This is a genomic window from Nocardioides oceani (genome assembly GCF_030412965.1).
GTDB lineage: Bacteria > Actinomycetota > Actinomycetes > Propionibacteriales > Nocardioidaceae > Nocardioides > Nocardioides oceani.
Map to the genome: position 1 here is coordinate 113,886 of NZ_JAUHJQ010000009.1, position 57,671 is coordinate 171,556.

Annotated in this window: 48 protein-coding genes (1 of these 48 only partly in view); 13 read left to right on the plus strand and 35 right to left on the minus strand. The window is 74.0% G+C overall.

The genetic code is table 11. The features are described 5' to 3' along the window. Positions 1-336: 336 nt before the first annotated feature. The 10 genes from secA to QWY28_RS18675 form a co-directional block, all read right to left on the minus strand. Positions 337-3,159 (minus strand): preprotein translocase subunit SecA, encoded by a 2,823-nt coding sequence (secA, locus tag QWY28_RS18630; RefSeq protein ID WP_300954095.1) that lies wholly within the window; start codon positions 3,157-3,159, stop codon positions 337-339. 73 nt (positions 3,160-3,232) lie between these two features. Then, the gene (locus QWY28_RS18635) at positions 3,233-4,447 is read right to left on the minus strand and encodes a winged helix-turn-helix domain-containing protein (protein WP_439117268.1); all 1,215 of its coding nucleotides are present in this window, start codon (positions 4,445-4,447) and stop codon (positions 3,233-3,235) included. Between the two features lie 588 nt (positions 4,448-5,035). After that, on the minus strand, positions 5,036-5,728 hold the full coding sequence (locus tag QWY28_RS18640) for a response regulator (RefSeq protein ID WP_300954097.1): 693 nt from the start codon (positions 5,726-5,728) through the stop codon (positions 5,036-5,038). Between the two features lie 140 nt (positions 5,729-5,868). After that, positions 5,869-6,516 (minus strand): ribosome hibernation-promoting factor, HPF/YfiA family, encoded by a 648-nt coding sequence (gene hpf, locus QWY28_RS18645; protein WP_300954098.1) that lies wholly within the window; start codon positions 6,514-6,516, stop codon positions 5,869-5,871. Positions 6,517-6,986: 470 nt separating this feature from the next. After that, positions 6,987-7,712: a ComF family protein gene (locus QWY28_RS18650; RefSeq protein ID WP_300954099.1), complete on the minus strand. Its 726-nt coding sequence runs from the start codon at positions 7,710-7,712 to the stop codon at positions 6,987-6,989. A 63-nt stretch (positions 7,713-7,775) separates the two neighbouring features. Beyond that, a complete protein-coding gene (locus QWY28_RS18655) occupies positions 7,776-9,524 on the minus strand; it encodes an LpqB family beta-propeller domain-containing protein (protein WP_300954101.1) in 1,749 nt (582 codons plus the stop codon). Next, positions 9,521-11,191 carry an MtrAB system histidine kinase MtrB gene (gene mtrB, locus QWY28_RS18660; protein WP_439117267.1) on the minus strand — a complete coding sequence of 557 codons (1,671 nt, stop codon included), beginning with the start codon at positions 11,189-11,191 and terminating at the stop codon, positions 9,521-9,523. The genes QWY28_RS18655 and mtrB overlap by 4 nt, the downstream gene beginning before the upstream one ends. Continuing rightward, positions 11,160-11,873, minus strand: a complete 714-nt coding sequence (gene mtrA / locus QWY28_RS18665; protein ID WP_300954102.1) for an MtrAB system response regulator MtrA — start codon at positions 11,871-11,873, stop codon at positions 11,160-11,162. Before mtrA ends, mtrB begins: the two co-directional genes overlap by 32 nt. A 117-nt stretch (positions 11,874-11,990) precedes the next feature. Continuing rightward, on the minus strand, positions 11,991-13,439 hold the full coding sequence (gene ahcY, locus QWY28_RS18670; protein ID WP_439117269.1) for an adenosylhomocysteinase: 1,449 nt from the start codon (positions 13,437-13,439) through the stop codon (positions 11,991-11,993). A 92-nt stretch (positions 13,440-13,531) separates the two neighbouring features. Then, complete coding sequence (locus tag QWY28_RS18675; protein WP_300954104.1) at positions 13,532-14,137, minus strand: cyclodeaminase/cyclohydrolase family protein; 606 nt, start codon at positions 14,135-14,137, stop codon at positions 13,532-13,534. A 132-nt stretch (positions 14,138-14,269) separates the two neighbouring features. Here QWY28_RS18675 and QWY28_RS18680 point away from each other — a divergent pair, with 132 nt between their 5' ends. Together QWY28_RS18680 and QWY28_RS18685 are read left to right on the plus strand one after the other, a co-directional pair. Next, a complete protein-coding gene (locus QWY28_RS18680; protein WP_300954106.1) occupies positions 14,270-14,755 on the plus strand; it encodes a hypothetical protein in 486 nt (161 codons plus the stop codon). Between the two features lie 14 nt (positions 14,756-14,769). Continuing rightward, positions 14,770-15,795, plus strand: a complete 1,026-nt coding sequence (locus QWY28_RS18685) for a methylenetetrahydrofolate reductase C-terminal domain-containing protein (protein ID WP_300954107.1) — start codon at positions 14,770-14,772, stop codon at positions 15,793-15,795. A 10-nt stretch (positions 15,796-15,805) separates the two neighbouring features. Here QWY28_RS18685 and QWY28_RS18690 read toward each other — a convergent pair whose 3' ends face one another. Next, positions 15,806-17,164 (minus strand): FAD-binding oxidoreductase, encoded by a 1,359-nt coding sequence (locus QWY28_RS18690; RefSeq protein ID WP_300954108.1) that lies wholly within the window; start codon positions 17,162-17,164, stop codon positions 15,806-15,808. Positions 17,165-17,286: 122 nt separating this feature from the next. Here QWY28_RS18690 and QWY28_RS18695 point away from each other — a divergent pair, with 122 nt between their 5' ends. Then, positions 17,287-17,889: a helix-turn-helix domain-containing protein gene (locus QWY28_RS18695; RefSeq protein WP_300954109.1), complete on the plus strand. Its 603-nt coding sequence runs from the start codon at positions 17,287-17,289 to the stop codon at positions 17,887-17,889. On the opposite strand, the gene QWY28_RS18700 is transcribed toward QWY28_RS18695, so the two are convergent. From QWY28_RS18700 to QWY28_RS18760, 13 genes are all read right to left on the minus strand, one after another. Beyond that, a complete protein-coding gene (locus QWY28_RS18700; RefSeq protein ID WP_300954110.1) occupies positions 17,849-19,186 on the minus strand; it encodes an amidohydrolase family protein in 1,338 nt (445 codons plus the stop codon). The genes QWY28_RS18695 and QWY28_RS18700 overlap by 41 nt on opposite strands. After that, the gene (locus QWY28_RS18705; protein ID WP_300954111.1) at positions 19,183-19,986 is read right to left on the minus strand and encodes a creatininase family protein; all 804 of its coding nucleotides are present in this window, start codon (positions 19,984-19,986) and stop codon (positions 19,183-19,185) included. The genes QWY28_RS18700 and QWY28_RS18705 overlap by 4 nt, the downstream gene beginning before the upstream one ends. Further along, positions 19,986-21,341 carry an FAD-binding oxidoreductase gene (locus QWY28_RS18710; RefSeq protein WP_300954112.1) on the minus strand — a complete coding sequence of 452 codons (1,356 nt, stop codon included), beginning with the start codon at positions 21,339-21,341 and terminating at the stop codon, positions 19,986-19,988. The genes QWY28_RS18705 and QWY28_RS18710 overlap by 1 nt, the downstream gene beginning before the upstream one ends. Further along, on the minus strand, positions 21,334-22,542 hold the full coding sequence (locus tag QWY28_RS18715) for a hypothetical protein (RefSeq protein WP_300954113.1): 1,209 nt from the start codon (positions 22,540-22,542) through the stop codon (positions 21,334-21,336). Before QWY28_RS18715 ends, QWY28_RS18710 begins: the two co-directional genes overlap by 8 nt. Positions 22,543-22,628: 86 nt before the next feature. Next, positions 22,629-23,570, minus strand: a complete 942-nt coding sequence (locus QWY28_RS18720) for an ABC transporter permease (protein ID WP_300954114.1) — start codon at positions 23,568-23,570, stop codon at positions 22,629-22,631. Continuing rightward, positions 23,567-24,388, minus strand: a complete 822-nt coding sequence (locus QWY28_RS18725; RefSeq protein WP_300954115.1) for an ABC transporter ATP-binding protein — start codon at positions 24,386-24,388, stop codon at positions 23,567-23,569. Before QWY28_RS18725 ends, QWY28_RS18720 begins: the two co-directional genes overlap by 4 nt. Positions 24,389-24,395: 7 nt before the next feature. Further along, on the minus strand, positions 24,396-25,739 hold the full coding sequence (locus QWY28_RS18730) for an amidohydrolase family protein (RefSeq protein ID WP_300954116.1): 1,344 nt from the start codon (positions 25,737-25,739) through the stop codon (positions 24,396-24,398). Between the two features lie 376 nt (positions 25,740-26,115). Further along, the gene (locus QWY28_RS18735) at positions 26,116-27,066 is read right to left on the minus strand and encodes a DUF808 domain-containing protein (RefSeq protein ID WP_300954117.1); all 951 of its coding nucleotides are present in this window, start codon (positions 27,064-27,066) and stop codon (positions 26,116-26,118) included. Between the two features lie 48 nt (positions 27,067-27,114). Further along, entirely contained in the window at positions 27,115-28,227 is a 1,113-nt protein-coding gene (locus QWY28_RS18740; RefSeq protein WP_300954118.1) for an acyltransferase family protein, read from the minus strand. Between the two features lie 74 nt (positions 28,228-28,301). Further along, complete coding sequence (locus QWY28_RS18745; RefSeq protein ID WP_300954120.1) at positions 28,302-29,330, minus strand: SIS domain-containing protein; 1,029 nt, start codon at positions 29,328-29,330, stop codon at positions 28,302-28,304. Positions 29,331-29,337: 7 nt separating this feature from the next. After that, complete coding sequence (locus tag QWY28_RS18750) at positions 29,338-29,517, minus strand: Trm112 family protein (protein WP_300954121.1); 180 nt, start codon at positions 29,515-29,517, stop codon at positions 29,338-29,340. After that, positions 29,517-30,890, minus strand: coding sequence for a phosphomannomutase/phosphoglucomutase (locus QWY28_RS18755; RefSeq protein ID WP_300954122.1), 1,374 nt, complete (start codon positions 30,888-30,890; stop codon positions 29,517-29,519). The genes QWY28_RS18750 and QWY28_RS18755 overlap by 1 nt, the downstream gene beginning before the upstream one ends. A 19-nt stretch (positions 30,891-30,909) precedes the next feature. Continuing rightward, entirely contained in the window at positions 30,910-31,272 is a 363-nt protein-coding gene (locus QWY28_RS18760; RefSeq protein ID WP_300954123.1) for a DUF3499 domain-containing protein, read from the minus strand. Positions 31,273-31,320: 48 nt separating this feature from the next. On the opposite strand from QWY28_RS18760, the gene QWY28_RS18765 reads away from it, so the two are divergent. After that, complete coding sequence (locus QWY28_RS18765) at positions 31,321-31,767, plus strand: metallopeptidase family protein (RefSeq protein ID WP_300954124.1); 447 nt, start codon at positions 31,321-31,323, stop codon at positions 31,765-31,767. Positions 31,768-32,300: 533 nt separating this feature from the next. On the opposite strand, the gene QWY28_RS18770 is transcribed toward QWY28_RS18765, so the two are convergent. The 3 genes from QWY28_RS18770 to QWY28_RS18780 form a co-directional block, all read right to left on the minus strand. Beyond that, positions 32,301-33,728: a DUF5719 family protein gene (locus tag QWY28_RS18770; protein WP_300954125.1), complete on the minus strand. Its 1,428-nt coding sequence runs from the start codon at positions 33,726-33,728 to the stop codon at positions 32,301-32,303. Then, complete coding sequence (locus QWY28_RS18775) at positions 33,725-36,571, minus strand: glycosyltransferase family 2 protein (RefSeq protein WP_300954126.1); 2,847 nt, start codon at positions 36,569-36,571, stop codon at positions 33,725-33,727. The genes QWY28_RS18770 and QWY28_RS18775 overlap by 4 nt, the downstream gene beginning before the upstream one ends. Before the next feature lie 91 nt (positions 36,572-36,662). Continuing rightward, the gene (locus tag QWY28_RS18780; RefSeq protein ID WP_166192530.1) at positions 36,663-36,917 is read right to left on the minus strand and encodes a WhiB family transcriptional regulator; all 255 of its coding nucleotides are present in this window, start codon (positions 36,915-36,917) and stop codon (positions 36,663-36,665) included. A gap of 205 nt (positions 36,918-37,122) precedes the next feature. On the opposite strand from QWY28_RS18780, the gene cofD reads away from it, so the two are divergent. The 3 genes from cofD to QWY28_RS18795 are packed head-to-tail and all read left to right on the plus strand — an operon-like array spanning position 37,123 to position 39,896. Then, complete coding sequence (gene cofD, locus QWY28_RS18785) at positions 37,123-38,136, plus strand: 2-phospho-L-lactate transferase (protein WP_300954128.1); 1,014 nt, start codon at positions 37,123-37,125, stop codon at positions 38,134-38,136. Then, positions 38,133-39,089 carry a coenzyme F420-0:L-glutamate ligase gene (gene cofE / locus QWY28_RS18790; protein WP_300954129.1) on the plus strand — a complete coding sequence of 319 codons (957 nt, stop codon included), beginning with the start codon at positions 38,133-38,135 and terminating at the stop codon, positions 39,087-39,089. The genes cofD and cofE overlap by 4 nt, the downstream gene beginning before the upstream one ends. Before the next feature lie 51 nt (positions 39,090-39,140). Further along, positions 39,141-39,896 carry a DUF3105 domain-containing protein gene (locus QWY28_RS18795; RefSeq protein WP_300954131.1) on the plus strand — a complete coding sequence of 252 codons (756 nt, stop codon included), beginning with the start codon at positions 39,141-39,143 and terminating at the stop codon, positions 39,894-39,896. A 158-nt stretch (positions 39,897-40,054) separates the two neighbouring features. On the opposite strand, the gene QWY28_RS18800 is transcribed toward QWY28_RS18795, so the two are convergent. Both QWY28_RS18800 and QWY28_RS18805 read right to left on the minus strand, forming a co-directional pair. Continuing rightward, a complete protein-coding gene (locus tag QWY28_RS18800; RefSeq protein WP_300954133.1) occupies positions 40,055-40,276 on the minus strand; it encodes a hypothetical protein in 222 nt (73 codons plus the stop codon). 56 nt (positions 40,277-40,332) lie between these two features. After that, entirely contained in the window at positions 40,333-41,454 is a 1,122-nt protein-coding gene (locus QWY28_RS18805) for a mannose-1-phosphate guanylyltransferase (RefSeq protein WP_300954134.1), read from the minus strand. A gap of 42 nt (positions 41,455-41,496) precedes the next feature. Between QWY28_RS18805 and QWY28_RS18810 the strand changes: the two genes are divergently transcribed. Continuing rightward, complete coding sequence (locus QWY28_RS18810; RefSeq protein ID WP_300954135.1) at positions 41,497-42,219, plus strand: TIGR03089 family protein; 723 nt, start codon at positions 41,497-41,499, stop codon at positions 42,217-42,219. A 31-nt stretch (positions 42,220-42,250) separates the two neighbouring features. Here QWY28_RS18810 and QWY28_RS18815 read toward each other — a convergent pair whose 3' ends face one another. From QWY28_RS18815 to glf, 5 genes are all read right to left on the minus strand, one after another. Then, on the minus strand, positions 42,251-45,121 hold the full coding sequence (locus QWY28_RS18815; protein ID WP_300954136.1) for an FG-GAP-like repeat-containing protein: 2,871 nt from the start codon (positions 45,119-45,121) through the stop codon (positions 42,251-42,253). 424 nt (positions 45,122-45,545) lie between these two features. After that, on the minus strand, positions 45,546-46,346 hold the full coding sequence (locus QWY28_RS18820; RefSeq protein ID WP_300954137.1) for an ABC transporter ATP-binding protein: 801 nt from the start codon (positions 46,344-46,346) through the stop codon (positions 45,546-45,548). Then, positions 46,343-47,230, minus strand: a complete 888-nt coding sequence (locus tag QWY28_RS18825) for an ABC transporter permease (RefSeq protein WP_300954138.1) — start codon at positions 47,228-47,230, stop codon at positions 46,343-46,345. The genes QWY28_RS18820 and QWY28_RS18825 overlap by 4 nt, the downstream gene beginning before the upstream one ends. Continuing rightward, positions 47,227-49,260 carry a glycosyltransferase gene (locus QWY28_RS18830; RefSeq protein WP_300954139.1) on the minus strand — a complete coding sequence of 678 codons (2,034 nt, stop codon included), beginning with the start codon at positions 49,258-49,260 and terminating at the stop codon, positions 47,227-47,229. The genes QWY28_RS18825 and QWY28_RS18830 overlap by 4 nt, the downstream gene beginning before the upstream one ends. Then, the gene (gene glf, locus QWY28_RS18835) at positions 49,257-50,471 is read right to left on the minus strand and encodes a UDP-galactopyranose mutase (protein ID WP_300954141.1); all 1,215 of its coding nucleotides are present in this window, start codon (positions 50,469-50,471) and stop codon (positions 49,257-49,259) included. The genes QWY28_RS18830 and glf overlap by 4 nt, the downstream gene beginning before the upstream one ends. 149 nt (positions 50,472-50,620) lie before the next feature. Between glf and QWY28_RS18840 the strand changes: the two genes are divergently transcribed. Then, entirely contained in the window at positions 50,621-52,519 is a 1,899-nt protein-coding gene (locus QWY28_RS18840; protein WP_300954142.1) for a glycoside hydrolase family 43 protein, read from the plus strand. Here QWY28_RS18840 and QWY28_RS18845 read toward each other — a convergent pair. Next, entirely contained in the window at positions 52,470-53,567 is a 1,098-nt protein-coding gene (locus QWY28_RS18845; protein ID WP_300954143.1) for a LacI family DNA-binding transcriptional regulator, read from the minus strand. The genes QWY28_RS18840 and QWY28_RS18845 overlap by 50 nt on opposite strands. Positions 53,568-53,675: 108 nt before the next feature. Here QWY28_RS18845 and arfA point away from each other — a divergent pair, with 108 nt between their 5' ends. The 4 genes in view from arfA to QWY28_RS18865 are tightly spaced (at most 38 nt apart) and all read left to right on the plus strand, a layout consistent with a single transcriptional unit that may run on beyond the window. Then, entirely contained in the window at positions 53,676-55,196 is a 1,521-nt protein-coding gene (gene arfA / locus QWY28_RS18850; RefSeq protein ID WP_300954144.1) for an arabinosylfuranosidase ArfA, read from the plus strand. 38 nt (positions 55,197-55,234) lie between these two features. Continuing rightward, entirely contained in the window at positions 55,235-56,575 is a 1,341-nt protein-coding gene (locus QWY28_RS18855; RefSeq protein ID WP_300954145.1) for an ABC transporter substrate-binding protein, read from the plus strand. A 1-nt stretch (position 56,576) separates the two neighbouring features. Further along, positions 56,577-57,554 (plus strand): carbohydrate ABC transporter permease, encoded by a 978-nt coding sequence (locus QWY28_RS18860; protein ID WP_300954147.1) that lies wholly within the window; start codon positions 56,577-56,579, stop codon positions 57,552-57,554. Beyond that, positions 57,551-57,671, plus strand: partial view of a carbohydrate ABC transporter permease gene (locus QWY28_RS18865; RefSeq protein ID WP_300954148.1) — the 5' portion only. 704 nt of this gene lie beyond the right edge of the window; 121 of the gene's 825 nt are visible here — the first part of the coding sequence; it begins with the start codon at positions 57,551-57,553; its stop codon lies beyond the right edge, outside the window. Before QWY28_RS18860 ends, QWY28_RS18865 begins: the two co-directional genes overlap by 4 nt.

Below are 57,671 nucleotides of genomic sequence, written 5' to 3' on the forward strand. Positions count from 1 at the left end.
CCGGCGCCCCGCCGGCGCCCCTGCCCCGGGCCCCCCACGGCGGGGTCGAGACCCGGTGACCGGCGCAGGGCCGTAGGAACGCTCACCGGGTCTCGACGACGCTCGCCAAGGCTCGCTGCTCGACCGACGGAGACGGACGCTCGCCAAGGCTCGCTGCTCGACCGACGGAGACGGACGCTCGCCAGGGCTCGCTGCTCGACCGACGGAGACGGACGCTCGCCAAGGCTCGCTGCTCGACCGACGCAGACGGACGCTCGCCAGGGCTCGCTGCTCGACCGACGCAGGACGCCGGCCCGGTCCCGAGGGACCGAGCCGGCGTCCGGCGGTGGTTGGAGGTCAGCCGTTGACGCGGGTGGTGTGGCCGGTGGGGCCACCCGGGGCGCCGTGGCACTGCTTGAACTTCTTGCCCGAGCCGCAGGGGCACTTGGTGTTGCGGCCGGTGCCGGCGAACTCGTCCTCCTCCTGCTCGACGCGGGTGGCCACCTCGGCCTCGCCGTCGACCGTCGGGGCAGAGTAGGCCAGCTGCTGCGGCCGCGACGGGGCGTCGAGGCCCTTGGCGCGGATCTGCGGGGCGTGCGGCTCGGCGACCGCGGCGGCACCGCCGACCTGGCCGACCGGGGACTGCAGACCCTCGGCGACCGACAGCGTCGGCGCCGGCTCCTCCTCGACCTGGACCTCGAGGTTGAACAGGAAGCCGACGGCCTCCTCCTTGATCCCGTCCATCATCGCGGCGAACATGTCGAAGCCCTCGCGCTGGTACTCCACGAGCGGGTCGCGCTGGGAGTAGGCCCGCAGGTAGATGCCCTCGCGCAGGTAGTCCATCTCGTAGAGGTGCTCGCGCCACTTGCGGTCGAGCACCGAGAGCAGGACGCGCCGCTCGAGCTCGCGCATGACCTCGGCGCCGTTCTCCGCCTCGCGCCGGTCGTACGCCGCGTGGGCGTCCTCGCGGAGCAGCTTGACCAGGTCGTCGCGGTCGAGGACGGCCTTGCCGCCGGCGTCGGCCGCCACCTGCTCGTGGTCGAGGGAGATCGGCCACAGCTGACCGAGGTCGGTCCACAGCTGCTCGAGGTCCCACTCCTCGGCGAAGTCGGCGAGCGAGCCGGCGACGTACCCCTCGACGACGTCGTCGATGAAGGTCCGGATCTGCTGCTGCAGGTCCGCGCCCTCGAGGACCGCGCGACGCTCGGTGTAGATCACCTTGCGCTGGCGGTCCATGACGTCGTCGTACTTCAGGACGTTCTTGCGGGACTCGAAGTTCTGCGACTCGACCTGGCCCTGGGCGTTGGCGATCGCGTTCGTGACCCGCTTGTTCTCGATCGGGACGTCGTCGGGGATCTTCAGGACCTGGAGGACCCGGTCGACCCACTCGGACTTGAACAGCCGCATGAGCTCGTCCTGCAGCGAGAGGTAGAACCGGGACTCGCCCGGGTCGCCCTGACGGCCGGAGCGACCCCGCAGCTGGTTGTCGATGCGGCGGGACTCGTGCCGCTCGGTGCCGATGACGTAGAGGCCGCCGAGCTCCTTGACCTCGTCGTGCTCGTTCCCGACCTGGGCCTTGATCCGCTCGAGGGTCTCGGGCCACGCGGCGTCGTACTCCTCCGCGGTCTCCCCGGCCGGCTCCAGGCCGCGCTTGCGCAGCTCCTGGTCGGCGAGGAACTCCACGGAGCCACCGAGCATGATGTCGGTGCCTCGACCGGCCATGTTGGTGGCCACGGTGACCGCGCCCTTGTGACCGGCCATCGCGACGATCTTGGCCTCGTCGGCGTGGACCTTGGCGTTCAGGACGGTGTGCGGGATGCCGCGGCGCTTGAGCTTCTCGGAGAGGTGCTCGGACTTCTCGACCGAGACGGTGCCGACGAGGATCGGCTGGCCCTTCTCGTTGCGCGCGGCGATGTCCTCCACGACCGCGTCGTACTTCGCCTCCTCGGTCCGGTAGACGAGGTCGGGCTGGTCGATGCGGGCCATCGGCTTGTTGGTCGGGATCGGGACCACGCCGAGCTTGTAGATCTTGTCGAACTCGCTGGCCTCGGTCATCGCCGTGCCGGTCATGCCGGAGAGCTTCTCGTAGAGGCGGAAGTAGTTCTGCAGCGTGACGGTGGCGAGGGTCTGGTACTCCTCGCGGACCTGCACGCCCTCCTTGGCCTCGATCGCCTGGTGCAGGCCGTCGTTGTAGCGACGGCCGGCCAGCATGCGGCCGGTGTGCTCGTCGACGATCAGGACCTCGCCGCCCTGGACGACGTACTCCTTGTCGCGGCGGAACAGCTCCTTGGCCTTCACGCAGTTGTTCATGAAGGAGATGAGCGAGGTGTTGACCGACTCGTAGAGGTTCTCGATGCCGAGGTGGTCCTCCACCTTGGTGATGCCCGGCTCGAGGACCGAGATGGTTCGCTTCTTCTCGTCGACCTCGTAGTCGACGTCCTTCTGCAGCTTGCGCGCGATCTTGGCGAACTCGGCGTACCACTTGACCTCGTCCTGGGTCGGACCGCTGATGATCAGCGGGGTCCGGGCCTCGTCGATGAGGATCGAGTCGACCTCGTCGACGACGGCGAAGTTGTGGCCGCGCTGGACGCAGTCCTCCAGGGCGGAGGCCATGTTGTCGCGCAGGTAGTCGAAGCCGAGCTCGTTGTTGGTGCCGTAGGTGATGTCGCAGGCGTACGCCGCGCGCCGCTCGGCCGGGCGCATCTCCGGCAGGATCACGCCGGTCGTCAGCCCGAGGAAGGCGTGGATGCGGCCCATCATCTCGGCCTGGTACTTGGCCAGGTAGTCGTTGACGGTGACGACGTGGACGCCCTTGCCCGACAGGGCATTGAGGTACGACGGCAGGGTCGCGACCAGCGTCTTGCCCTCACCGGTCTTCATCTCGGCGATGTTGCCGAGGTGCAGCGCCGCGCCACCCATGACCTGGACGTCGTAGTGGCGCTGGCCGATGACGCGCTTGGCGGCCTCGCGGACCGTCGCGAAGGCCTCCGGCATCAGGTCGTCGAGCGACTCCCCGTTCTCGTGGCGCTGCTTCAGCTCGCCGGTCATCGCCTGGAGCTGCTCGTCGGTCATCGCGACGAAGTCGTCCTCGATGGCGTTGACGGCCTTGGCGATGGTCTCCAGCTGGCGCAGGATCTTGCCCTCGCCGATGCGGAGGAGCTTGTCGAGGATCACGGGCACGGGGGTACAACTCCTAAGCGGTGGGAAGCCGAACGGGCGGCGCCGCCACTCTACCGAGCGGGTCGAGCCGTCCCTAACCGGAACGGAGCAGATCCTCGAGGGGCGGCGCGAGGTCGCCGCGGGGCTCGACCACGACCGGCTCGTCGGCGTCGAGCCCCAGCCAGCCGGCCAGCCGGCGGAGCTCGACCACGAGCTCGGGCGCCGTCTGCGGCGGCGCGTCGGGCTCGGCGTACGCCCCGCGCACGAGGAGCCGGCGGGCCGCGCGGTCCGCCTTGAGGTCCACGCGGGCGACCAGCCGGTCGCCGAGCAGGAACGGCAGCACGTAGTAGCCGTGCACCCGCTTCTCGGCCGGCACGTAGATCTCGATGCGGTAGCGGAACCCGAAGAGCCGCTCGGTGCGCTCGCGCTCCCACACGACCGGGTCGAAGGGGCTCAGCAGCGCGCGGGCGTCGACCCGGCGGGGGCGCCGCGCGTCGCGGTGGAGGTACGCCGGCCGGTCCCACCCCTCGACGCGGGCGGGGAGCAGCTCGCCGGCCTCGACCAGCTCACCCACCGCCCGCCGGGTCTCCTCGACGCCCATCCGGTAGTAGTCGCGCAGGCACGGCGCGGTCGCCACCCCGTGCGAGCGGGCGGCCCGGCGGACCAGCTCGCGGGCGGCCTCCTCCGGCGACGGGGTGGGGAGCGCCAGGACCTCCGGCGGCAGCACCCGCTCGGGCACGTCGTACACCGGCTCGAACGACGGCGTCCGGCCGGCGATCGCGAGGTCACCGGTCATGTAGAGCAGGTCGAGCGCCTTGCGGGCCTCCGACCAGTTCCAGCCCCAGTGGTCCTTGCGCCGCGGCGCCCCGTCGTCGAGCTGCCGGGCCGTCGACGCGCCACGCGCGCGGACCTCGGCGAGCAGCGAGGCGCTGAGCTCCTCGGGGACGCCGCGCCACCACTTGCCGCGGGCCTCGCGGTAGGCCGTCATCCGGTGCTGCATGTGCGGCCACAGCTCCACCGGCATGAACGCCTGCACGTGCGCCCAGTACTCCACCACCCGCCGCGGCCGCCGCTCCGCCGCCCGCTGCAGCAGGCCGGTGTCGTAGGGCCCCATCCGGGAGTAGAGCGGCACGTAGTGCGCCCGCTGCAGCACGTTGACCGAGTCGACCTGGAGCACGCCGGTGCGCTCGAGCGTCCGCGCGAAGGTCCGCATCGTCGGAGCGGTGTGCCGCGGGTCGAGGAAGCCCTGCGCCGCCAGCGCCACGCGGCGCGCCTGCGCCCGGGAGAGGTGCTCGGTCACGGGAGGCAGGCTAGGCCCGCCCGCCGACGTCGTCCGGACCGGCAGCGCTGCAGGAGTCCCCGGTTCACCGGGGACTCCTGCACATATCGGGGCAGATCTCCCCTGGTAGGTGCAGGAGTCGCGTCGATCGCGTGACCGGTGTGACTCGTGGGGCAACGGGGGCCGGCACGCACCACGGGGTCGGGTCGTGTGCCCCAGGACGCGGGCCGGCGCGTCGCCGGGCACACGACTCGGGCGACACCCGCCGGAGCTGGCCCGGCCGGCCTCACGGGTGGCAGGACACCTCTCCCCCGGCCGCCGCCGCGCCGGAGGCCGAGCAGCGGGAGGGGTACGCCGCGCAGGGCGGGGCCGGAGGCGGACGACGGGCGGGCAGGCCCGGTCGTGGTCGGGCCTGGCGGGCCGGAGCGAGGACCAAGCGCGCGGCCGCAGAGCGACGCGGGAGCCGACCACCCGCCCGCCGCAGCCCGACGCAGGCGGGGTTGCGGTCGGCGTCGCTCCCACCGGGTCTCGACCGGCCGGTCGCGACCTCGTTCCTCGGTCGCGCGGCCTGCTCGACCTTCCCTGCTGCTCGTCGACCGTCCTCGTTCCTCGGACGGTCTACGGCAGGTCCAGCAGCTTCTCCTTGACGGCGTACATCACGGCCTCCATCCGGGAGTGCAGCTGCAGCTTCTCGAGGATGTTGCGGACGTGGTTCTTGACGGTGTTCTCGGAGATGAACAGGTCCTTGGCGATCTCGCGGTTGTTCATCCCCTTGGCCACCAGCCGCAGCACCTCGAGCTCGCGCTCGGTCAGCCGCAGGCCGGGGACGTGCTCGCGCTCGGGGCGCGACATCTGCTTGAACTCGTCGATCAGCTTGACCGCCATCGAGGGGCTGATCAGCGACTGGCCGTCGGCGACCACGCGAACCGCCTGGGCGACCTCCTCGATCGAGGAGTCCTTGAGCAGGTAGCCCGAGGCGCCGGACTTGACCGCCTCGTAGAGGTCGGCCTCCTCGTCGGAGACCGTCAGCATGATGATCTTGGCCGAGGGGACGGCCTCCTTGATCGCGCGGCACGCCTCGATGCCGGTGCGCTTGGGCATCCGGATGTCGAGCAGCACCACGTCGGGCGCGGCACTCGAGGCGAGGGTGGTGCCCTCGATGCCGTCGCCGGCCTCGCCGACGACCTCGATGCCCTCCTCGACGGTGAGCAGCATCGTCAGTCCCCGTCGGAAGAGCTCCTGGTCGTCGACCACCAGCACCCGGATCGGTTCCGCGGCCGCGCCGGCTGCGTCCGTGCTCTGTTCCGCCACCGGGGCATCATGGCACGGGTGGGCCGGGGGTGGGCCGCGTCCGGGTGGTGGTCTGGTGGCCCGGACGTACCCGGACACGGCAGCGGGGTGGCCCGTCCGGACCACCCCGCCGTACGCCGTGCGCGTCGCGCGCCGTGGGGCTAGCCCTCCGCCCCGAGGTCCAGCGAGATCACGCCGTAGTCGTAGCCGCGGCGCCGGTAGACCACCGAGGGCCGCTCGCTCTCCTTGTCGACGAACAGGTAGAAGTCGTGGCCGACCAGCTCCATCTCGTAGAGGGCCTGGTCGAGCGTCATGGGACTGGCGGGGTGCGTCTTCTCGCGGACGACCAGGGGCCCGTCGCCCATGACGGCGATCGGTCCGACCTTGCGCTCGAGGGTCTCCTCGGGCTCGGCGGCGTCCGCGACGCCGGCCGAGCCGTCGACCAGGCCGTCGACCTCCACGTCGGCCAGCGCCTGGCCGACCGAGACCGGGGTCTTCTGGCCGCGGTGCACGCGTCGGCGGTCGGAGGCGCGGCGCATCTGCGCGGCCATCTTGTCGACGGCGACGTCCAGGGCTCCCATCTTGTCGTCGGCGGCGGCCTCGGCCCGGATCACCGGGCCCTTGGAGAACGCGGTGAGCTCGACGTGGACCGCCCGGTCGTGCTGGCGCGGGTTCGGCTCGCAGTCGACCTCGACGTGCACCCGCATGATGCGGTGGTCGTGCTTCTCCAGCCGGGACAGCTTGTCCGCCGCGTGCTCCCGGAACCGGTCCGAGATCTCGCAGTGGCGACCTGTGACGACAACTTCCATGTCTACCTCCTGGTGACAGTTGGTTGCTTCAGCCCTCTCGCGCGCCCTCCTGCGGGCAGCGCGACATGCACGACCGGTGCGCCCGGGTGGGCGCGCCGGACGTGGCACGCGTGGGAGGAGTCCGTCCGGCCGACCTGGTCTTCGACCCCACAACCGCCTGCTGGGGCTTCCGCAGCTTCTCCGCCACTACCGGCCCTCTCCCGCCGTCGGCCACATCTGGTGACCGGGGCGAGGCAGGTCTTACCTCTAAGCCGCACCGTGATCGACGCACCCGGGGCAGCGCCCCGGACGACGTCTTACGTGGACCGTTTCGCCTGCGACTGGCATCGGCTAGCCGACCGGTCCGGGCCCTCGTCGGGACCCGCACCGAGACGGTGCAACCACGGACCCGGACGGACTCCATGCACAGACGTTAGACCGTGGCCCAAGTCACGGGAAGAGGACCCCTGCCCCACCGGCCACCGGTCCGGTCACCCCTCGGTCGCCTCCGGCGGGAATCGCCGGCGTGTCGCGGCGACTGCGGCGACGGCCGCCACGTGCAGGCCGACCGCCTGCAGCGCGCGCTGCGCCTCCCGCGCGGTCGCGCCGGTGGTCAGGACGTCGTCGCACACCACGACCGAGGCGTGCGAGCGGCGTCGACGCAGCCGCCGCAGGGCGGCGTCGGGGCAGGTCATCGAGCCGGCGAGGTTGGCGGCCCGGCCGGCCGCGTCGAGCCCGGCCTGGTCGACGACACCGGGCCGGGTGCGCAGGAGCCGGAGGGCCACCGCGTCGAACCCCGCGGCCCGCAGCCGGGCCGCGGCGCCCGCCGTCACGGCGTACGTCGGGTCGTGGCCGCGCTGGCGCACCGTCACCGGCCGCGACGGCACCGGCACGAGCACGACCGGTCCGCTCGGCACCCGGGCCGCGGCGGCCGCCCCGGCGGCGCCGGCGAGCAGGTCGGCCAGCGGGTGCCGCAGGCCGAGCAGGCGGCGCTCCTTGAGCCCCAGCACGAGGCTCCGCACGACACCGTCGTACGCCGCCGCCGCCCACGGCTCGACCAGGCCGGCCGGCGTCGGGTTCGGCCACGCGGGCGCGGCCTCGTCGGGCAGCCCGGCCCGGCAGTCGCCGCACAGCACCCGCCCCGGGCGCTCGCAGCCCGCGCAGCGGCCGCCGAGCAGCAGGTCGGCGGTGGCGTCGAGCAGGCTTCCCGTCCCCACCCGTCGAGCCTCCCGGGCGGGGCGCCGCCGGGCAACCGGGCCGGGCCGGCCTGTGGAGGAGCCTCAGCCGACGTACCGCACCGCTGCGACGCCGGCGGGCAGCGCGACGACGTCGCGGTTCTGGGAGGAGACGTCGACCAGGCCGGTGCGGGTCACCGCCCAGACGGTGCCGCTGGCGACCGGGGTGCCGGCGAGGCCGACGTACCGCCCGCGCAGCGTGGTGGCCGCCGACTCCGCGCCCGCTGGGGCGCCGTCGACCGAGAGGGTGCGGACCTCGAAGAGCTCGTCGGCGAGCCGGTGCAGCACCGCGACCGAGGTGGGGCTGCGCCAGCCGAGGTCGCGGACGCGGACGTCCTCGCCGCCGTCCCACCGCAGCCGCTGGGACGCGGAGGCCGACAGCAGGCGGTTCTGGTCGTAGCGGACACGGCTGACCCGGACCTGGTCGCCGGACGAGGTCCGCACGACCGCGACGACGCGCGAGCCGTCGCGGGAGACGATGAAGGAGCGGACGTCGGAGCCGCTGATGCCGGGCACCCGCAACGCCACCGGGTCCTCGTCGCCGGTGACCGTGGACACCCGGGCGCCCTGCGGCGTGCGGTCGACCAGCCACAGCCGGCCGCTGACGTCCCAGGCCGGGGGCAGCAGGTCGGTGGCGCCGCTGACGAGCGGCATGGTGGTCTCCTCCACGCCGCGCACCGGTGCCCGCAGGACCGAGCCGCCGCTCGCGGTCACCGCGGCCGCGGTGGTGCCGGAGAGGTCGACCGCGAAGGACCGGATGCCCGCGTCGCGGGTGCCGAACGGCCCGTCGGTGGGGTCGAGGGCGTCCGGGGCGCCGGAGACGAGCAGGCCGTCGCGCAGGCCGTAGAGCCGCCCGGTCGCCTGGTAGCCCGCCGGGTCGTACTCCGCGCCCTCGTCCACCCCGAACTCCGTGACCCCGCCGGGCAGCTGCACCGGCCGGCCGTCGATGGAGACCCGGAACCGCTCGATGGTCGGCACCTGGCGCAGCGTCCAGGCCAGCTGGGCGACGATCAGGCGGACCGCCTCGTCGGTCGGCGCCGGCGCGGACCCCGAGGCGTCGATGGCGATGTCGACGACGTCACCGACCGGCACGGAGAGCTCCACGCTCGACCCGGCCGGCAGGAACGTCGTCGCGACGCGGGAGAGCTCGGGCCCGGGCCCGCCGAGCAGCGCGGAGACCAGGTTGCTGACCAGCTGGTCGCCGCGCGGCACGAACGCCGGCTCCGGCACGAGGACGCGAGCGTTGGGGTCGAAGAAGTACAGCGCGACCCGCTGGTAGCGCTGCTCGAACCACGACTGCGGCACGACCAGGGCGTCGGGCGCCGAGGCGATGCGGTACTGCTCGTCGACCAGCTCGACGGGGAAGGACAGGATCTCGTCGTACGCCGGCAGCGGCCCGCGCCACCGGCCGGTGCCGTCGAGGCGCGCGGCGCCCACCAGGCTCACCGACACCCGCGAGCTGCCGCGCGGGGGCAGGAAGTCGTCGTAGGTGATGATCCCGTCCTTGGGGCTCCAGGACTCCTGGAAGTCCGGCGTGAGGTACTGCCGGGCCACCGAGGTGGTGATCGGGAAGGCCGTCATCGCGTCGAGGAACCGGTCGACGACCTCCGCCGGGGAGGCCCCGTCGGGCGGGGGCGGCGGGTCGAAGTAGTACTCCCCCGCCTCCTGGGCGTCACCGGAGCGGGCCCCGGTCTCGACCACGGGACCGTCCTCGGGCAGCGACACGCAGCCGGTCGCGCCGGCGAGGACGCCCAGCAGCGCCAGCAGCGCGGCGGTGGACCGCAGGCGGGTCACGACGTCGCCCCCGCGAGCCGCTCGCGGGCGTCGGCGGGCACCAGCGGCAGCGGGCTCTGCCGCAGCGGGGTCCCGGCGCGGCGCGGGAGGGTGACGCGGAACTGCGCGCCCTCGTCGGGCCGGCCCCAGGCCTGCAGCCAGCCGCCGTGCAGGTGGGTGTCCTCCAGCGAGATCGACAGCCCGAGGCCGGTGCCGCCGCTGGTGCGGGCGCGGGCGGGGTCGGCGCGCCAGAACCGGTTGAAGACCAGCGCGGACTCCCCCGGTGCCAGCCCCACGCCGTAGTCGCGGACGGCGATCGCGGCCGCGTGGTCGTCGCCGGCGACGTGGACGACGACGCGGGAGCGGCCGCGCTCCGGCGGGCCGGCGTGGTCGATGGCGTTGGTGACCAGGTTGCGCACGATGCGCTCCACGCGACGTACGTCGGCCTCCGCGAGGCACGGCCGGGCCGGCGCACGGACGACCAGGCTGACGCCGCGCTGCTCGGCGAGCGGGCGGTTGCGCTCGACGACCCGGTGGGCGACGTCGACGAGGTTGACGTCGTCGAGCTCGAGGACCGCGGCGCCGGCGTCGAAGCGGCTGATCTCGAGCAGGTCGACCAGCAGCGTCTCGAACCGGTCCAGCTCGGTCTGCAGCAGCTCGGCCGCGCGGGCGGTCACGGGGTCGAAGTCGGCCCGCGCGTCGAAGAGGACGTCGCCCGCCATCCGGACGGTGGTGAGCGGCGTGCGCAGCTCGTGGGAGACGTCGGAGACGAACCGGCGCTGCACCCGGCTGAGCTCCTCGAGCTGGCGGATCTGGCGCTGCAGGTTGCTGGCCATCTGGTTGAACGACAGCGCGAGGCGGGCCAGGTCGTCCTCGCCGGAGACCCGCACGCGCTCCTGGAGCCGGCCGGCGGCCAGCCGCTCGGCGACGCGGCGGGCGGCCCGGATCGGGGTGACGACCTGGCGGGTGACCAACCAGGTCATGCCCGCGACCAGGACGAGCAGCAGGCCACCGGCGGTCAGCAGCGCCCGGGTGACCAGCGCGAGGGTCTCGCGCTCCTCCTCGAGCGGGAAGAGGAAGTAGAGCGTCCGGGCCCGGCCGTCGGAGGGCAGCCGCACCTGGGAGCCGACCACGATCCCGGGCTCGGAGGCCACGCTGCCGTCCTCGGCGACGGTCCGGATCGGCGCGTAGGTCCAAGCCGTGTCGCTGCTCGCGGCGAAGTGGTCGAGCAGCGACCGCGGCACGCTGGAGGTGTCGAGCCCCGGCGTGTAGACGCTGCCGCCGGCCGCCAGCCCGGTCTCGCTGCTGTCCGGGCCGCCGAGGACGACGTCGAAGCCGCGGGTCTGGCCGCGGGCGATGATCGGGATGGCCAGCTCGGAGGCCTGGGTGCTGGCGTCGGTCTCGGTGCCGGGCACCGCGACCAGCCGCTCGAGGGCCTCCGCGGACTCGTTGTCGGCCTCCGCGACGACCGCGTCGACGCGGTTCTCCAGCAGCCCGTCGCGGGTCTGCTGCAGCAGGAACCACCCGACGACGCTCACCACGACCGCGGAGAGCACCAGGGTGGAGGCGACCACCCGGGCCTGGATGGACCGGCGCCAGAACGTCAGGCCGCGTCGGACGGTGGTCCCGATGCTGCGCCGGGCCGACGGGCCGCGCTCAGGCGTTGCCGGCCTTGTACCCGACGCCACGGACGGTCACCACGATCTCGGGGTTCTCGGGGTCGTGCTCGACCTTGGAGCGCAGCCGCTGGACGTGCACGTTGACCAGCCGGGTGTCGGCGGCGTGGCGGTAGCCCCACACCTGCTCCAGCAGCACCTCGCGGCTGAAGACCTGCCACGGCTTGCGGGCCAGCGCCACGAGCAGGTCGAACTCGAGCGGGGTCAGGCTGATCGGCTGGCCGCCACGGGCCACCGCGTGGCCGGCCACGTCGATGACCAGGTCGCCGATGGTGAGCGTCTCGGCCTGCGAGGTCGCGTCGAAGCGGCGCACCCGGGCGCGGATGCGGGCGATGAGCTCCTTGGGCTTGAACGGCTTCACGACGTAGTCGTCGGCACCGGACTCCAGGCCGACGACGACGTCGACGGTGTCGCCCTTGGCGGTGAGCATCACGATCGGCACGCCGGACTCGGCGCGGATCTCCTTGCACACGTCGATGCCGTCGCGGCCGGGCAGCATCAGGTCGAGGAGCACGAGGTCGGGCCGGTAGTCGCGGAAGGCCGGGAGCGCCTCGTCGCCGCGGGTGACCATCCGGCTGTCGAAGCCCTCCTGGCGCAGCACGATGGTGAGCATCTCCGCCAGGGACGCGTCGTCGTCGACGACGAGGATCCGCCCCTTCGCGGTGAGGTCGTTCGCGGTGCCGGACTGGCTCATGACCTCAATCCTGCCAGCACGACGCAGCAGCCCCCGACTCCTCGAGCCGGGGGCTGCTGCCGTGGTCCTGCCGCTGGCACCTCGGGCCGTCCGGTCGGGCGGCCCGCGTGCCGGGTGTCAGTAGCGGTACTGGTCGGACTTGTAGGGGCCCGCGACGTCGACGCCGAGGTAGGCGGCCTGCGAGTCCGACAGGGTGGTGAGCTTGACGCCGAGGGCGTCGAGGTGGAGGCGGGCGACCTCCTCGTCGAGGTGCTTGGGCAGCACGTAGACGCCGACCGGGTACTCCTCGGGCTTGGTGAACAGCTCGATCTGGGCCAGCACCTGGTTGGTGAAGGAGTTCGACATGACGAACGACGGGTGGCCGGTGGCGTTGCCGAGGTTCATCAGGCGGCCCTCGGACAGCACGATGATCGCGTTGCCCTCGCCCTCGGGGAAGGTCCATACGTCGACCTGCGGCTTGACGTTCTTGCGGACGACGCCGGGGTAGGTCTCGAGGCCGGCCATGTCGATCTCGTTGTCGAAGTGGCCGATGTTGCCGAGGATCGCGTTCTGCTTCATGCGACGCATCTGGTCCAGCGTCACGACGTCCTTGTTGCCGGTCGCCGTGATGATGATGTCGGCGGTCTCGACGACCTCGTCGAGGGTGGAGACCTGGTAGCCGTCCATGGCCGCCTGCAGCGCGCAGATCGGGTCGATCTCGGTGACGATGACGCGGGCGCCCTGGCCGCGCAGCGACTCCGCGCAGCCCTTGCCGACGTCGCCGTAGCCGCAGACCACCGCGACCTTGCCGCCCATGAGGACGTCGGTGGCGCGGTTGATGCCGTCGATGAGCGAGTGGCGGCAGCCGTACTTGTTGTCGAACTTCGACTTGGTGACCGAGTCGTTGACGTTGATCGCCGGGACGAGGAGCGAGCCCTCGCGCATCATGTCGTAGAGGCGGAGCACACCGGTGGTGGTCTCCTCGGTGACGCCCTTGATCTCCGCGGCGATCTGGGTCCAGCGGTCCTGGCTCTCGGCCAGGGACTTGTTCAGCGCCTCGAAGATGATCCGCTGCTCGGTGCTGGTGGCGGTCGCCGGGTCCGGCGCCTCACCCTTCTTCTCCGCCTCGACGCCGAGGTGGACGAAGAGGGTGGCGTCGCCGCCGTCGTCGAGGATCATGTTGGCGAAGCGCTTCTCGCCGTCCACGTCGGGCCACTGCAGGATCTGCTGGGTGCACCACCAGTACTCCTCGAGGGTCTCGCCCTTCCAGGCGAAGACCGGGACGCCCTGGGGGTCCTCGGGGGTGCCGTTCGGGCCCACCGCGATGGCGGCCGCCGCGTGGTCCTGGGTGGAGAAGATGTTGCACGACGCCCACCGCACCTCGGCACCGAGCGCGACGAGCGTCTCGATGAGCACCGCGGTCTGGATGGTCATGTGCAGGGAGCCGGCGATGCGCGCGCCCGCCAGGGGCTGCTCCGCGGCGTACCGCTCGCGCATGGCCATCAGGCCGGGCATCTCGTGCTCGGCGAGCTGGATCTCGGTGCGGCCGAAGTCGGCCAGGCTGAGGTCGGCGACCTTGTGGTCCATGGGTGCTCCTGGGAGTGCGGTGGACATCTCCTCGAGAGTAGGACGCAGGCGCGCCGAGGCGGCAATCCTCGCGACCCCCGCTCCCGCGGGGCTCAGGGGCGCTCGTCGGGGGCCGCCGCCGCGGCGGCGGCGCGCGCGTGCAGGTCGTCGAGGCGTACGCCGGCCGCGACCGCGTCCCCCAGCCGCCGGCGCAGCGGGGCGAGCACCGCGTCGTCCGCGCCCGCCTCGGCGGCCGTGCCGAGGTTGCCGGCGAGGTTGACCGCGCCGGACCGCGCGGCGGCGGCCAGCGCGGCCGCGGCGACCGCCACGTCGGCGACCAGCGGCGGGTTGCCGTCGGTGAGCAGCCGCGCCAGCAGCGGCACGGCGTCGGTCGCGACGTCGACGACCTCGGCGCTGGTGCCGGCCGCGGCGACCGCGGCGTCGGCGAGGTCCGCGCCGCCCGAGCGCCACGCGGCGACCAGCCGGGCCGACGCCGCGGCGTCGCGGGCCACCAGGTCGAGCGCGCGGTCCCGGAGGCCGCGGGCGGCCGGGCCGACGTCGGTCACCGGCTCCGCGCCCGGTCGCGCCGGGTAGCCCGCCACCATCTCGGCCAGCGCCGCGCCCAGCCCGAGCATCACCGCCGCCGCGGCGCCCCCGCCCGGGTCGGGGCCGGCCGTCGCCAGCCGTCCCAGCCAGGTGGCCAGGCCCTCGTCGGTCATCGGTCCTCCTGCGTCGTTCCTCGGGGTCGGCGCCCGAGGGGGTCGGCCGGCACCCGAGCCGTCACGCCGGCGAAACACACCGCTCCTAGCGTGACGCCCAGCCGGGCACCGGTCCGGGGACGAGGAGGCGCCGTGCCGACGTGGCCGCTGCGGGGCGACGCCCCGGTCGAGGACCGGCTGCGTCCGGGCAGCCGCCGCCCGCGGGCCGCCGCGCTCGCGGGCGCGCTCGCCGAGGGGCGGCCGCCCGCACCGGCCGTGCTGCTCGGGGACGGGCCGCCGCCGACCGGGCCGACCGTCGTCCTCCGCGCCGCGGAGGCCCGCGAGGCCGGCGAGGACGTCTGGTGCCGGATCGCCGTGCACGACCGGAACCGGGTCGCGGTCGAGGGCGACCTGGCGGCGCTGGCCGACCTCGACGTCGCGGCCGTGGTGGTCGACGCCGACCCGCCTCCGGGGCGGGTGCTCGACCTGGCCCCGATCGAGGTGGCCCGGCTGGCGACGTACGCCGGGCTCGTGGTGCTGGTGGCCGGACCGGTGGGCGAGCCGGAGCGCTGGCGGCGGGCGGGCGCGTGCGGGCTGCTCGTCGGGACGCCCGACCGGCCCCGCGCGGTGGCCCTGTGAGCGGGGTGGGCGCCGTGGGCACCGCCGCGTGCCCCAAGCGGATGACCTACGGACCCTGCGGCGGGGTCGGTGCCGACGGCGGCTGCGAGGTCGCGCCGGAGCCGTGCGTGTTCCTGCCCCGGCCGCTGCCGGTCCGGTGGTCCGGCGACGGCACGCCGCTCGAGGAGCCCCGCACCCGGGCCGGGCGGGAGGTGCTGGAGGTGATGGCCCGGCGGCCGCTCGTCGTGTCCGGGTTCCCGGCGGCGCCGATGAGCCGCGACTCGGTCCGCGCGTGCGCGGAGGCGCTGCGGGGCTCGACCGACTGCGTGCTGGCCGGCGACTCGGGGCGCGCCCGGGTCCAGTTCCCGCCGGCCTACCGCGCCCGGCTCATGGCCGCCGAGGGCCTGCGCGTGTGGTCCGGCGTGAACTGCCGCGACCGTGACCGCGACGCCCTCGACCGGGAGCTGGCGTCGCTGCGCGAGGTCGGGGTCGCCGGCGTGCACTGCGTGACCGGCGACCACACCGGCTCCGGCGACCGGCCCGACGCGACGCCCGTCTTCGACCTCGAGGCCACCACGCTGCTCCCCCGCGCCCGGCGGGCCGGGCTGCTGACTTCCTTCGCCGAGAGCCCCGCCGCGCCTCCGGTGCGGCACCGGCCCGCGCGGGTAGCCGAGAAGGTGCGGGCCGGGGGCCGGCTGTGCTGGTTGCAGTACTGCGGCGAGGTCGAGGACGTCGAGGCGTTCGCCGCCGCGACCGCGGCGGCCGCGGGGGCGCCCGTCCCCGTGCTGCCCGGGGTCCCGCTGGTCGTCGACCGGGCCGGGGCGCTGCTGCTGGCGGACTTCGCGGCCGCCGTGCTGCCGGAGGGGTACGTCGAGCGGGTGCTCGAGGCGCGTGACCCCGAGGTCGTGGGGGTGCAGGTGGCGGTCGAGCTCGGCACGCGCCTGCTCGGTGCGTCCGGCGTCGCGGGGGTGGTGGTCGCGGGCGGTGCCGGGCCCGGACGCGAGGTCGCCTTCGCACGAGCCCTCGCGACGGTGACCCGCGAGCTCGGCGGCGGGTCCTAGCGGCACCACCTCAGCACCGGCCCGGGAAGTCGGCGAACCGGCCCGCGGGGTCGAGCCGGCGGCGTACCTCGTCGATCCGCGCCAGCCCGCCCCCCGGGAAGCAGGCGGCCAGCCGGTCGGGACGGCGCAGCAGGTCGAGCTCACCGACGTAGTGGCCGCTCCACCGCGACCCGATCGCCTCCACGGCGTCGCCGGCCCAGCGGCGGTTGTCCTCGTCGCGGTCGCCGGGGCGCCAGTTGGAGTACGCCGCGACGGTGAGCGTGCCGAGCGGGAGGTAGGCGGTGTCGGTGGCCGGCGGCGCCGCGCGCCGATAGGAGGAGGAGCTGACCAGGATGCTGCTCCATGGCGAGGGGCAGCGGGTCATCGTCGCGGCGAGGTCGGGCAGCACGGCGGCGTACCCCTCGGTCGTCCACGCCTGCTGGGCCACGACGCCGAGACCCGGCGGGGCGGTCTCGGTCTCGACCATCGTCGGGATGTCGCTGGGGCCGGCGAGCACGACGACCGCGCCGGGCGGCAGCGTCTCGTCGACCGGTGCGAGCAGCGCCTCCGTGGCAGCCGGGTCGTCGGCGTACGCCGTGGCGGCGACGGTGAGCGCCGGCTCGTCGAGGTCGGGGTGCATCGGGGAGTCCGGCGGCGCGAGGAACAGGGTCAGCTCGACCGCCGGGTCGATCACCGCGGCGAGGTGGTCGGCCCAGGCGCCGACCTCCGCGGCCCGCGCGGCTGGGAACGACAGGATCCGGCGTTGCACCCGCTGCTCGGGCCACAGCCGCAGGTGGAACGCGGTGACCACGCCGGGGAAGCCGGGGCCGGCCCCGCGCAGGGCGGCGTACGCCGCCGGGTCGGCCGCGTCGAGGTGGACGAGCCGGCCGTCGGCGAGCACGACGTCCGCGCCGAGGACGCTCTCGCAGGCGCTGCCCCACACGCCGTGGTTCCAGCCGTTCCCGCCGGCGAGCAGGAACCCGCCGAGCCCGACGGTCGCGCGGTGCCCGACCGGGAACGACCAGCCCGTCCCGTGCAGCGCGCGGGCGGCCGCCAGCGAGGTGGTGCCGGGGCCGACGACGGCCGTCCCGGCGACCGGGTCGACCTCGACGCCGTCGAGCGCGCGCACGTCGATCGCGACCACGTCGTTGCGCAGGGCTGCGAAGGAGGCGCTGTGGCCGCCGCTGCGCACGGTCACCCGCAGGCCCTCCCGCTCGGCGGCGGCGAGCGCCGCCCGGACGCCCTCGGCTCCCTGACCGCCTTCCCGGCCGGCACCGACGCGCACGACGGTCCGCGGGTGCAGGTCGGGCACGACGGCCGAGGCGGACAGCCCGCGCCGCGCCTCGTCGTACCCCGGCTCGCCGCGCCGCAATGTTGACCACATCGACATGCCGTCATGCTCGGCGGGCCTCGTGACGGGCCGGTGACACCGGCCGGCGTCCCGTGTTACGTCGGCCGGTCGCAACGCGGACGACACGGTCCCGACACGGGCGCCGGTCTAGATTGGCGGCCATGTCGACGCAGACCTCGCCGGGCGCCGACCGGGCCCTGGACCGGTCCGTGCAGCGCCTCGGCGCGCGGATCCGCGACCTGCGCAAGGCGCAGGGCATGACGATCGTGCAGCTGGCGTCGGCGGCCGACCTGTCGCACCCCTTCATCAGCCAGATCGAGCGCGGCCTGGCCCGCCCGAGCATGTCCTCGCTGTTCCGCATCGCGCGCACGCTCGGGACCGACCAGCAGACCCTGCTGGCGCAGAGCGTCGCGCCCGACGGCGGGCGGGTGCGCCGGCGCTCGGAGGAGGCCGCCGCGGACGCCTCCGGCGGGAGGGTGCGCGCGCTGGTGCACGGGGCGGACCACCCGTTCATCCCGATGGAGTACGCCGGCGCGTCCACCGAGCTGACCGACCACTGGACCCACGACGAGGACGAGTTCCTCTACGTCGTGGCCGGCCGGGTGCACGTCGAGCTCGATGGGGTCGCGGAGGTGCTCGAGCCGGCCGACTCGGTGTACGTGGCCGGCGGCACGCCGCACCGATGGGCGAGCGCCGACGGCGCGGCGTACCGGCTGCTCGTCGTCAAGGAGCAGCGGCGACCCGAGGGGCCGTCCGCCGGCTGAGCGCCTCGACGAGCTCCCGCTCGTCGGCGGTGACGAGGCGGCCGTCGCGCACGACCACGCGCCCGCCGACCACGACGTGCCGCGGCCGGCGGCCGGGCGCGGCCCACAGCAGCCCCGCGACGGGGTCGGCGACACCGGCGTCGGCCACCCCGGAGACGTTCCAGACGCACAGGTCGCCGGGGGCGCCCGGGCGCAGGGTGCCGAGCTCGGCGCGGCCGAGGCCGGCGGCGGACCCGGTCGTGGCCATCGCGAGCACCTCGCGGGCCGCGAGCGGCGGGCCGACCAGCGGCGCGACCTGCATCGCCAGCCGGGCGTCGGCCAGCAGGTGGCCGGCGTCGTTGCTGCCGCCCCCGCTCGTCCCGAGCCCCACCTCCACGCCGGCGGCACGCAGCGCCGCGACCGGAGCGATCCCCCAGCCCATCGGCAGGTCGCAGCCCGGCGCGTGCGTGGCGCTGACCCCAGCGGCCGCCAGCCGCGCCACCTCGTCGGCGGTGACGCCGCAGAGGTGGGCCAGGGTGACGTCGGGCGCGAGCCAGCCCCACTCCTCGAGCAGGTCGAGCGGACGCCGCCCGTGGCGCTCGGCCGCGACGGCGACGTCGACCTGCTCCCCCGCCTGGGTGCGCCGGCGCAGCCCGCGCCGCGCGGCGACCTCGCCGAGGAGGCGGAACGTCGCCTCGGGGTCGGAGTGCACCCCGGCCGGACCGACGGCGACCTGCAGCATCCCGTCGGGCGACACCCCGCCGGGGGCGTCGCCGACCAGCGCCCCCGCGACGAGGTCGGCGCTGCGGGCGGCCGTCTCGGGGTCGTCGCGGGCGGCGCCGCGGACGAACACCAGCCGCCCGCCGAGCCCCGCGGCCGCGTCCGCCGCCGCGCGGGCGAGGTGCACCGAGTCCTCCGGCGAGCAGCCGGCCGGCCAGGTGAGGTGGTGGTCGGCCACGGTCGTGACCCCGCAGAGCAGGCCCTCCGCGACCCCCACGCGCGCCGCTGCGGCGACCAGGCCGGGATCGACCACGGCTGCGTCGTACGCCGCGGCCATGGTCGGCAGCCAGGTCGCCATCGGCACCCCGCGCGTGCCCGGCAGCGTGCGGAACGCCGACTGCAGCAGGTGGTGGTGGGCGTTGACCAGGCCCGGGGTGACCACGCAGCCGGACGCGTCGAGCACCTCGGTGCCGTCGGGCACCGCTCCCCCGCCGACCCGGCCGTCCACCACCAGGACGTCGCCGCCGCGCTCGACGGAGCCGGCCTCGGCCGGGTCCTCGACGACCGCCCGTGCGCCGGTGACCAGCAGCGCGCTCACGGCGCGGAGGACCGGGGCACCTCGAAGCGCGCCGCCTCCTCGATGACCTCCACCAGCGTGCCGACGGCCGCCTCGAACCGCGCCTTGCCCGCGTCGGCGTCGGCGCCGGTCGCGTCGCCGATGTAGCCGTCCGGCCCGAAGTCGTCGGAGAGCCAGCCGAAGGAGACCGGCTTGCCGAAGCCGATGTGGCGGTACGCCGTCAGCGCCTCCGGCACCCGCCGGCCGGCGTGCTCGAGGTGCACCAGGTCCGGCCGCAGGTGCAGCATCAGCGAGGTCTCGCCGTGCCCGCCGTGGATGCCCATGCCGAGCTCGTCCTCGCGGGAGGACGTGCCGCCCTGGTCGGCCGGGAGCGAGAGGTGCGCGAAGAACGTCTGCAGCCCGAAGCGCCGGCGCAGCTCGCGGTTGGCCACCTGGCCGAGCGCGGAGTTGCCGCCGTGGCCGTTGACGAACAGCAGGCGGGTGATCCCCGAGGTCTGCAGCGAGCGGCCGATGTCGACCAGCACCCGCATCAGGGTGTCCCACGAGAGCCAGATCGTGCCCGGCGACCAGGCGTGCTCGTCGGACTTGGTGTAGGCCAGCCCCTCCAGCAGGACCACCGAGGCGTGGCCGCGCTGGGCGGCCGCGGCGACCGCCGCCTCGGCGGCCTCGGTGGCGATGACGAAGTCGGTGGAGACCGGCAGGTGCGGCCCGTGCTGCTCGATCGCCCCGAGCGGCAGGACCGCCACGGTGTCGGCGGGCAGCGCGGCGATCGCAGGCGCGGTCAGGTCGACGAAGCGGGGGGCCCGCGGGGGGACCGGCATCATCGGACGCCCACGTTCACGCGGGTGGGGACGACGTGGTCGGGCACCAGCTTCCCGGGGTTGAGCAGCCCCTTGGGGTCGGTCTCGCGGGCGGTGCGGACCGCGAGGTCGACGTTGCGGTCGACGTACCACTGGTGCGGGGAGTGGACGGTCATCCCGAGCGTCTCCATCGCCTCCATGCCGGCCAGCACCCCGGCCTCGTCGTGGTAGTCCGCGACCACCATCGCCAGGGGTCCGCGGCCCATCAGCTCCAGGTGCAGGTGGACGTCGCCGGGGTAGACCGCGCGCACGGCGTCCGGGTCGGTCCAGTAGATCTCGCCGCCGGTCTCCATGTGGAACCACGTGCGGTCCGGGTGGGCGCGCTGCAGGAACAGCACGGGGTGGTTGTAGGACATCCCCGAGAGCCGGTCGCAGGAGGCGTAGTCGTCGAGCACGGCCACCACGTCGCCGCCCGCGTCCGCGACGCGTCGCTCGACCTCGGCGACCGTGGAGGCCTCGGCGATGACCCGCAGGCTGAACCGTCCGGGGTCGAGGTCGACGCTCGCGGGCAGGCTGGGCACCAGCGCCGGCTCGTCGCCGCTGGCCAGCCGCGGGAGCACCGGCAGGTCGAGCAGGCTGCGGTGGACGTGGGCCATCGCCGCCCAGGAGTCGAACGCCGCGTAGACCGCGGTCCACTCCCGGGCCGGCTCGGTGGCCACCTCGACCTCGACCACGATCCCGGTCACCCCGTAGGCGTGGACGTAGGGCAGCGCGTCCTCCCCGCGCAGGTGGAGCAGCCGGCCGCTGCCGTCCATCGGCGCCACGGTCAGGGCCCGGACGAAGCCGTCGGTGGTGGTGCCGTGCTCGATGGTGCCGGTACCGGCGCTGCCGCCGGCCACGAAGCCGCCCACCGTCGAGGCCTTGGTGGAGGGGAAGACCCAGATGTCGCGGCCGGCCGCGCGGGCGGCCCGGTCGATCTTGGACAGCAGCGCGCCGGCGCCCGCGAGGACGCCCTCGCCCTCGAGCACCTCGATCCGGTCGAGCCGGCGCAGGTCGAGCACGATCCCGCCGTCGAACGGGGTGGCCTGGCCGTAGTTGCCGGTGCCGGAGCCGCGCGGGGTGACGGGTACGTCGGCGGCGTGGGCCAGGGCGAGGACGTCGGCCACCTCCTCGGGGGTCCGCGGGCGGACCACGGCGTCGGCGACGTACCGCCCTCGGGGGACCTTCTCCTCCAGGACCGGCGACATCCGCGACCAGTCCGAGGAGTTCTTCAGCAGCGTCTCGGGGTCGGTGGTGACCCGGTCGGCGCCGAGGCGTCGCGCGACCTCGGTGACGACGTCGAGCGTGCGCTCGCGGGTGCTCGTCGCGTCACTCACCCGAGTCACCCGAGCCGCCCGTGCCGCCGGAGCCGAGCGAGATCGACTCGTCGATGAACTCGTTGGTGTAGAGCGACTCCGGGTCGACGTCGTCGTTCTTGAGGGTGCCGGCCTCGACGAGGATCGGCACGAAGGTGTCGACGATCTGCTGCATCCGCTCGGGGTCGAGCTTGCCGAAGACGCCGGAGGCCGGGTCGTCGGTGACGATGTCGAGCGCCTTCATCTGCTCGGCGGCGAACTCGGCGACGCCCTCGGAGTAGGTCCAGCCGGTCTGGTACTGCTCGACGATGTCCACGATCACGGCGTTGGCGTGGCCGGGGTCCTCGAGGTAGTCGATCTGGGACTGCTGCATGATCGGGACGAGCTTCTCCAGGCAGTCGGCCTCGGCCTCGACGTCGTCCGCACGGACCGCGAGCGGCTCGGGGTAGATGCTGTAGCCGACCTCGGAGAGCAGCTGGAAGCCCACCGGCTTGCCCCACTGCGGGATCTCCTCCTCGTAGACGTAGGGCTCGGCGGTGGCGAAGCCCTGCTGGAGGATCGTGGGGTCGGAGACGAAGCGCTGCGGCGTGCCCTCGTAGGACTGGTCGGACTGCGCGGGGTCGATGATCCCCTTCGAGGCGAGCAGGCCGGGGATGAGCTCGCCGGCGGTGACGATCGGGTCGCCGTCGGCCGCGGCCTCCTCGATGGTCTCCGCGCCGTCCTGGCTCTCCGGGTCCCACATGAGCACCTGCGGGCTGTTGGTCAGCTGCGAGGTCAGCGCGACGGTCGGCTGGTCGGGGGCCGCGATGGCCGCGTCGGTGTTGACCGCCCCGACGAGGATGTCCTTGTCGAGGTACATCAGCGCCGGCACCGGCTGGAAGTTCACCGCCGGCCCGCCGGAGCGGACCTCGATGTCGACACCGGTGTCCACGCCCTCGGCGACCAGCGGGCCGGTCACCGTCTTCTTGTCGGTGTCGACGGTGTAGCCCTCGCCGACGAGGTGGTACATCGCCCCGTGCTCGGCCTCCGGCTGCCAGTCCTGCTGCATCACCACGGTCGCGGGGCACACGTCGGCGAGGTCGAGGGCGCTGCCGGTGTCGGCCGCGCCGTCGGCGGACGCGCCGCCCTCGGAGGCCGACCCGCCGTCGTCGCCGCAGGCGGCGAGGGCGAGGGACAGGACGGCGACGGTGGCGAGGGCGGCGGTGCGGGACCTTCGGTACATGGCATGACTCCCAGATCGTTCGGGCAGGGGCGTGCGGTGGTGGTGGTGGGCGTTGCGGTGGTGGCGCGGGTGCGCACCGGGCGGCGTCAGCGGCGCCGGGTGCCGTACCAGCGCCCGACGACGGCGCGGTCGAGGGCGGCGAAGACCGAGAACACGGCGACGCCGAACAGGGCGGTGAGGATGATCGCCATGAACAGCGGGTCCATGTTCAGGCGCAGCGTGTAGACGCGGAGCAGGCTGCCGATGCCCGGGCTGCCCTGCTGGAAGAAGAAGTCGCCGACGATGGTGCCGATCACCGAGAGCCCCGCGGCGTTGCGGAGGCCGGTGAAGATCGCCGGGACGGCGGCCGGGAACTGCAGCTTGAGCAGCCGCTGGGCGCGGCTGGCCTTGTTGAGCGTGAACAGGTCGTGCGCCTCCTGCGAGGCGCTCTGGAGGCCGAAGAGGGTGTTGGAGATCATCGGGAAGACCGCGATGATCACGCAGACCACGATCCGGGCGTTGAAGCCGTAGCCCATCCAGATGCCGATGAGCGGGGTCAGCGCCAGGATCGGCACGGTCTGCAGGATGACGGCGTAGGGGTAGAGCACCTTCTCCACGAAGCCCCACTGCGACATCAGCACCGCCCAGCCCATGCCGATCGCGACGGCGACCACGAGGCCGACCAGGGCCACGGCGACGCTCTGGCCCAGCGCGTCGAGCATCGGGTCCATCACGTTGGCGTTGGTGACGGTGTTGCCGACGACGTCGTGCGGCGGCGGGAGGAGGAAGCGGCGGTCGGCGTCGAGGAGCAGGTACGTCACGGCGTACCAGATCGCGACCAGGCCGGCGAGCGCCGCGACCACCGGCAGCACCTTGTCGCGCAGGACCCTCAGCGCCGCGCCGGTCCGGGACACGCGGTCGGGTGCGTCGGCCGGCCTCGCGGTCCCGGGGGTGGGGCCGACGAGGTCGGTGCCGGTGGCCGGCGCCGGGGCGGTCGGGGCGGTGTCGGTGGTGGCGCCCGCGGCGCGCTCGACGTCGAGGCTGCTCACGAGTGCTCCCCCAGCGCCGCGGACACGCGACCGGTGAGGGAGGCGAACTCCGGGTCGTAGCGCAGCTCCGGCGGCCGCGGGTAGGCCCACGGCACCTCCACCTCGTCGACGATCCGCCCCGGCCGGCCGCTCATCACGACGACGCGCGTGGAGAGGTAGACCGCCTCGGAGACCGAGTGGGTGATGAAGAGGCCGGCGAAGCGCTTGAGCTCGAAGAGCCGCTGCAGCTCGGTCTGCATCCGCAGCCGGGTGATCTCGTCGAGCGCGCCGAACGGCTCGTCGAAGAGCGCCAGGTCCGGCTCGGCGACCAGGGCCCGGGCGATCGAGACCCGCATCCGCATGCCACCGGAGAGCTGGCGCGGGTGCTGCTTCTCGAAGCCGGTGAGGCCGACCAGGTCCAGCGCCGCCTGGGCGGCGGCCCGGCGCTCGGAGCGCGGCACGCCGCGCAGCTCGCCGGCCAGCTCGACGTTCTTCAGCGCGCTGCGCCACTCCAGCAGGGTCGCGTCCTGGAAGACGTAGCTGGTCGTGGTCGCCGCCACGTCGATCTCCCCGCCGGTGACGCCGTCGAGGCCGGACGCCAGCCGCAGGAGGGTCGACTTGCCGCAGCCGGACGGGCCGACGACGGAGACGAACTCCCCCGGGGTGACGTCGAGGTCGACGCCGGTCAGGGCGGTGGTGCCGGTCGGGAAGCGCTTGCTGACGCCGCGCAGGGAGAGGGTGGGTACGTCGGTCCCTGCGGCGCGGGGCGGGGCGCCGGGCGCGTCCGGGGCGGTCGCGCGCGGGGTGGTCGCGTGCTGGGTGGGCGGGGCAGTCGTCATGGGAGTCTCACCTCGTCGGGAGGGATGGGGTCAGGGACCTGGTCGCGGTGGACCCGGCCGTGAGGTCGAGCGAGCGGCTGACGCGGGTGTCGGCGACGACCCGGCCGCCGTGGAGGACGACCCGGGCGGCCTCGGCGCCCGCCAGCACGTCGGCGACCGGCACGTCCGGCACGAGCAGGAAGTCGGCCGCGCACCCGGCCTCCGCGCCCACCTGCGGCAGGCCGAGCACGGTGCGCGCGCCGGTCGTCACCGCGGCCAGCGACTCACCGACGGTGAGGTGGCCGGCGGTGACCAGCAGCGAGGTCGTCTCGAAGGGGTCGGCCCGGCCGACCGGGTTGAACGGGTCGCGCAGGTTGTCCGCCCCCGCGGCCAGCGGGATGCCGGCGTCGAGGATCGCGCGCAGGTTGGGCAGCCCGCGCGGGACGACCCCGTCGACGTCCCAGCCCTGGAGGTAGAGGTTGGTGATCGGCAGGGTCACGATGCCGATGCCGGCCGCCGCGACCGCGTCGAGCACCGGCGCCAGCCGCGCGGACGTCAGCGAGCCCAGGCGGACGCAGTGGCTGGCGGTCACCAGCTGCTGCATCCCGCGGGCCACCACCTGCTCGGCGAGGTCCAGCAGGTCGATCGAGCGCGGGTCGGTCTGCTCGTCGGTGTGCAGGTCGACCGGCAGGCCGTGCTGCTCGGCGAGGTCGAGGGCCCGGCGGGTCTGGTACGACGGGTCGTCGGCGAGGTGCGGGCAGCCCCCGACCACGTCCACCCCGCGGGCGATCCCCTCGCGGATGACGTCGGTCGCAGTGTCCTGCCCTGCGAGCAGGCAGACCTGCAGGTCGATGACGCCCGCGAGCTCCTCCCGGAGCGCAACCAGCGCGTCGACACCGCGGAGCGGGTCGCCGTCGAGGAGGGCGTCGACATGGGTCCGGATGCTGGTGATGCCGTTGGCGACGTACGTCCCCACCGCGGCGCGGGCCCGGTCGAGCAGGTCGGCCCGGTCGATGCCCGGCACGAGTGCGCGCCACTGGGTGATCGCCGTCGGCAGGTCGTTGCCCGCGTCGGGGTCGGTCCGCGCCCAGGTCAGCGCCTTGTCCAGGTGGGCGTGCGGCTCGCTCGCCGCCGGCACGTAGCGCCACCCGGTCGCGTCGAGGACGACGGCGTCCGGCGCGGTCGCGGACCGGGTGGTCCGGTCCTCCGTGCGGCGCACGGAGCTGATCCGCCCGTCGACCAGCACGAGGTCGGCGAGCGTCCCGTCGAGGAGCCGGACGTCGCGCACCTCGCTCGGCCGCAGCCCGCTCAGCGCGGCCGGCCCGTGGGGCGCCCCCACCGCCGTCGCCGGTCCGTACGCACCGTTCGTCACGCGCAGCCCGCCTCCAGCCCGCCGTCGGAATGTTGATGAGAGGAACATTCCGGACAGTAGGCAGCGGCTATTTCAGCCGCGTAACCATCGCGGTCCAGCCGCGTGAAGTCCGCGCACCGTGCTGTCGACCCCCTGCCCGCACGACGCGCTCCTGCTGGTCAGGGAGAGCCGCCGGCCCCCGGCGGGCCTGAGCGTGGTGCGTGGTGCGGACGTCATGCGGGCGGAGTGGGCGCTCGCTCGATGCGCATGACGTCGCGGACCGCCCAGGAGCCCGCCACCCGACGGCCCGATGACCTCGCCGAGCACCTCGACGCCCTGCGCACCCCACCGGTTTCGAGACGCGCCAGCGCGCGCTCCTCGACCGACCGGAGGTCGGTCAGTGGGCCGCGGTGGCGTCGTCCTTCTTGCCGAACGGCAGGACGTGCACGACCGCGACGACGATCGCGCCGAGGACGAGGCCGAAGACGGCTGAGCAGGCGGTGTTGACGATCCAGCCGAGCACGCCGCCGAGGGCGCCGGTCGCGTGGTGGACGTCCTCCTCGAGGTGGTGCACCAGCTCGTACGGCGCGTGCCAGCCCAGCTCGTCGAGGCCGACGAGCTCGATGTGCCCGCCGACCCAGAGCATGGCGACCGTGCCGACGACGGAGATGACGGTGAGCAGCTTGGGCATGCCGGCGACGAGGCCGCGGCCGACCTTCTGGGCGAGCGCGGAGGAGCGCTGGGCCAGGCTGAGGCCGAAGTCGTCCATCTTCACGATGAGCGCGACGACGCCGTACACCGCGATGGTGATCGCGATCGCGACGACGACCAGGATGATCGCGCGCGTCCAGAAGCCCTCGTCGGCGACCTCGTTCAAGGAGATCACCATGATCTCGGCCGAGAGGATCAGGTCGGTGCGGATCGCGCCGCTGACCATCGCCTTCTCGGCGTCCGCACCGGTCCCGCCGACCGGGGCGGCGTGCGTGTCGTGGCCACGGATCTTGCCCCAGATCTTCTCGGCGCCCTCGAAGCACAGGTAGGCGCCGCCGAGCATGAGGATCGGCGTCAGCAGGAACTCGGCGAACTGGCTGAGGACCAGCGCCACCGGCAGGATGAGCAGGAGCTTGTTGCGGATCGAGCCGATCGCGATCCGCTTGATCATCGGCAGCTCGCGGTCGGCGGTGACGCCGTGGACGTACTGCGGGGTGACCGCGGTGTCGTCGACGACCACGCCGGCGGCCTTGGTGGTCGCCCGGCCCGCGGCCGCGCCGATGTCGTCGACCGAGGCCGCGGCGAGGCGCGCCAGGGCGGCCACGTCGTCGAGCAGTCCGAAGAGTCCTGCGCTCACTGGGTTCGCTCTCCTGCGGTCGTCTCGGGGGCCGGCATGGCGTGAACCCTAGCGGCGCGCCGCGGCCGGGCCGCCGGCGTCGACGCCGGCGTGCTCGCCGGCGGCCTCGTCCACCGCCTCCTGCACGGCCTCGGCGAGGACGTCGGCCTCGACCGTGGCGGCGCGCAGCTCGTGCGCGTGGTCGACGCGGCGCTCGGCGAAGCCGACCGGGTCGACCAGGTGCTGGAGCCGGGAGGAGACCGGGTGCCAGGCGAGGAGGAGGCTGACCCCCACGGCGCCGACCGTCGTCGCCAGGATCGACAGGCCGTAGTGGCCCTCGGCCCAGGCGGGGAACCCGGCGTACTCAGCGCCCTTCACGAAGAACCCGTGGAAGAGGTAGACGACGAGCGTCGCGGCGCCCATCCGGGTGAACCAGCCACCCACCCGCGGCACCAGCGCGAGGAACGCCCAGGCGCCGAGCGTGCCGACGACGAGCAGCCCCGCGCGGGTCAGGAAGGCCTGGGTGTCGCTGACGTCGAGCTCGTCGTAGCGGGCCCGGTAGTAGAGCCACTCGGTCGCGGCCCAGTCGTCGGTGCGGGCGGCGAGCAGCCAGATCCCGGCGAGGACCACCACCGCGGCGACCTGCACCCAGCCGGCGCGCAGCCGCTCGAGCCGCTCCGGCGTGGCCTTGAGCCCCATCACGAAGAACGGCAGCAGCCCGAGCACCCGCGCGACGTCGAGCGTGTCACCGGCGTACAGCCCGGCGACGATGCTGATCGCGACGGCCACCACCAGGCCGCCCCACATCGGCTTGAAGACCGGGGTCAGCAGCCGCCAGCAGAACAGCGCCGCGAGGTACCACATCGGCCAGTGCGGGTCGCGCCACAGGTCCTGGAGCTGCTCGCCGCCGACGAGGATGCGGAACGCCGCGATGGCGGCCTCGAAGACGACGTACGGCACCGCGACCGTGCGGACCAGCTGCCACATCCGGCGGCGCTCCCAGGTGAAGGAGCGCGAGAGGTAGCCGGTGACGAGGACGAACGCCGGGACGTGCCAGGCGTAGAGGAAGTCGTAGCCCTGGGCGACGAAGTCCGTCTGGGGCAGCAGCACCCAGGAGTGACCCAGCACGACGAGGGTGACCAGCGCCATCTTGGCGTTGTCGAACCACGGATCCCTGCGCACCACGCACTGGTGCCCGGGGCCGACGCGCGCTACACGTGACCGACCGGTCACCTCGCGGGGTGCGGCAGGTGGGGTCAGTCGTCGACCAGGCCGAGCCGGAGGTACTCCGCGGCCCAGGTCCCCTGGAGCAGCAGCGAGGCGTAGCGGGCGACCTCGCTGGGAGCGTCGGTCGTCAGCGTCTCGACGCGTACGCCGCGTGCCGCAGCGGTCTCCTCCAGCCGGCGACGGTGGTGGGCCAGGACCGGGTCCTCGTTGCGGTCGTCGAGCACGAGCAGCGTCGGCCGCAGCTCGCCGCCACCGTCCGCGAACGGGTCGTCGAAGACGTCGCGCGGCCGGGCGGCCTCGACCACGGGCAGCACCTGCTCGACGTCGCCGGCGATCGCGGTGCGCCCGCTGGCCCGGCGGATCGACTCGGCGACGCGGCGGGCCGCCCGCGCGGCGAGCACGGAGCCGCCCCACACGAGCGGGACCGCGTCGGCCAGCGCGATCGCGAGCACCTTCGCGGGGTTGATCGACAGGTCGCGGTAGGGCGAGCAGGCGATCGCGACGTCGTCGAGCGCGGCCGCGACCACCTCGGGGTCGGCGCTCGGGCCGAGCGCGACCTGGTCGAGGAACGACAGCACCGTCACCGCCGTGGCGAGCTGGTCCTGCGTGGCGACGGGGAAGATCGTGGTGTACCGCCCGGCGGCGTGCTCGGCCACCAGCGAGCTCGGCGGGCACGCGACGACGACCTGGCAGCCGCGGCGCACGGCCTCGGCCACCGCGGAGGCGGTGCCGCCGTCCGCGCCGTCCGGGGCGAGCACCACGACGAGGTCCAGCGAGCCCGCCCAGCCGGGCAGGGCCGGCCCGGGCCAGGCGACGAACGGCACCGGGCACCACGGCTCGAGCACCGCGCGCAGCAGGCGGGAGTCCGGTCCCGCGGCGATGATCGCCCGCGGGCGGCCCTGGCCCTGCAGCCGGCCGACCGCCTCGCGGATCGCCTCCGCGGCGTCGCCACACTCGCGGCGCACGCGGGCGCCCGACTCGGCCAGCGTGCGGAAGCGCAGGTCGGCCGCGCCGATGGCGGTCTCGTCGTCCAGGCGGGACTCGTCGAACCAGGTCATCGGCCGGTCAGGGCTTCCGGGCCTCGTCGACGAGCAGCACGGGGATGTCGTCCCGCACCGGGTAGGCGTAGCCGCACTCCCCCTGGCACACCAGCTCCTCGCCGTCGCCCTGCCCGGGCGTGACGGCGAGCTCGCCGTGGCAGTTCGGGCAGACGATGATGTCCAGCAGCCCCTGGTCGATGTTCATCAGCCCTCCTGGCGGATCGTGGCGAGGACCTCGTCGCGGATCGTGGCCATGGTGGCCTCGTCCCGGCCCTCGGCGTTGAGGCGGAGCAGCGGCTCGGTGTTCGAGGGCCGCACGTTGAAGGTCCAGTCGGCGTGGCTGACGGTCAGCCCGTCGAGCCGGTCGGTCGTGACGCCGTCGCGGGCGGCGTACTCCTGCTCGATGCGGGCGATGGCCGCCTGCTGGTCGGCGACGGTGGAGTTGATCTCGCCGCTGACCGGGTAGCGCTCGTACTCGGCGAGCAGCCCGGACAGGGGTACGTCGGCGCCGGCCAGCGCCGCGAGCGCGTGCAGCGCCGCGAGCATGCCGGAGTCGGCGCGCCAGAAGTCGCGGAAGTAGAAGTGGCCGCTGTGCTCGCCGCCGAAGATCGCGTCGGTCTCGGCCATGGTCGCCTTGATGAAGGAGTGGCCGACGCGCGTGCGGACGGGAGTGCCGCCGAGCTCGGTGACCAGCTCCGGCACCGCGCGGCTGGTGATCAGGTTGTGGATGATCGTCGCGCCCGGCTCCTTGGCCAGCTCGCGGGCGGCGATCAGGGCGGTCAGCGTCGACGGCGAGACGTTGCGACCGGTCTCGTCGACGAGGAAGCAGCGGTCCGCGTCGCCGTCGAAGGCCAGCCCGACGTCCGCGCCGGTCTCGAGCACCTTCGCCTGGAGGTCGCGCAGGTTCTCGGCCTCGATCGGGTTCGCCTCGTGGTTCGGGAAGGTGCCGTCGAGCTCGAAGTACATCGGCACCAGCTCGACCTGGTCGCCCAGCCGCTCGAAGACCGCCGGCGCCGTGTGGCCCGCCATGCCGTTGCCGGCGTCGACGACGACCTTCAGCCGGCGACCGGCGACGGGCGCGAGGGAGAGCAGGTGGTCGGCGTACGCCGCCAGCACGTCCTGCTCGGAGACCGACCCGGTCCGCGTCGGCTCGGCGAACGAGCCGCTGACGACCAGGTCGCGGATGTCGGCCAGGCCCGTCTCCATGCCGATCGGCTGGGCGTGTGCGCGGCACATCTTGATGCCGTTGTACTGCGCCGGGTTGTGGCTGGCGGTGAACATCGCACCCGGTATGCCGAGGTGCCCGGAGGCGAAGTAGAGCTGGTCGGTCGACGCGAGCCCGATCATCACCACGTCGGCGCCGGCCGTGGTCGCGCCCTCGGCGAAGGCGCGTGCCATCGCGGGGCTGCTCGGCCGCATGTCGTGGCCCACGACGACCGTCTCCGCGCCGACCACCTGGACGTAGGCCCGGCCGGTCGCGCGGGCGAGGTCGTCGTCGAGCTGGTCCGGCACGGTGCCGCGGACGTCGTACGCCTTGAAGATCGCTGCGATGTTCGCGGGGTCGAGGGTGTCGGCCATGGGCGAGACAGTAACGAGGTCAGTCGGTGCTGAGCACGCGGAGGTGCCCGCGGCGGCCACGCTCGCGGACGTTCTCCTCCGCCGGTGGCAGGCGGACCACCTGCTGCACCGGACGCGCGGCCTCGCGGACGGCGTCGGCGAGGGCGAGCAGGTCGTCGGTGGTGGGTCCCTGGGCGGCCGGGTCGGGCGCCAGTCGCAGCACCTCCCAGCCCCGCGGGGCCGAGAGCCGCTCGCTGTGCACGTCGCACAGGTCGTAGGCGTGCGGCTCGGCGTACGTCGCCAGCGGGCCCAGCACGGCGGTCTGGTCGGCGTAGACGTAGGTGAGCGTGCTGGTCGCGGGACGGCCGCACGCGGTGCGGGAGCAGCGACGGGCGGGACTCACGAGCAGACCGTACCTCCCACCACCGACCGCCCGGCTTAGGCTCGCGGCATGGAGAACCGCGCCCCGAGCAGCCCCCGCGGTCCCCGCCGGCGCGACCGCCGCGGCCGCGGCATGCGCGGCCCCGGCGTCCTCCCCCGCACCCCCGGCCGCCCGGAGACCCGAACCGCCCGCGAACGCTTCGACGACCTCGTCCTCGCGGTCGTCACCGAGGTCGACGGGCGCTGGGCCGACCGTCTCGGCGTCGTGGAGTACGCCGTCGAGGACGCCCCCGACCTCCCCGACGACTGGGACCCCGCCACCGTCCCCCTCGGCTCAGCCGTCCGCGGCACCGGCGACGCCCCCTCGCGCGTGGTCGTCTTCCGCCGCCCCATCGAGCACCGCGCCGAGTCGCGCTCCGAGCTCGACGCCCTCGTGCTCACCGTCGTCGTCGAGCAGGTCGCCGACCTGCTCAACGTCGACCCCCAGGTCATCGACCCGCGTTACGAGTCGGACTGACCGACCCGTCGCCCGCGGACGTCATGCGGACGTCATGCGGACGGAGCAAGCGGGTGCTCGGGACGCATGACGTCCCGGCCTTCTCCCCCGGCCGCCGCCGCGCCGGCGGGCCACCCGCGAGGTGGGTACGCCGCGCAGGCCCCGACCCCGTCACCCGTCGTACCCCGACGGGCGACGGGACGCCCAGCGACGCGGGAGCCAACACCCGCCCGCCGCAGGCGCGATGGCGTCCCCGAGGCCGTAGCTCGGCTCACCGGGTTTCGACACGCTCGCTGGCGCTCGCTGCTCAACCAGCGGGGGCCGAGGCCGTAGCTCGGCTCACCGGGTTTCGACACGCTCGCTGGCGCTCGCTGCTCAACCAGCGGGGGCCGAGGCCGTAGCTCGGCTCACCGGGTTTCGACACGCTCGCTGGCGCTCGCTGCTCAACCAGCGGGGGCCGAGGCCGCAGTTCGGCTCACGGGGTTTCGACACGCTCAGGCCTGGCGGCCTTCGCTGCTCGACCAGCGGAGAGCTGCTCGACCAGCGGGAGGGGGCTAGGGCAGGCCGGGGCGCACGGCGGGGACGAGGGAGGACCGCACCAGCTCGCGAAGCCGTACGACGCCGGCCCCGCCGCTCCCGGCGACGACCGCGCCGACGACGGGCGTCCGCTGCGGGGTGACCGTGAGGTGCACCGCCCGCGCGGGCAGCCCGACCGCGAACCCTCGGTCGGGCGACACCTCGACGCGCTTGGCGGCGAGCTCCTCGCCGGAGGCGTCGCGGGCGACGACCTCCACGACACCGGTCGAGGTGGCCCCCGCGAGCACCACCCGCTTGCGACCCGCGGGCACGACCGCGACCGTCGAGGACGCGACCTCGTCGCCGGGCACCGCGTGCGCCAGGTCGCCGTCGACGAACGAGCGCAGCGTCGCGGTGACCGGACCGGTGGCGTCGAGGACGAGACCGACCGCCCCGTCGGCGACGAGCGGGCCGAGGGTGGCGCCGAGCTCCACGCGGGCCACGCCCTGCGGGGGCACCCGGACGTCCTCGAGGCCCTCGGGCGCGAAGACCGACCGCTCGTCGAGGACCCGCAGGCGGGCCCGGACCTCGGAGTCCCCGTCGTTGGCCACGACGAGCGTGCGGGTGCCCCGCCCGGCGGGCAGGCCGAGCAGCGTGAGCGAGGTGGCCGGCTCCGCCTGCGGCGGGAGGTGGTCCTCGGCGGCGTCGCCGGCGCCGAGCTCGTCGACGCGGTCGAGCACCGCGGAGTGCACCCGCCCGCGCTGGGTGGTGACGTGCAGCGACAGCTCGTCGCGCCGCGGCACCAGGTCGGCGAGGTCGATCCGCACGCTGCTGCGCCCCGGGACGGCCACCCCGCGCAGGTCGGGCGCGTCGACGACGCCGGCGCGGCCGGTGACGACGACGTCGGCGACCGCCGGGCCGTTGTCGGGGTTGACCAGCTCGAGCACCGAGGAGTGCCCTGCGCCGGCGCCAACGCCGGTGAACCACTGCTCGGGTGCGGGGGCGGAGCACTCGGCGACGCGCAGCGGCCGTTCCTCGGTGCGCCCGGCGACCAGCCCGGGCGCGAGGTCGTCCTCGGCACGGACGACGACGGGCTCGCCCGCCCGGCCCTCGACGGCGGCCAGCGTCCCCGCGGCGACCTCGAGCTCCTCCTCGTCACCAGCGCCGGACCCGCCGGACCCGCCGGAAGCGCCGCCTGCGGGGGCGACGAGGACCGGGCCGGAGGCGTCGGCAGCGGTGGTCACCAGGGCCGGTGAGCCGGCGGCCGGGCACACCACCGACGCCGCGCCGAGCGCGGTCTCGGCGGGCGCGCGGTCGGGCGTGGCGGGCGCCTCGGTGCGGGTCAGCAGGACGGCGCCGCCGGTCACCAGCGGGAGCAGGACGGCCAGCACGACGGTGACGTCGAGCAGGCGCGAGGTCCGCGACGCACGCGAGGGCCGACCCGCGCTGCGGGAGGAGGCGTTCATCCGCGCCTCCGCTCGACCGCGCGCTGGGTCGTCGGGGCGCACAGCACGAGCACCCACACGAGCGCCGCGCCCTGGACGAGGAGGAGCACGACCCGCAGCCAGGAGCCCGGGCCGTCGAGCGCGTCGTCGGAGAGCGGGCGGTCGACCTGCCAGGCGCGGGTGGCGGGGTCCGCGGCGCTGGCCTGCACGAGGCCGCCGGTGGCGTCGAGCATCGCGGCGACCGACCCGTCGGCGGGGGCCGGCAGCACGACGTACTCGATCCCCCGGTCGGCCAGCTCGGTCACCAGCGCCGGCGTCGGCCGGGAGGCGAGCCGCTGGACGTCGCGGGTGAGGTCGCGGTCCTCCTCGGCGAGCGCGAGCACCTCGTCCTCGCCCAGCGTGACGCCGTCGCCGCGGCGGACCGCCCAGGTCAGGCCCTCGGCGACGGAGCCGCGGACCACGAGGATGCCGTGGTCGTCGCCGCGGGTGGCGGCCTGGACCATGTACGCCGGGATCGCCGAGCCGGGGTCCTCGTCGAGCGAGGTGTCGGCGACGGCGAGGAACCAGGCCAGCCCGCCGAGCGGGACGAGGGCGGCGACCACGGCCAGCCCGGCCGCCAGGCGGCGCGGCGCGCCCTGCCCGCCGAGGACGGCGGCGACCACGAACGCGCCCTGCAGCACGACCACGAGGAAGCCGAGCGCCGGGGCGGTCGCGACCGCGGCGAGCGTGAGGGTGACGGTGCCGAGCACCGTCGCGCAGACCGCCGCGACGGCGGCGACGATCCAGCAGACCAGCACCGGGATCCGCGTCGGGCGGGGCACCAGGGCGAGCAGCGCCAGGACCGCGACGACCGCCCCGAGCCACCACGGCGCACCCAGCTCGCCGATCCGGCCGGCCAGGAGGTCCAGCGGGGCGAGGGTCGGGGCCGGCAGGCGGCCGGGCTCGAGCAGCAGCCCCTCGGCCGCCCGCGCGGTCAGGCTCGGCACCCACCACGGGGCGAGCAGCACCGGCGGCACGGCGAGCGCGGCGACCGGCGGCGCCCAGACCGACCGCTCGCGCAGGCCGGAGCGGACGACGGCGTACGCCGCGGCGAGCACGACGGCGCCGAGCAGGACCGCGAAGGGCCAGGCCACCGGCGCGAACGCGGTCGCGAGCGTCAGCAGCACCCCGCTGCGCCACGCGGCCCGCCAGCGCCGGTCGGGCTCGGGGTCGGCGAAGCCGAGCGCGGCGTGGGCCAGCCACGGGAGGACGGCGGTGGCGACGACGGGCCCGAGGCGGCCCTCGCCCCAGGCACCGCTGGTGAGGGCGACCAGCGACCAGGTCGCCGAGCCCCACAGCAGCAGCCAGCGCGGGGCGCCCTGCGGGGAGACGAACCGGCCGACCACGCGCAGCAGCCGCCACGCGCCCCACAGCGCCACGGGCGCGGCGAGCACGAGCACGGCGCTGACCACCCCGGTCGTGCCGAGGACGGAGCCGAGGAGCGCGAGCGGCAGGAGGTACGGCGGCGCCGGGACGCCGGTCCCCTGGCCGAGCGGGTGCCAGTGCTCGAGGTGGAGCCGCCACCAGTCCCCGACGGACGCCGGGACCGGGGAGAGACCGCCGCCGGCGACCGCGCCGTACGCCTCGCGGGCACCGACCAGCAGCGCCACGACGAGCACGGCCAGCGCGACCGCCACCGGGTTGGTGAGGAACCGGGCGACGGCGCCGGTGTCGGCGTACTCCTCGTCCTCGTCGAGCACGATCCGGCGCGCGGCCATCGACGACGGGTCGTGCTCGGCCTTCGCGGCCCGGCGGCGCTCGGCGACGTCGGCGGCCTGGTTGGTCGCGGCGGCGGCGAGGTCGCTGACGAAGTCCAGGCCGTGGCGGTAGGGCAGCCACGGCGGCGCCAGCAGGCGGCGTACGTCGGCGGGCTCGCGGACCTGACGGCGCTGGCGCTCGCGCCGGGCGGCGTGCACCTCGCGCGGGCTGGAGTAGATCGAGACCAGCGCCGCGAGCTCGTCGAGCGCCTCGCCGACCGACCGCACGAGCAGGAAGCCGACCACGCGCAGCACGGTCCCGAGCGCGAGCCGGACCAGCTGGAAGGGCAGCGAGCGGGCGCGGGAGTTGACGAGCAGCGTGTAGAGGGCGGCGCGGCGCTCCTGGTAGTGGGTGTGCCGGCCGGTCAGCGGCGTGCGGCGGACGCCGCGGTGGGCGGCCTCGGCGTGGAAGACGACGGCGTCCGGCACCACGATCGTGCGGTGCCCGGCCGCGGCGGCGCGCCAGCCGAAGTCGACGTCGTTGCCGAAGATCGGCAGCTGCGGGTCGAACCCGTCGAGCTCCTCGAGCACGCTGCGCCGCACCAGCATGCCGGCGGTGTTGACCGCGAGGACGGTGCGGACGGCGTCGTGCTGGCCCTGGTCGTACTCCCCGCGCTCCAGGCCCGTCTCGCGGTGGCCGGTGCCGGAGATCGTGACGCCGAGCTCGAGCAGCCGCCGCAGCGAGGGCCACTCGCGCAGCTTCGGGCCGAGCACGTCGGCCTCGGGGTCGGCCGCCGCGGCGGCGAGCAGCGCCTCGAGGGCGCCGGGATCGGGGTTGCTGTCGTCGTGGAGCAGCCAGACCCACTCCGCGTCGGGGGCACGGTCCAGGCCGAGCCGCACCGCCGCGGGGTACGACGTCGCGCCGGTGACCCGCTCGACCCCGCCGACCAGCAGGTCGCCGAGCGCGGACCCGACCAGGTCGGCGCTGCCGTCCTTGCTGCCGGTGTCGACCGCGACGACCGCGTCGACGGGCCGGGTCTGGCCGCGCAGCCCGTCGAGCACCGCGGGCAGCCAGCGGGCGCCGTCGTGGCTGACCAGCAGCGCGACGACACGACCCGGGGCAGACACGTCGGAAGACCCTACGGGGCGCGGCGACCGGGCTCGAAATGAGAAGGAGCCCGGCCGTTCCCGGCCGGGCCCTCCTTCTCGCTGCCCTTCGTCAGACTGCGCGCTTCTTCAGCTTGCGGCGCTCCCTCTCGGAGAGACCACCCCAGATGCCGAAGCGCTCGTCGTTCATCAGTGCGGACTCCAGACACTCGGTCCGCACCTCGCAGGTGAGGCAGACCTTCTTGGCCTCCCTCGTCGATCCACCCTTCTCGGGGAAGAACGCCTCGGGGTCGGTCTGGGCGCACAGTGCACGCTCCTGCCAACCCGCTTCTTCGGCGTCCCCGTCGAGGAGAAAGAGTTCTCTCACGGCACTCGCCCTTTCGACCCGGTGATGCTGCTTGTGTCCGACTCGTACGACACTGTGGGAATTACATGCCTGTCGTACCCACTTGGTCAAGCCCGCATCTGCTATGGGCGCCGATCGCGCCGACAATGGCCCGAATGGACTAGCCGGGACCCCGGTCCCCCGGGGCGCGGACCGGGTGTCCAGGCGGCCACGCGATGATGGCTCCATGATCAGGGACATCACCGTCCTGGCCGGCGGGACCGGCGGGGCCCGGTTCCTCCAAGGCCTCCTGCACGGCATCGACGCGGGCACCCTCCCCGGGGTCGCGCCCGACGCGGTCGTGACCGTCGTCGCCAACACCGCCGACGACCTGTGGGTCCACGGGCTCAAGGTCTGCCCGGACCTCGACACGGTGATGTACACCCTCGGCGACGGCATCGACCCCGTCCGCCGCTGGGGGCGCCGCGACGAGACCTGGAGCGTCAAGACCGAGCTGGCGGAGTACGGCGTGGAGCCGACCTGGTTCGGGCTCGGCGACCGCGACGTGGCCACCCACCTGGTCCGCACCCAGATGCTCGAGGCCGGCTTCCCGCTCTCCCAGGTGACCACCGCGCTGTGCCGCCGCTGGCTCGAGCCGCGGTACGGCGACCGGGTCCGGCTGCTGCCGATGACCGACGACCGGGTCGAGACGCACGTCGCGATCGCCGACGAGGCCAGCCCCAGCGGCCGCCGGGTGGTCCACTTCCAGGAATACTGGGTGCGCCTGCGCGCCTCCGTGCCGGCCGAGACCGTCGTCTTCGTCGGCCTCGAGCAGGCGACGCCCGGCCCCGGCGTGCTCGACGCGATCACGGGCGCCGACCTGGTCGTGCTGCCGCCGTCGAACCCGGTCGTCTCGGTCGGCACGATCCTGGGCGTCCCGGACGTCCGCGACGTCCTGCGCGTCACGAGGGCGCCCGTGGTCGGCCTCTCCCCCATCGTCGGCGGCAGCCACGTCCACGGGATGGCCGAGCAGATGCTGACCTCGATCGGCGTGGAGGTGGGCGCGGCCGCGGTCGGGCTGCACTACGGCGCCCGGTCGGCCGGCGGGGTCCTCGACGGCTGGCTGGTCGACGAGGGCGACGCCGACCAGGTGGCGCGGGTGCGCGACGGCGGCGTCGCGTGCGCCGCCGTACCCCTGATGATGACCGACCACGACGCCACCGCCGCCATGGCCGCGGCCGCGATCGACCTCGTCACGTGATCACCGTCTGGGCGCCCGACGGCGTCGGTGAGGTCCGCGCCGGGGACGACCTGGCCGCCCTCGTGCTGCCGCTGGTCGACCTGGCCGACGGCGACGTGCTGGTGGTGACCAGCAAGGTGGTGAGCAAGGCCGAGGGACGGGTGGTCAGCGGTACGACGCGCGAGGAGGCGCTCGCCGGCGAGACCGTCCGCGTGGTGGCGCGCCGCGGCCCGACCACCATCGTGCGGACCCGGCACGGGCTGACCATGGCCGCGGCCGGGATCGACGCCAGCAACGTGGAGGTGGGCTCGGTCGTGCTGCTGCCGCTGGACCCCGACGCCTCCGCGCGCCGACTGCGGGCCGCCGTGCGGGCGCGCACCGGGCGCAACGTCGGCGTGGTGGTCACCGACACCGCCGGGCGGGCCTGGCGCGAGGGGCAGACCGACATCGCGGTCGGCGCCGCCGGGCTGCGGGTGGTCGAGGACTTCGGCGGTCGCGTCGACCACCACGGCAACCCGCTGGTGGTCACCGCGCCGGCCGTCGCCGACGAGGTCGCCGGCGTCGCCGAGCTCGCGTCCGGGAAGCTCGGGGCGCGGCCGTTCGCCGTCGTGCGCGGCCGCGCCGACCTGGTGCTCGCCCCCGGCGAGGACGGACCCGGTGCGCGGGCGCTGGTCCGGGCGGAGGGCGCCGACCTGTTCGGGTACGGCGCGCGGGAGGCCGTCGTGCGCGCCGTGCTCGGCGACCCGGCCGACCGGGCGCCGTTCGGTGCGCCCGCCCCCGCCGAGGAGCTCGCGGCCGTGCTCCGGCTCGTGCCGGGCGTCGAGGTGACGACGACCGAGGACGGGCTGGCCGTCACCGGCGGACCCGCAGCGGCCGTGGCGGCGCTGGCGTTCGCCCATGGCTGGGCCGCCGACGAGGGCGCCGTCCGCGCCGGATCGGCCGTCGGGGCACGGCTGCGCCCGGCCACGACCTAGACTCGGCGGCGCATCCCTGCCCGTCGTACCCACCGCGAGGAAATCCGAACCGTGGCCAAGCCCGCCAAGAACGACCGCCAGGCGGTCATCGACTCGATCCGCAAGAAGCAGAAGGGCGCCGACAAGCGCCGGGGCTTCGCGATCGTCGGTGTCTGCTCGCTGGTGGCCCTGCTCCTCATCGGCGCGGCTGCCTACCAGCCGATCAAGGACTGGTGGGACCTGCGCAAGTTCAACGACATCGACATCGCCTCCATCGGCGCGCCGGCATCGGCCTGCGAGAAGGTCACCACGCGCGAGGCCACCGGCAACCAGGAGCACGTCCCGACCGGGACGCCCGTCGAGTACGAGGACGCTCCCCCCGCCTTCGGCGCCCACTGGAACGAGGCGAACGTCGCCCCCGACCCGATGGAGCGCAAGCTCTACACCGCCGACGACCGGCCGGCCGTCGAGGCGCTCGTGCACAACCTCGAGCACGGCTACACGGTCCTCTGGTACGACGAGACCGCTGCCGCCGACGACGAGATGATGGACGACATCCGCGGCATCGCCACGAAGTTCAAGGGCACCTCGAACCTGCGCCTGAAGTTCAAGGCCGTCCCGTGGACCGAGGACGACGGCGAGGCGTTCCCCGAGGGCCAGCACGTCGCCTTCACCCACTGGTCGATCGGCGGCGCCGGCAACGACGTCTCCGACACCTCCACGCAGGTCGGCGTCTGGCAGTACTGCTCCGCCCCCTCCGGCGAGGCCCTCGAGGACTTCATGCTGGAGTACCCCTACATGGACTCCCCCGAGCCCGGCGCCATGTGACGCCACCCCGCTCGTACGTCGACGGGCCGGTCCCTCCTCGGAGGGGCCGGCCCGTCAGCCGTTCGGCAGGGTGCAGGAGTCACTCCAGCCCCACGAGTCACATCAGCCACTCGGTCACCCTCGGCAACAGCGGCGCGACTCGCGAGAGGGGACGAGCGTCAGAGCTTGGACATCTTCGCGAAGGGCGGGGCGACGCGGACGTTGCGGTCGCCGAAGTCGACGGTGACGCAGACGGGGTCGACGGCGACGACGCGGCCCAGGCCGTGGGTGTCGTGCGAGACCCGGTCGTCGACCTCGAACACCTCCACGACGAGCTCCGGCTCGGGCTTGAAGGGACTGCTGGCGAGATGGCGTGGCCGCGCCCGGCGAGAGGAAGACATCCCTGTCAGTATGCGCCCCGAGACGCCCGGCCGTGGCTTCCGCGCAGGTCCGGTCCTCAGGTGAGGTCCGTGCGGCCGCTCTCGGTGAGCGCAGCGACGACCGCCTTGACCTCCTGCGCGCGGGCGCGGGTGGTGACGAGGAGGGCGTCGGGGGTGTCGACGACGACCACGTCGTCGAGCCCCACGACGGCCACGACGCGGTCCGACCGGGGGACGACGAGACCGGTGCTGTCGACCGCGGTCACCAGCGACTCCTCGCCCAGGACGGTGACCGAACCACCCTCCCCGCGCAGCGCGTCGAGGAGCGTGGCGAGGGAGTCGAAGTCGCCGATGTCGTCCCAACCGAACGTCGACGGGACGGTGGCGACCCGCCCGGCGTCGGCGGCCGGCTCGGCGACGGCGTGGTCGAGCGCGATCTTCGGCAGGTCCGGCCACAGCTCGTCGAGACGCTCCGGCGCGGCCGCGATCGTGCGGAGCGCCGCCGCGAACTCCGGGTGCCACGTGCCGAGCAGGTCCAGCAGCACGGTCGGGCGGACCACGAACATGCCGGCGTTCCAGCGGTACCGCCCGGTCGCGAGGTACGTCGCCGCCACCTCGGTCGACGGCTTCTCGACGAACTCCCGCACCGACGCCACGCCCGGGTGCCCCGGGAGCTCGTCGCCGAGGTGGATGTAGCCGAAGGCGGAGGAGGCGAAGGTCGGCTCGATCCCCAGGGTCACCAGCCACCCCTCCCGGGCGACCTCGACCGCGGTCCGCACGCAGGAGCGGAACGCCTCGGGGTCGGCGATCACGTGGTCGGCCGCGAACGAGCCCATCACCGCGTCGGGGTCGCGCAGCTCCAGCACCGCGGCCGCGAGGCCGATCGCCGCCATCGAGTCCCGCGCGGAGGGCTCGGCGATGATCGCGTCGTCGCCGAGCGTGGCCAGCTGCTCCCCCACCGCGTCGCGGTGCGCCCGCCCGGTCACCACGAGGAACCGGTCCTCGGCCAGGGGCTCGAGCCGGTCCTGGGTCTCCTGCAGCAGCGACCGCCCGCTGCCGGTGAGGTCGCGCAGGAACTTCGGCGAGGACCGCCGCGAGAGCGGCCACAGCCGCGTGCCGGCCCCGCCGGCGGGGATCACGGCCCAGAACCCGTCCAGCGCGGAGGAGTCGGACGGCTCGACGGCGGGGGTGGAGGTCATGGGCGTGAGCCTAGGGTCCGGCCCGTGTCTAGGGTGAGCCGTGTGACGACCTTCTCCGCCGTCCTGGCCGGCCTGCTGCGCAGCGAGCCGGGCCGCCCGCTGGTGACGTTCTACGACGACGCGACCGGCGAGCGCGTGGAGCTGTCGGTGACGACGTACGCCAACTGGGTCGCGAAGGTCTCCTCGCTCCTCGTCGAGGAGCACGACCTCGAGCGCGGCTCCTCGATCCGCGTCGACCTGCCGACCCACTGGCTCGGCCCGGTCTTCCTCGGCGCCGCCTGGAACGCCGGGCTCGTCGTCACCACCGGCGACGACCCCGACGCCGTGGTCTGCGGCCCCGACGGGCTCGACCGGTGGGCGGACCTGGCCGGCGACGTGCCCGTGCTGGCCTGCTCCCTGCTCCCCCTCGGCGTCCGGTTCGCCGACCCGCTGCCCGCCGGCGTCCACGACGTCGGCGTCGAGGTGTGGTCCCAGCCGGACTCGTTCATCCCGTGGGACCCGACCCAGGAGGACGACGCCGCCGTCGACCTCGACGGGCTCGTGACCACCCAGGCCGAGCTCTGGAGCGCGGCCGCCGCCGGGAGTCTCCTCACCGACGGCGGCCGGCTCCTCTCGGAGGCGAACCCGGCTTCCCCACCAGGTCTCGCCACCCTCACCGAGCCGCTCGCACGGAGCGGCTCGCTGGTCCTCGTGGTCAACGCCGACCGGGAGCGCGTCGAGGCGACGTACGCCGCCGAGCGCGCCACCGCCCGCTTCCCCGCGTGACCACCGGGGACCACGTCTGGTCCCGGCCGGCTCAGCCCACCAGGTCGTAGACCCCCGCGCCCTCGCCGATCAGCCGCCGCGCCCCGAAGCCGGTCGCCGTGCCGGGCAGCAGCCACAGCCGCCCGTCGGCCCGGCTCCGCGCGATCACGTCGGCGTGCCCGGTGAGCTGCACGTCGCTGACCCCGACCAGCCAGTCGTACGCCGCCACGTCGGTGCCGAGCGCCCGCGGGGAGGTCAGCCCGCCGGGACCGTTGCCCGGGTACAGCGTCAGCCGGTCGCCCACCCGGAACATCGTGTCGGGCGCGCCGTCGCCGTCCCAGCGACCCACCGGGACCTGCTGGGCCGCGGAGATCCGCGAGTGCACGACGTACGACGCGCCGAGCCCGTCGAGGCCCTTGCCCGGGTAGACCCGCATGCCCCCACCAGCCGGCTGGCCGAGCAGGTCCGGCCACCCGTCGCCGGTGAGGTCGCCGGCGGCCGCGAGCAGCTCGACGCCGCCGAAGCCCTTCCCGAGCGCGGTGGCCTTCCCGAACCGGCCGGTCCCGTCGCCGCGGCGCAGCGACAGGGCGCCGGTGGACCGGTTGCGGGTGACCATGTCGCCGAAGCCGTCGCGGTCCCAGTCGCCCACGCTGAGCAGCACGTCGGCGCTGCGCACGTCGACGCCGGTGGGCACCGGGGCGGTGGTGTCGAAGGTGCCGGTGTTCTCGAGCACGACGAGGGTGTCGCCGCGGCGGGCCACCAGGTCGGGCGTCGCGTCGCCGACCAGGTCCCCGCCGGCGGAGAGGCCGGTGAGGCCGGCCGTGCGCTTCACCGGGCCGATGGCGCCGCCGAACGTGCCGTCGCCGCGACCGGGTCGCACGAAGCCGTTGCCGTTGTCGGCGCGCTGCACGAACAGGTCCGCGCGGCCGTCGCGGTCGTAGTCGCCGCCGCCGGTGATGCTCGCGTAGGCGCGCCAGCTGCCGGTCAGCGCCGTCCGCGTCGCAGGGTCGAGGCCGGCGGAGGCGCGGTGCAGCCACAGCCTGCCGGCGCTGTCGCGGGCCAGCAGGTCGGCCCGGCCGTCGCCGTCGACGTCGCCGGGCCCGACGAGGAGGTCGTAGCCCTCCCAGCCGGCGGTCCCGGCCCGGCGGGCGAAGCCCGACGCGGTGCCGAGGAAGAGGTCGAGGCGACCGCTGGCCGCGCGGGCGACGAGGTCCCCGCGGCCGTCGCCGTCGAGGTCGCCGGCGGGCGTCACCAGGTCGTGGTCGGCGGTGCCGGCGACCGTCGGGCCGACGGCGGCGAAGCCGCCGGTGGCGCTGCCGGCGCGCACCTGCACGGTGCCGTCGGCGCGGCGCACGACGAGGTCGGCGCGGGCGTCGCCGGTGAGGTCCGGCGCCGCGAGCGCGGTCGCGCCGGCGTCCGCGGCGCTCCAGCCGGAGGCCGCCGGGCGCGCGGCGCGGAAGCCGGTGAGGCCGCCGGTCGGGATCACGTAGGCCATGCCGTCGGTGGCGTTGCGCACCAGCAGGTCGGGGTGCGCGGTGCCGACCAGGTCGGACTCCAGCTCGCGCCCGGCCCACCCCAGCTGGGCCTGCGCGGCGAGCTCACGGATCTGCGGCACGAGCGCGTAGAGGTAGCGGCCGGGGCAGGCCGTCGAGCCGGCGTCGCGGTGGCCGTTGATCGCGCGGAACGTCTTGCGGCCCACGAGCTGGGTCGGCGAGGAGGCGTCGACGCCGTGCAGCGACAGCTTCCAGGCGAACAGCGCGCCGTACGCCTGGACCATCGCGCTGCCCGGCTTGGCGACGTCGAAGTTGCCGATCGCCGACATCGCGAAGGAGTTCTCGTTGTAGCCGAGCGTGTGCGCGCCGACCACCGGCCGGTCGATGCCGCCGTAGCGGCCCTCCCAGATCCGGCCGAACCTGTCGACGAGGAAGTTGTAGCCCACGTCGGACCAGCCGCGGGACTGCGTGTGGTAGGCGTAGATGCTCCGCAGGATGCCGGGCACCTCGGCCCGCGTGTAGTCGTTCGCGTTGACCGTGTGGTGCACGAAGCCGGCGTGCACCTCGTAGTACGACGGCTGGGTCTTGCCGCGCAGCGCCTCGTTGGCGCCCCACTGCTCGCGGGAGTAGACCGTCGGCCGGGGCGTGTACGTCGCCGCGCGCAGCGCCAGCGCGCCGTCGGCCTCCTCCGTGGCGGCCGTCGTGCCGGCCGCGTCGGTGGCGTCCCCGACCGCCCCGCCGGTCGCGTGCAGCGCCGGGCGCTCGTGGGCGACGACGCTCGCGTGGCCGGGGTCGACGACGGCGAGCCGCAGGTCCTGGGGCACGCCGGCCTCGGAGCGCACGCGGACCTGCACGCGGTCGACCTCGCCGACGAACATCTCGTCGGTGCCCGGCCGCGCGTGCCGTGCCTCGGCGCTGTCCGGGTCGGGCCCGTGCTCGTCGTGGTAGGCCATCGCGGCCCACCCGCTCCAGTCGCCGTCGGTCTCGGTGCGCACCTGGAAGGAGATCGCGTCGTCGGCGATCTCCTGGCCGTGCCGCCAGGTCACGCCGACCGCGCCGTATCCGCTCACCGGCTGCGGCTCGGCCACGACCTCCGCCTGCCGCCCGACGACCCGGGAGCGGGCGTGGAGGGCGCCCGCGGCGACCCGGCCGCTCGCGGGGGCGGTCAGCGCGTACTCGCGCACCACCGGGTCGACCGGCTCGGCGGGCACGACCGAGGTGTGCGCCTGCTCGGCGGCGTACGCCGAGAGCCGGCCGGTCACCGCCACGCCGTTGCTCTCCCCCAGCCCGAGCGCCGGGCCTCCGCCGGGGGCCTCGTGGACGACGTCGAGGGACAGCACACCGGCCGCCGGGGTGAGGACGGCGAGCACCACACCGAGGGCCAGCAGCTGCTGGCACCCGGTGACGAAACGGTCCTTCGACCTCGACATGGCGACCTGCTCTTCGTGCGGGGGAAGTTCACACAGGGCGCAACTTTCACACGCGTCACAGGCCGCTCGGAAGAGTTCGTGAGTAACTACAACACTGTAATTTCCAGTCGACACGCCGACACTCTTCAGATTTGTCAAGCCGAGGATGCCTGACGCAGCGCGCTCCCCGGGGCGCGACACGCCGCGCCGGCGGGTCGACCCGGAGGCGGACGCCGGACGGGCAGGACCCGACCCCACCCGGCATCCCGAGGCGGCGGTTCGGCTCACGGGGTCTCGACACGCTCAGGCCTGGCGGCCTTCGCTGCTCAACCAGCGGGGGCGAGGCCGCGGCTCGGCTCACGGGGTCTCGACACGCTCAGGCCTGGCGGCCTTCGCTGCTCGACCAGCGGGGAGCGGGCTTCGCTGCTCGACCAGCGGGGGTGGGTCAGACGTCCGAGCCGAGCTCGTCGTCCTCCTGGTCCTCGGGGCGGGTGTTGTCCTCGTCGTACTTCACGTAGCGGATGCCCTCGTCGACGGGGCCGTCGAAGCCGACCCGGCCCTTCTCGAGCACGATGACCCGGTCGCACATCTTGCGGACCGAGCCGGCGGCGTGGCTGACGTAGACGAGGGTCCGACCGGAGTCGCGGATCTCCTGCATCTTCTCCATGCACTTGCGCTTGAACGGCCGGTCCCCCACCGCGAGCACCTCGTCGGCGAGGAAGATGTCGGAGTCGACGTGGATCGCCACGGCGAACCCGAGCCGGGCGAACATGCCGGAGGAGTAGTTGCCGACCGGGGTCTCGAGGAAGCGCCCGATGTCGGCGAACTCCACGATGGAGTCGAACTTCCGCCGGGTCTCGGCCTCGGTCATGCCGAGGATGGCGGCGTTGAGGTAGACGTTCTCGCGGCCGGTCAGCTGCGGGTGGAAGCCGGCGCCGGTGGCGATGAGCCCGGCGATCCGGCCGCGGGCCAGCACGGTGCCCGCGTCGGGCTTCATCACGCCGTTGATCAGCTTCAGCAGGGTGCTCTTGCCGGAGCCGTTGAGCCCCATCAGGCCGATCGACTCGCCCTGGTCGACGGTGAAGGAGACGTCGTCGAGCGCGTGGAAGGTGTCGCTGATGTCGCGACCCTTGACCATCGCGACCGCCATCTGCTTGGCGGTGCGGTGGTAGCGCAGGGTGAAGTCCTTGCTGACGTGGTCCACCACGATCGAGGTCTCGGCGGGGTACGCCGCGGGGTCGGTCACGACAGCCGCTCCGGGATCTTGTTCTCCAGCCGCGTGAAGACCAGCTGGGCGACACCGAGCAGCACGACCGAGGCCAGCAGCGCCCCGACGCCGTAGACGAGCAGGTCGTCGGGGATGTGCTCGGCCGCGGTGGCGTCCGGGTCGTCGGTCGAGCCGACCCAGAACGCCCGCTGCACGAGCAGCACGGCGTCGGCGATCGGGTTGAGCAGGTAGAGCTCGGCGAACCGGCCGAAGCGGTCGTCGACGAGCGTGTAGGGGTAGATCATCGGCACGCCGAAGCGGACGAAGTTGGTGAGGATCGTGACGGCGCTGGCGAAGTCGCGGAAGAACACGTTGGCCGCGCTGAACATCAGGGCCAGCGCGGTGCCGAGCACGGCGATGATCGCCAGCGCCAGCAGGAACGCCAGCATGCCGACCGGGTCGGGCACCCAGCCGCACAGCAGGCTGACCACGGTGAGGATCACCAGCTGGGGCCCCACGTGGTAGAGCGAGACCAGCATCGAGGCGACCGGGAACATCTCCTTGGGCATCGCCATCTTCCGCACGAGCGCCTTGTTCCGCACGATCGAGCGGGTGCCGGCGTTGAAGGTCTCGGTGAAGAAGTGGACGACGATCAGCCCGCAGAAGACGTGCAGAGCGAACTTCTCGACGCTGTTGCGGCCGATGATCTCGCCGAAGACGAACCAGAAGATGAACAGCTGGCTCAGCGGGTTGATGTAGGACCACAGGAACCCGAGGAACGAGCCCTGGTAGCGCGCGCTGATCTCGCGGCGCACCAGCAGCTTGAGCAGGTAGCGACGCCCGAGGACGTCGAGCAGGCCCGCGGTCGGCGCGGGCGGCGCGAGCGGTGCGTCGACCGCACGCTGCCGACCGGCCTCGGTCATCGCGGCTCCTGCTGGGCCGGCTGCTCCTGCTCGCGCCACGGCGCGAAGGTCCGCTCCCAGACGTCGGGCGAGGTGATCTCGCCGAGCGCGGCGCGGTACTCCTCGGCCAGCCGCGGCCACTCGCGGCGGTACCGCTCGTGGATCTCGACGGTGCGCTTGACCAGCTCCCGGAACTTCTCGGGGTCGCGGCGGTAGAACGCCGCCGACGTGCCGTCGTTCATCGAGACGACGGCGGAGTCCAGGGTGCCGAGGCGGTACCACTTGGCGTCCATCGCGCGGATCTCGGCCTCGGGGTGCTCCTGGGCGAGGGCACGCGGCGGCTTGAGCTGGCGCAGCGGCTGCAGCCCGGCGCTGATGAGCGTCGAGAGCCGGCCGGGGATGTCGGAGGTGTCGCGGCCCTTGCGCGGCGGCTTGGTGCGCCGCACCGGCGGGAACGCGTCGGGGTCGACCTGCAGCTGGGCGTCGGTGAACTGCTTGCGCAGCGCGTTCACCTCGGCGAGCCGGGTCGGCAGCATCTCGTGGAGCCCGTGCGGGCCGGCGAGCACGTCCTCCATGGCGAGCAGGCGCAGCTCGGCGGTGGAGTACTGCATGGACACCAGGTGCGCGACCTGGTGGTTGAGGCTCTCCCGGATCATCCGGCCGCCCTTGGGGTAGACCGAGTGCAGCAGCGCGGCGACGAGCCGGTTGCGGTGGTGGAAGTAGGCCTGCCAGTCCAAGGCGTCGTTCTTGTCGGTCCACGGGACGTGCCACACGGCCGCGCCGGGGAACGTCACCGTCGGGAAGCCGGCCTTCTTGGCGCGCAGCCCGAACTCCGAGTCGTCCCACTTGATGAACAGCGGCAGCGACAGGCCGACCTCCTCCAGGACGACCCGCGGGACGAGGCACATGAACCAGCCGTTGAAGTCGACGTCGATCCGCTTGTGCAGCCACCGCGACGAGCGCAGGTTGCGGCCGCCGAAGTCCCAGTCGGTGTGAGTGTCGGGAGCCGACTGCCACCAGAACCGCCACGGCTGGACGATCTCGCCGAAGCTGTGCAGCCGCGAGCGGGAGTAGATGTTGAACATGTGGCCGCCCACGATCGTGGGGCGGCGGGCGAGGTCGGCGAAGGTGATCGCGCGGACGATGCCCTCGGGCTCGCAGACGACGTCGTCGTCCATCATCAAGGTGTACGTCGCCGTGCCCTTGCGCACCGACTCCAGCTGGCCCCGGGCGTAGCCGCCGGAGCCGCCGAGGTTGCCCTGCTCGACGACCCGCAGCACGCCGCCGAGGGCCTCGTGCGCCCGCGGGAACGACGAGGAGCCGGTGACGGGGTCGGAGCCCTGCTCCATCACCATCACGGTGTCGAGGTAGGGCCGCAGCGTCTCGTCCTCGCCGATCTGCACGAGCAGCTCGGCGCAGAAGTCGGGGCGGTTCATCGTCGTGATCGCGATGTCGACGGTGCCGTGGTCGACGCGGTCGGCCGGGACCTCGGCGGTCCACTCGGCGGACTCGACGACCACGTCCTCGTCGCCGGCGACGACGTCGTACCAGTACCAGCCGCCGTCGACGAACGGCTTGAGCGTCAGGTCGAAGCTGAACGTGCTGCTGCCGGCGTCGGTGGTCTCGGCGGCGTCGACCCGCTGGGAGTTCCCGCGCGCCATGGACTTGTAGACGATCACCGTCGCGCCGCCGCCGCGCACCGTGACGGTCAGGGTCACCGAGGTGACGACCGTCCAGCGGCGCCAGTAGCTGGCGGGGAAGGCGTTGAAGTAGGTGCCGAAGGACAGCCGGTCGCCGGACTTCACGCGCAGCGCGGTCCGCGACTCGATCTGGTCGGGGTGCAGCGCCCGGCCGGTGGAGGTCGACTGCCGGATGGCGGCGTTGTTGAGCGCCTTGGCCGACCGGTTGCCGCCGACCTCGTACTTGTCGGCGTCGAGCTTGGCGTCCTCGGGGTCGACGTACAGCGCGAGGACGTCGGAGTCCCGGTCGAGCGGCAGGATCTGGCGCTGCAGCAGGCGCGTGGTGGTGGCACCCGTGGGGCTGGTGGTCATGCGTCGACTCCTCCGCTGGTCAGCGGCGTGCCGTCCGCGAAGTGCGGACGCAGCTTGTTCTCGAACATCGACAGCGCCGAGCCGATCGCCATGTGCATGTCGAGGTACTTGTAGGTCCCGAGGCGGCCGCCGAAGAGCACCATCGGCTCCTTCTTCGCCAGCTCGCGGTACTTCAGCAGCTTCTCGCGATCGGCCGCGGTGTTCACCGGGTAGTAGGGCTCGTCGCCCTCCTCGGCGAAGCGGGAGTACTCGTGGACGACGATCGACTTGCCCGGCAGGTAGGTGCGCTCGGGGTGGAGGTGCTTGAACTCCAGGACCCGGGTCCACGGCACGTCCTCGTCGTTGGCGTTGACCACGCCGGTGCCCTGGTAGTCGTCGACGTCGACGGTCTCGCGCTCGAGGTCGATGGTCCGCCACGACAGGCGGCCCTCGGAGTTGCCGAAGTACTCGTCGACCGGGCCGGTGTAGACGACCGGGACCGTGCCCTTGTACCGCTCGACGCTGTGCTCGTGACCGGGCGCGAGGAAGTCGGTCTCGAGGCGGACCTCGATGTTCGGGTGGTCGGCCATCCGGTCCAGCCAGGCGGTGTAGCCGTCGACCGGGAGACCCTCGTAGGTGTCGTTGAAGTACCGGTTGTCGAAGGTGTAGCGGACCGGGAGGCGCGTGATGATGTCCGCACTCAGCTCCTTGGGGTCGGTCTGCCACTGCTTGGCGGTGTAGCCCTTGACGAACGCCTCGTAGAGCGGGCGGCCGATGAGCGAGATCGCCTTCTCCTCGAGGTTCGTGGCGTCCTCGGTGCGGATCTCGCTGGCCTGCTCGGCGATGAGCGCGCGCGCCTCGTCGGGGGTGTGGGACCTGCCGAAGAACTGGTTGATCAGGCCCAGGTTCATCGGGAAGGAGTAGACCTGCCCCTGGTACTTGGCGAAGACCCGGTGTTGGTAGCCGGTGAAGTCGGTGAACCGGTTGACGTACTCCCAGACCTTCGTGTTGGAGGTGTGGAAGAGGTGGGTGCCGTAGACGTGCACCTCGATGCCGGTCTCCGGGTCGATCTCGGAGTAGGCGTTGCCCCCGATGTGGTCGCGGCGCTCGAGGACGAGCACCTTCAGCCCGAGCTCGTTCGCGCAGCGCTCGGCGATGGTCAGGCCGAAGAAGCCCGACCCCACGACGACGAGGTCGGGCGTGGACGCGGGGGCCGGATCAGGGGAGGACACGGTGGGTGAGTCTACGGACGAGCCGCCCCTCCCCCGAACCGCCCGCGCCGGGCGGGTGACGAGGGCCGCCTCGCGTCGCGGAAGGGGCTCCGAGATCGGTGGTGCTGGGGTGTTGCCATCGTCACACTGGTGTTGCAACGTTGTAAAGCATGGCCCCCCAGACTCCCGGGACGACGAGGTCCCTCCTCCTGCTGCTGCTCGCACTGGTGCTGCCGGTCGCGCTCACGACGGGGGCACCCGCCTCCGCCTCCCCCACCGCCACCTCGGCGCCCGACGCCGACCGCTACCGCAACCCGCTCGCCCCGCAGGTGCCGGGCGCCGGCACGGTCGACAGCTGTGCCGACCCGGTCGCGCTGCGCGGCCAGCAGCGCGGCGACCGGCACTGGTACCTCTACTGCACCACCGACCCGCTCGGCGACGAGGACCTCGACGAGTCGGGCGCGCTGCGGTTCCACCCCGTGCCGATGATGCGCTCGCGCGACCTCGTCCACTGGACCTACGTCGGCGACGCGCTCCCCGAGCCGCCGTCCTGGGCGGCCGAGGGCGCGGGCCTGTGGGCCCCGGACGTGGTGTGGTCGGAGGCCACGCGCCGCTACTACCTCACCTTCGTCGTCACCGACACCGACGACTCCCTGCGCGGGCCGGGCGCCTGCCCGTCGACCGGCGACAGCGCGATCGGCGTCGCGACCAGCACCAGCCCGACCGGCCCTTGGACGGTCTCCGACCAGCCGGTCGTCCCGCCGCGCCCCGACCCGGAGGCCGACTGCGCGTTCTTCTGGACCTTCGACCCCGACGTCCTCGGCGACGCGGTCGGCGGCTCGTCGGTGCTCTACTACGGCAGCTACTACGGCGGCCTCCACGCCACCCGCATCGCCTTCGACCGCGACGGGATCCGCACGACCGGCTCGCCCCGGATGGTCGCGATCGGCAACCGCTACGAGGGCGCGAACGTCGTCCGGCGCGCCGGCTGGTACCACCTGTTCGCCTCGGCCACGAACTGCTGCAACGGCCCGCTGACGTCGTACGGCGTGTTCTCGGGCCGCTCGCGCAGCCCGATGGGTCCGTTCGTGGACCGCGACGGGCGCAGCCTGCTCGCGGGACGCGTGGGCGGCTCACCGGTGCTGCTGCCGAACGGCAACCGCTGGCTCGGCGTCGGGCACAACACCGTCTTCACCGACGACGCCGGACAGTGGTGGACGATCTACCACGCCGTGGACCGGGGCGACCCGTACTTCGCGACCGACCCCGGCTTCACCAAGCGCCCGGCCCTCCTCGACCGGTTGACCTGGCGCGACGGGTGGCCCGAGGTCCGGTCGGGCCGGTGGGCGTCCGACACCCCGCAGCCGGCACCTGTCACCCGGCGCGGCGACCGGCGGTCTCCCCCGCCCGCCGGGCCCGGGCCGCTGCGCGCGGGGCGCACGCTGGCGGCGTACTCCGACGACTTCTCCCGGCCCACCGGCCTGGACCCGGCGTGGACGTGGGTGCGCGAGCCCGACCCGGCGACGTACGCCGTCGAGGACGGCGCGCTGCGCTGGGCGACCCAGGCCGGCGACCTGGCCCGCGAGGTGAACACCGCCTCGGTGCTCACCCGACCGGCGCCACGGGGTGACCACGTGGTCCAGGTGCGGGTCCGGCTCGACCTCCCGCCCGAGGGCTGCTGCCAGAACTACGTGCAGGCCGGGCTCGTGCTCCACGAGAGCGACGACCGCTACCTCAAGCTGGTGCACGCCTCGATCTGGGAGACCCGACAGACCGAGTGGGCCAAGGAGGTGCCGCCCGACGCAGCCGACCCCGACCTCCCGCGCTACGGCAACGGCGTGGTCGGCGCACCGGGCGACGAGACCTGGCTGCGCGTGGTCGTCGACCGGCGCCCGGGCGAGGACCGCGTCACCGCGTTCACCCGCAGCGACGGCGGCCGCTGGGTGCGCGGCGGCACGTGGACCCACGAGCTCGGCCCGGACAGCCGGATCGGCCTCGTCGCCATGGGCGGCGAGGGCTTCACCGCCCGGTTCCTGGACGTGCGGACCTCCGCGCTCGCGCGCCGCTGACGGGGACGTGGGGGTGGCCGGCGGCGGCCGCCCCCACGGTCGACTCGCGGGCGACCACCTCGAAGCCGGCGCGCACGTCGCGCGGCGCCGGGTCCCGGCCGTCGGGGCCGAGCCGCTCGGCGAGCATGGTGACGGCGGTCCGCGCGATGGCCCGCTTGTCCGGCGCGACCGAGCTCAGCCGCGGCACCGACCAGCGCGTCTCCTCGACGTCGTCGATGCCGATGACCGCCACGTCCACAGGGACCTCGAGCCCCCGGTCGGCGAGCGCGCGGAGCACGCCGAGGGCGAGGGTGTCGTTGAAGCAGAGGACGGCGTCCGGGCGGCCGCCCCGGTCCAGCAGCGCACTGATCGCGGCGTACCCGTGCTCGCGGCCGAAGTCCTCGACCTCGCCGACGAGCGCCTCCTCCGGCTCCAGGCCGGCGGCACGCAGCGCGAGCTCCCAGCCGTGCCGACGCAGCCGCGCGACGCCGGAGTCGCCGGGACCGTCGGGCTGGTGGCCGACGAGCGCGATGCTGCGCCGGCCGAGCCCGAGCAGGTGGTCGGTCGCCGCCCGGGCGGCCTCGACGTTGTCGATCGCGACGTGGTCGGCCGGGCCGTCCCACACCTTCTCGCCGAGCAGCACCACGGGCACCGTGTGGTCCGCGGACGCGCCGAGCTCCTCGGCCGTGAGCGCGAAGGGGCTCATGATCAGCCCGTCGATGAGGTGGTGACGGAAACCGGCCAGCACGTCGCGCTCGCGCTCGGCCAGGCCGTCGGTCTGGTCGACCAGCACGGTCCAGCCGTGCTCGTCGGCCGCCTCCATCACGTGCCCGGCCAGCTCGGCGAAGTAGGGGTTCTCCAGCTCCGGCACGGCGAGCGCGATGACCCCGACCCGGCCGGAGCGCAGGTTGCGGGCGGTGACGTTGGGCCGGTAGCCCATCTCCTCGACGACGGCCTGGACCCGCGCGCGGGTGTCCGCGGCGACGTGGACGTAGCCGTTCACGACGTTGCTGACGGTCTTCACCGAGACGCCGGCGCGCTCCGCGACGTCCTTCAAGCGGACGGGCACGACCCACCTCCTCGCCGCGGGCTGCTTCGCGGCGACCCGACTCTAGAGCCCCCGAGGCGTCGGCGTCAGGGTTTACAACGTTGCACACAACGTTGTAGAACCGGTGCTGTGACCACCGCCACACTGACGCTGGACCCGTCGTTCACGGTCGGCGCCGTCGACCGCCGCCTCTTCGGGTCCTTCGTCGAGCACATGGGGCGCTGCGTCTACACCGGCATCCACGAGCCGGGCCACCCCACGGCCGACGAGCGGGGCTTCCGCGGGGACGTGCTCGACCTCGTCCGCGAGCTCGGCCCCACGATCGTGCGCTACCCCGGCGGGAACTTCGTCTCCGGCTACCGCTGGGAGGACGGCATCGGGCCGCTCGAGGACCGGCCGCGCCGCCTCGATCTCGCCTGGCGCTCCTGGGAGAGCAACCAGGTCGGGGTCGACGAGTTCGTCGCCTGGTGCCGCGCCGCCGGCACCGAGCCGATGATGGCGGTCAACCTCGGCACCCGCGGCGTCCGCGAGGCCGTCGACCTGCTGGAGTACTGCAACCACCCCGGCGGCACCGCCTGGTCGGACCTGCGCCGCGCCCACGGCGCCGAGCAACCGCACGACGTACGCGTGTGGTGCCTGGGCAACGAGCTGGACGGGCCCTGGCAGATCGGCCAGAAGACGGCCTGGGAGTACGGCCGGCTCGCCGCCGAGACCGCGCACGCCATGCGCCGGGTCGACCCGCGGGTCGAGCTGGTCGCGTGCGGCAGCTCCAACAGCACGATGCCGACCTTCGCCAGCTGGGAGGCCACGGTGCTCGCGGAGTGCTACGAGGTGGTCGACCACGTCTCGCTGCACAACTACTACGACCCGCTGGGCCGCACGCTGGGCGACCACCTCGCCAGCGGGGTGGACCTCGACCGCGCCATCGACGCGATCGTCGCGACCGCCGACCACGTCGGCGCCCGGCTGAAGTCCCGCCGCCGGCTCGGGGTCTCGGTCGACGAGTGGAACGTCTGGTACCAGTCGCGCTTCGACGGCGAGGCGTCGCTGGAGTGGGCCGAGGCCCGGCCGCTCATCGAGGACACCTACGACGTCGCCGACGCCGCCGTCGTCGGGAGCCTGCTGATCACCCTGCTGCGCCACGCCGACCGGGTCTCGATCGCCTGCCAGGCCCAGCTGGTCAACGTGATCGCCCCGATCCGCACCGAGGCCGGCGGACCCGCCTGGCGCCAGACGATCTTCCACCCCTTCGCCCAGGCCGCGGCGCACGCCCGCGGCGAGGTGCTGCGGGTCGAGCCGCGGGTGGCCTGCTACGACACCGCCGACCACGGCGAGGTGCCGCTGCTCGACGCCACCGCCACCCACGACCCCGACACCGGCGCGCTCACCGTGCTCGCCGTCAACCGGTCGACCGACGCCCCGCTCGAGCTGGACGCCGACGCGCGGGCCTTCGCCGGCCACCGGCTGGTCGCCGCGACCACGCTCGCCGCCCCCGACGTCCGCACCACCCTCACCGCCGCCGACCAGCAGGCCGTCGCGCCCTCGCCCAACCCCACGGCACGGCTCGAGGACGGCCGGCTCACCGCCGCCCTCCCGCCCGTGTCCTGGAACGTCCTCCGGCTCGAGCCGGTGGCGTCCCCCCGCAGCTGACCGCTCCCGAACCGCACCCGTCCGCACCAGGAGGACCCATGCACCGCTCACGTCTCGTCGTCCCGTCCCGCAGGGGCCTCTCCCGTCGCGGCTTCATCACCCTCACCGCAGGTGGCCTGCTCGTCGCGGGCTGCGGCGGCGGGCAGGGCGTCGGCAGCCAGGAGAAGGAGGGGGTGGGCGGCTTCACCGGCGAGGAGTACGCCGGATCGGCGCTGACCCTGGCCTACTGGAACGGCTTCACCGGTGGCGACGGCCCGGCCATGCAGGACCTGGTCAAGCGCTTCATGGCCGACCACGACAACATCTCGCTGGAGAACAACACCATCGAGTGGGCAGACTTCTACCAGCGGCTGCCCGCCGCGGCGCAGGCCGGCAAGGGCCCCGACGTCGGGGTGATGCACCTCGACCAGCTCGCCACCAACGCCGCCCGTCGCGTCATCTCCCCGCTCGACGACCTCGCCGAGGCGCTGGGCCTGGCGGAGGACGACTTCGCGCCGGCGGTCTGGTCGCCCGCGATCTACCAGGACCAGCGCTACGGCATGCCGCTCGACGTCCACACGCTCGCGATGTACTACAACCAGGACCACTTCGAGAAGGCCGGCATCTCCGAGCCCCCGACCGACGCCCAGAGCCTCGACGAGGCCTGCCAGGCGCTCCAGGAGGCGGGCTTCCGCAACCCGTTCTGGATGCCGAACCAGTGGCCGGCGCACCTGATGTTCCTCTCGCTGCTGTGGCAGTTCGGCGGCGAGCCGTACGCCGAGGACGGCTCCGCGGCGACGTACGACGACGAGGCCGGCGAGGCCGCGCTGGCGTGGATGCGCGAGCAGGTGGACAAGGGCTACAGCCCCGACAACGTCGACATCGACACGCAGTACACCGCGTTCAAGAACGGCCAGAACTCCATCACCTGGGACGGCATCTGGCAGATCAACGACCTCGAGGAGTCGGGGCTGCCCTACGGCATCGCGCCGCTGCCGGTCATCGGCGAGGAGCCGGCCGCCTGGGCCAACTCCCACAACTTCTTCATGACCGCCCAGGCGGCCGAGGACGGCGACCGGGCGAACGCGGCGAAGACCTTCATCGGCTGGATGTCGGAGCAGTCCTCCTCGTGGTCGCAGGCCGGGATGATCCCCGCCCGCAACTCCGCCCGCGAGGAGGCGGAGTACACCGACTCCCCGCAGTACGCCCTGCGCGAGCAGGTCGACGCGCTGCACTTCCTGCCCGCCGTCCCCGGCCTCGGCGACGTGCAGATCCCGACCCTCGAGGTGGCGGTCAACGAGGGGGTGCTCGGGGCGACACCGCCGGCCGAGGCGCTGGCCAAGCAGGCGGCAAACGCCACCGAGATGATGAAGCAGAACCTCGAGCGGTACGGGAGCTGAGGTGGCCGCCCCCGTCACCAACCCCGCCCCGGCCACGGCCGCCGCGGAGACGGTGGGCGCGGGCGGGCCCGACCGGCCGGCCCGCCGCCGCGGCGACGGGATCGTCGCGTGGCTCTTCCTCGCGCCGTACCTCGTGCTCTTCGGCGCCTTCGTGCTCGCGCCGATCGTGCTGGGCATCTGGATCAGCCTGCACAGCTGGGACTTCACGCTGCCGGGCAAGCCGTTCGTCGGGCTGGACAACTACGCCGACCTCTTCGACCCCGACTCGGTGTCGTTCGACCCGTTCTGGAACTCGATGCAGGCCACCGGGATCTTCACGCTGTTCAGCGTCCCGCTGCTGATCGTCGTGCCGCTCGCGGTCGCGATGGTGATGAACCAGAAGTTCCGCGGCCGCAACGTCTTCCGCGCGATCTACTTCGCGCCGTACGTGCTCGGCGTCGCGGTCGTCGGCGTCATGTGGCGCTTCCTCCTCGACCGCAACATCGGGGCCGTCAACTCCTACCTCGGCGCGATCGGGCTGCCCGGCGACACCGCCTGGCTGAGCTCGGTGCCCGCCGCGTGGGTGGCGCTGGTCGGCGTGACGGTGTGGTGGACGCTCGGCTTCAACGCCGTCATCTACATCGCCGGCCTGCAGGACATCCCCCGCGAGCTCTACGAGGCGGCCGAGATCGACGGCGCGAGCCGCTGGTCGTCCTTCCGCCACGTCACGCTGCCGGGCCTGCGCCCGGTGACGATGTTCGTGACGCTGGTGACCATCATCGCCTCGGCCAACATGTTCGGCCAGGCGTTCATCATGACCAACGGGGCGCCGGCCCGGGAGACCCAGACGGCGATCTTCTACATCGCCGAGACCGGGCTGCAGAACTTCCAGATGGGCCAGGCGGCCGCGGCCAGCTGGATCCTCACCCTGGCGCTGATGCTGCTCTCGGTGGTCGTCTTCGCGGTCTTCCGCGCTCGTGGAGAGGTGGAGCCGTCGTGACCGGACTCGGACGCGTCCTGCGCTACACGGTGCTGGTCGTCCTCACCCTGCTGTTCATCAGCCCGCTGCTCTTCGTGCTCGTCACGTCGTTCAAGACGCCGGGCGAGGCGGTGCAGA

Excerpts from the sequence above, each read along its gene's own strand:
- QWY28_RS18705 (WP_300954111.1), bottom strand. The coding sequence starts at position 19,986 with ATGCCGGTCCCCCCGCGGGCCCCCCGCTTCGTCGACCTGACCGCGCCT.
- QWY28_RS18825 (WP_300954138.1), bottom strand. The coding sequence starts at position 47,230 with ATGACCGAGGCCGGTCGGCAGCGTGCGGTCGACGCACCGCTCGCGCCG.
- cofD (WP_300954128.1), top strand. The coding sequence starts at position 37,123 with ATGATCAGGGACATCACCGTCCTGGCCGGCGGGACCGGCGGGGCCCGG.
- QWY28_RS18815 (WP_300954136.1), bottom strand. The coding sequence starts at position 45,121 with ATGTCGAGGTCGAAGGACCGTTTCGTCACCGGGTGCCAGCAGCTGCTG.
- QWY28_RS18675 (WP_300954104.1), bottom strand. The coding sequence starts at position 14,137 with ATGACCGACGAGGGCCTGGCCACCTGGCTGGGACGGCTGGCGACGGCC.
- QWY28_RS18690 (WP_300954108.1), bottom strand. The coding sequence starts at position 17,164 with ATGTCGATGTGGTCAACATTGCGGCGCGGCGAGCCGGGGTACGACGAG.
- QWY28_RS18755 (WP_300954122.1), bottom strand. The coding sequence starts at position 30,890 with ATGGCCGACACCCTCGACCCCGCGAACATCGCAGCGATCTTCAAGGCG.
- ahcY (WP_439117269.1), bottom strand. The coding sequence starts at position 13,439 with ATGGACCACAAGGTCGCCGACCTCAGCCTGGCCGACTTCGGCCGCACC.
- hpf (WP_300954098.1), bottom strand. The coding sequence starts at position 6,516 with ATGGAAGTTGTCGTCACAGGTCGCCACTGCGAGATCTCGGACCGGTTC.
- QWY28_RS18840 (WP_300954142.1), top strand. The coding sequence starts at position 50,621 with ATGGCCCCCCAGACTCCCGGGACGACGAGGTCCCTCCTCCTGCTGCTG.
- mtrA (WP_300954102.1), bottom strand. The coding sequence starts at position 11,873 with ATGAGCCAGTCCGGCACCGCGAACGACCTCACCGCGAAGGGGCGGATC.
- QWY28_RS18805 (WP_300954134.1), bottom strand. The coding sequence starts at position 41,454 with ATGACCTCCACCCCCGCCGTCGAGCCGTCCGACTCCTCCGCGCTGGAC.
- QWY28_RS18715 (WP_300954113.1), bottom strand. The coding sequence starts at position 22,542 with ATGTACCGAAGGTCCCGCACCGCCGCCCTCGCCACCGTCGCCGTCCTG.
- QWY28_RS18725 (WP_300954115.1), bottom strand. The coding sequence starts at position 24,388 with ATGACGACTGCCCCGCCCACCCAGCACGCGACCACCCCGCGCGCGACC.
- QWY28_RS18800 (WP_300954133.1), bottom strand. The coding sequence starts at position 40,276 with ATGTCTTCCTCTCGCCGGGCGCGGCCACGCCATCTCGCCAGCAGTCCC.
- QWY28_RS18695 (WP_300954109.1), top strand. The coding sequence starts at position 17,287 with ATGTCGACGCAGACCTCGCCGGGCGCCGACCGGGCCCTGGACCGGTCC.
- QWY28_RS18745 (WP_300954120.1), bottom strand. The coding sequence starts at position 29,330 with ATGACCTGGTTCGACGAGTCCCGCCTGGACGACGAGACCGCCATCGGC.
- QWY28_RS18770 (WP_300954125.1), bottom strand. The coding sequence starts at position 33,728 with ATGAACGCCTCCTCCCGCAGCGCGGGTCGGCCCTCGCGTGCGTCGCGG.
- QWY28_RS18750 (WP_300954121.1), bottom strand. The coding sequence starts at position 29,517 with ATGAACATCGACCAGGGGCTGCTGGACATCATCGTCTGCCCGAACTGC.
- QWY28_RS18855 (WP_300954145.1), top strand. The coding sequence starts at position 55,235 with ATGCACCGCTCACGTCTCGTCGTCCCGTCCCGCAGGGGCCTCTCCCGT.
- QWY28_RS18765 (WP_300954124.1), top strand. The coding sequence starts at position 31,321 with ATGGAGAACCGCGCCCCGAGCAGCCCCCGCGGTCCCCGCCGGCGCGAC.
- QWY28_RS18830 (WP_300954139.1), bottom strand. The coding sequence starts at position 49,260 with ATGACCACCAGCCCCACGGGTGCCACCACCACGCGCCTGCTGCAGCGC.